Origin of the sequence: Alkalihalophilus marmarensis DSM 21297, assembly GCF_000474275.2 — a bacterium.
Lineage (GTDB): Bacteria > Bacillota > Bacilli > Bacillales > Bacillaceae_D > Alkalihalophilus > Alkalihalophilus marmarensis.
On record NZ_ATAE01000028.1, the window covers coordinates 57,672 to 115,342 of the forward strand.

The window sequence follows — 57,671 nt, forward strand, 5'->3', positions numbered from 1 at the left end:
AGACAGATGACGTAATAGTTCTTCTTCGGTTTCTCCTTCAGCCGCAAGCCTAAGAACCCGTTCTGTCTTTTTATTTCCTTTGTCAACGACAACATATTCAAGATCAAGCACCCCTTTTTGAATATAGGTCTGAACGAGCCGAACGAGTGAGGCATGCTCTTTCGTTAGAACATCCCAGTTCAGCCGGTCAGTTTTTCCAAATGCTGCTTGAAGCGCCATATCAAAAGAGGCCGGGTCTCCTCGTAGTACAACTTCTTTTTTCACTTTTGCACGAAGAGCAGCAGGCAGCATGACGTGGTAAGCTGATATTTTAAAGCTTAACGTCTGATCTGTCAGCCATTCTCCTAACTCTAATAATTCTTGAGTTAAAACAGGGATCACATCAAGGATATTCGAGATTCTTTTTAATTTATTATGAGAAGAGGACTCCGCAATCTCGATTACAAATCCTTGGATGGTCCTCGGACCAAATGGGACGACGACCCGCATTCCTGGCTTGACCACTTCCTCCCATTCAGGCGGAATGCGGTAATCAAACAGGCGATCGGTTTGTTGTGCGGGCACATCCACAATCACTTTTGCGATCATTCATTCCTATTCCTTTCAATATAATCTATAATATCGGTTAATATCTGCTTCGCTACGGCATCTTTCGATTGCTGTTCATAATTCTTAACCTCGCCGTCTTTAGAAAGAATCGTCACAATGTTAGTGTCAGACCCAAACCCTGCACCTGGCGTGGTAATGTTATTTGCTACAATTAAATCGAGATTCTTTTTTAGCAGCTTTTGTTTCGCATATTCTTCAACGTTTTCCGATTCAGCCGCAAAGCCAACCAAAATTTGATTTGCCTTCTTTTCACCAAGTGTTTTCAGGATATCCCGAGTCCTCTCCATTTCAACGCTCCACTCACCTGGACTTTTCTTTCTTTTCTGTTCAAACGTTTCTTTTGGTCTGTAATCAGCGACTGCTGCTGACTTGATGACAATATCTGCAGAATTATATACAGACATTACAGCCTGATACATTTCCTCAGCTGATATGACTTTGATGACATCCACACCAGCTGGACGAGGAAGATTGGTCGGACCGGACACTAGCGTCACTTCTGCTCCTGCCCGTTTCGCTGCTGCAGCTATGGCATAGCCCATCTTACCAGTTGAGTGATTCGTAAAATAACGAACTGGGTCAATTCTTTCTTGAGTCGGTCCCGCTGTAATTACCACATGTTTCCCTTTTAATTCATTTATAGAATTGGTGTCCCTCTCTTCAAATACACGATTAATCATATCAGCAATGACCTCAGGCTCTGCCATGCGACCTTTTCCTGTCCACCCGCAAGCAAGATACCCTGCTTCACCTTCTATAAAAGAGTAACCAAAATCTTTAAGCGTCTGCATGTTTTTCTGAACAGCGGGATGGTTGTACATGTTTACGTTCATAGCAGGGGCTAAATAGACATCTGCCTTTGTGGCGAGCAGCGTCGTAGTAATCATATCATCAGCAATCCCGTTTGCTAGTTTTCCGATGACATTTGCAGTAGCAGGAGCGACTATAACAAGATCTGCCCAATCAGCCAGATCAATATGAGCAATCTTTGACGGATCTGGTTCATGAAAGGTCCAATCATATACAGGGTTTTTTGATAATGCTTGAAATGTGTTAGGATTAACAAATTCTTTTGCAGAATCAGACATCATTACCTTTACATCTGCGCCTGCCTGAACAAGTTTACTCGTTAACGCGCAGGCTTTATACGCAGCAATGCCTCCAGTTACAGCTAGTACAATATGTTTACCATTTACCATGTGTGTTCTCACCCTTTATATGCACAGTTGCTATTGCACCGTTTCTATTTTTTTATGTAATAACTAGCTTCTCTTAATCTATTATGCCACCCAATCTTAACCTAAACAAAGAGCCTGCCCTCTATAACAGTAATCAAATGATCCAAACAGGCTTGCTGCAAGTATCAATCTTGGTTTACTTGAGGGTCAGACTCTTTCATTGGTTGTATGAATTACTCTTCTTCTACTGGGGTAATACGCTCAAAACGCAGATGTTCTTCTACAATTTCTTCAAGCGCCATACCGACAGGCTTATGTGCTTTAGGTCGATTCACAAGCGGACCGCGGCTTGAATCTTCACGAATTTCTCTTGCACGCTTTGCCGATACAGTGACAAGTGTATATTTTGAATCTAATTTATCCATTAATGAATCAATTGATGGGTATAACATTTAGTCAACCTCCACTAACTCTTTATATTTTTCAATAAGTCTTTCTCTTTTACAATGTTCAGCAATAACAATGGATTTAATTCGATCCACAGCAAGGTCTACTTGATCATTTTCTACGACGTAATCGTATTTTTTCATCATGTCAATTTCTTCCCTTGCAACAGTCATCCGCTTATTAATCACTTCTTCAGTTTCCGTGCCGCGTCCTACAATACGCGCTCTTAGCTCAGCTAAGCTCGGAGGCATAAGGAAAATAAACACGCCTTCTGGGAACTTTTCACGAACCTTCAAAGCTCCTTGAACCTCAATCTCTAATATAATATCTTGTCCATTATCAAGCGTCTGCCTCACATAATCAACTGGCGTACCGTAATAGTTACCGACATACTCTGCCCATTCTAGTAATTGATCATTTTTAATCATTTCTTCAAATTGATCACGGCTCTTAAAGAAGTAATTAACTCCATTCACTTCTCCTTCTCTCGGCTGCCTGGTTGTGGCAGAAACAGAATATTGAATATCTGTTTCCTCTTTACGTAATGCTCCGCAAACCGTCCCTTTCCCAACGCCTGCTGGGCCAGATAATACAATTAATAAACCCTTTTCTTTCTTCATGGAAACCTCCTACACCACATAGATTACCCCGTAGTGGCTGCATCTTTCATAATTAAGATGTACCTGATTAAAAATAAGGCATTCACAAGATGTGATTATGCCTCTTCTGCACCATCTTCCTTACTAGTTAAGCGCTGTGCGACCGTTTCAGGCTGTACTGCACTTAAAATTACATGATCACTATCTGCAATGATAACTGCTCTTGTTCTACGACCATATGTAGCATCGATCAGCATATTTCGATCACGTGCATCTTGAATAATGCGTTTGATCGGTGCAGATTCAGGACTGACAATGGAAATAATTCGATTAGCTGATACAATATTTCCAAATCCAATGTTAATGAGTTTAATATTCATGCATGTTCCCCCATCTGTTAGGAGAGCCGACTACCACTCTCATCATTTTTATCCAAACTAACCTTACTATATACGAAAAAGCGTTCGAATTCTACGTTCTATTCAACATTTTGTACTTGTTCTTTAATCTTTTCTATGTAACTTTTCAATGAAACAACAAATTGTCTTACTTCCGCATCATGAATTTTCGAACCGATTGTATTGATTTCCCGGTTCATTTCCTGAACGAGAAAATCAAGCTTTCTGCCGATAGGAAAATCGTGATTTTCACTAATTTCCTTAAAGTGGCTAAGGTGCGATCGCATCCTTACAAGCTCCTCATTTACATCTGCTTTTTCAGCATACAAACATGCTTCAGCAATGATGCGGTCAACTACCGCTTCACTGAGCTCTTTTAAAGACGAGGCCACACGTTCTTCCATTCTCTTTTGTAAATGTAGATTAATATCTGGTGCTTTTGTTTCAATCTTAGAAAGAACATTTGATATATGGTTTAGTTGAATAAAAAGATCTTCTTTCAACCGGTCCCCTTCTCGTTCTTTCATATCAACAAGTTCTTGAATACAAGCAGTTACGGAATTTAAGATCGCCAGACTGATTTCTTCTGCATGCTTATCTTCCATTTCCACTTTTTTGATAAGCCGATCATCAAAAAGCAGTGTGTTTACATCTAAGCATCCACCAACTTGATTTGATGATCCTTTTAATTCATTGGCAATTTTGATGTACTCTTTGAGTAACTCATAATCCACTTCAAGCTTATGCTTACTAAATTCAGCTTTCTCAACATGAATAAAAAGATCAATTTTCCCGCGTTTTATTTCGTTATGTACTGTAGAGTGTATCTTTTCTTCTAAATGAAGAAACTCATTTGGGATACGAGTACTGCACTCAAAGAAGCGATGATTCACTGCCTTTGCTTCTACTATGATCGAAAAATGATCGCACTTAAAACTGTAACGTCCATAACCAGTCATACTTCGCATCTTATCACATCCATTCTCTTATTTTAACGAACTTTATATCTGGTAACAAGTAGAAACTACAAGGCGCCAATTATTCTGAGCTTTTAGAAAAATAAAACGAGTTCATATATCCATGAACTCGTTTTTCATCACTTATCTTCTTTTAAACAGTTGAAATCCTCCTAACACAACCGTCGGGATTGAAGCCATTCCAAGTACAAGAAGCCACTCACGCATATCAAGTGCAACCGTATGGAAAACTGGCTGGAGCGGAGGATAATAAATAACAGCAATCATAAGTAAAATAGAGATCACTACGGCCCCGACTAAATAACGATTCTCAAAAGGATTACGGTGATAAACTGAGTATTCGCTTCGGCAGTCAAACACATGAATGAGCTGAGCCATAACAAGTGTGACAAAAGCAACAGTCTGAGCCCTGATTAACTCATCAGGATGTGCTTCTAAAGTAATCCAGAATGCCGCTAGGGTGACAACCCCAATCATAAAGCCACGGCTGAGGATTTTCCAGGTTAATCCTCTAGCAAAGACTCCTTCTTTTGGGCTTCTTGGAGCTCGCTTCATGACGTCGCCTTCTGCTTGGTCCATCCCAAGTGCCATAGCCGGCAGGCCGTCTGTCACTAAATTGATCCAGAGAATTTGAATAGCAACTAACGGAAGCGGCATTCCTAGCATCATCGCAAATAGCATAACTAAAATCTCACCGACATTTGATGCCAGCATATAGCGGATGAATTTCCGGATGTTTTCATAAATATTACGGCCTTCTTTAATGGCCGATTTAATCGTTGCAAAATTATCATCGCTTAAAATAAGCGAGGAAGCTTCTTTTGCGACATCTGTTCCTGTAATACCCATTGCAATTCCAATGTTGGCTGCTTTAATGGCCGGTGCATCATTAACGCCATCTCCTGTCATAGCTACAATATGCCCTCTAGCCTGAAGTGCTTTAACGATTTTTAATTTGTCCTCAGGAGAAACCCTGGCGTATACATCTACTTCGTCAACGCATCCCTCAAGGTCCTCTACACTCATTTGTTTTAATGTTCTCCCCTCTAACACTTTACCTCCCTCACGAAGGATCCCTAACTCTTTTGCAATGGCAGAAGCAGTAAGGCGATGATCGCCTGTAATCATGACCGTTTTAATTCCTGCTTCCCTGCATTCACGAATTGACCCCTTCACCTCAGGTCTTGGCGGGTCAATCATTCCCTCTAACCCTAGAAACGTTAATTGTCTCTCTGCTTCAAAAGGCTGGCTGCATACTTCATTTGCCTTTAATGGTCTATAAGCAATGGCAATCGTTCTAAGCGCTTTAGATGACAGATTAGAAATAACGCCCTCTACCTCTGTTCTTCTAGACGATGTGAACGCCTCTGTTTGTTGATTATATGAAATGGTTGTACACTGAGATAAAACGACATCAGGAGCTCCTTTTGTAATAATAAAAGATCTCCCTTTCTTATCTTTAACTATGACGCTCATCATCTTTCTTGCGGAGTCAAAAGGAAATTCCATTACTCTAGTGTATTGTTCATTCAGACCCTCTGTACTGTATCCAGCCTTCATGGCAGCTACGACAAGAGCCCCTTCAGTCGGATCTCCATCTAACACATATTCAGTTCTCTCTTTTCGTAACATCCCTTGCTTAATAGACCGCGTCATAAGTGAAGCGTTATTACATATTGCTCCGTAACTAAGTAATTGCTGCAAGGCCCTTTCACGCTCTGGCAGCACTTCTACTCCGGCCAATCGAAACGCACCGCTTGGTTCATACCCATTTCCGCTGACTTCCCACAGCTTGCCGCCAGACCACAGTCTTGTGACGGTCATTTTGTTTTGGGTGAGCGTCCCAGTTTTGTCCGAACAAATAACAGATGCACACCCTAATGTTTCAACGGCGGGGAGCTTTCTAACAATGGCTCTTCGTTTAATCATCCGTTGAACACCAAGTGCTAATGCTACTGTGACGATCGCCGGAAGACCTTCAGGTATCGCCGCTACAGCAAGGGAGACCCCTGATAAGAACATTGTATAAACGTCATGACCCTGCCATACCCCAATAATAACGACAAGAGCCGTTAGTAATAAGGCAACAGCAATCAATATCTTCCCTAACTGCTCTAATTTGTGCTGAAGAGGAGTAACAAGTGATTCGGTTGATTGGAGCAAGTGTGCAATCTTGCCCATTTCTGTTTTCATACCAGTGTTTACAACAACACCGACCCCATTACCTTGCGTAACCATCGTTCCCATAAACGCCATGTTCTCTTGATCACCTAAGGAGGCATCCTTGGCATCAAGCGGTGATGCATGTTTTTGAACAGGTACTGATTCACCTGTTAAAGATGATTCTTCTACCCTTAACCCATTTGCTGAAATTAAACGGATATCTGCACCAATCCGATCACCGCTTGTCACTTTCACCACATCTCCTGGTACGACTTGAGTGGAGAGAACCTTTTGCCACACACCGCTTCGATTAACCATCATCTGCGGTGAAGACAGCTCTTTTAGGGCATCTAACGATTTTTCAGCTTTTCTTTCTTGAACAAAGCCTAAAATCCCATTCAACAAGATGATAAACATGATCGTCACTGCATCAATGTATTCTCCTAATAAGCCAGAGATCAATGTTGCAGCTAACAAAACAAGAACCATAAAATCTTTAAATTGATTCAGAAACACTAAGAAAGCGGGTGTTCTCTTACCGTCATCAAGTTTATTGGCTCCGTAAACACCAAGCCTCTTTTGAACCTCTTTCTCTGTTAAGCCTGTCTCAATTTTGGTCCTTACCGATCGTTCTACTTCTTCTGTAGTCATTCTCAACCATTGCATGCCGCCACCCCACATTTAGTCCTACTTCTGCTCACTAAGAAGACTCTCGCAACTTGCGACCTCTTCTTAATAGTCATTTATACAAGCCATCTTATTCAGCGAGAGTGAAAAACATGCTATACTCATGAAAGCAAATTGAACAAGCCAGCTTCTTACGACTATCTATCATAAGAAAAGTATGCAAGGCTGGTTTGTGGTTAGAGAAGAGGTGCTACATATGTCATTTGACGGCATTATGACTCGTGCAATCACACACGAACTTTCACATACACTGCAGTCAGGTCGTATTTCTAAAATTTATCAGCCATTCAAAACAGAACTTGTCTTCACAATTCGAGCCAATGGTGCTAACCATCAGCTGTTAATGTCTGCAAATGCTAGCTTTGCCCGCATTCATTTAACAAATGAAAAGTATACAAACCCGGAGAAGCCTCCTATGTTTTGTATGCTTTTACGTAAACATCTCGAAGGCGGGATTATTGAATCGATTGAACAGATTGATATGGAACGTATAATTGAGATCACCATACGAAATAAAGATGAACTTGGTGATGTTCAATCGAAAAAATTAATAATTGAAATTATGGGACGCCATAGTAATATTATGCTCGTCGATGCTGATTCCGGCGTTATTTTAGACAGCATTAAGCATGTCAGCCTTTCTCAAAGCAGCTATCGGACTGTTTTGCCAGGTCAACTGTATAAACGACCGCCAGAACAAGAAAAACAAAACCCGTTAGACCTTGATGAATCAGCTGTTTTAAAAGAAATGGACTTTAACCAGGGGAAGCTTGACCGGCAGCTGGTCGACCGTTTCAGCGGTTTATCTCCCCTTGTAGCAAAAGAAATTATTGATCGTTCTGGAATGAGCAATAGACAAACATTACCGCAAGCATTTCTTGAAGTCTTCTCTTCGGTTAAAGATCATGAGTACACACCGCAGATGATTGAAGCTGATGGAAAAGAATACTTTAGTGTGATTGATTTACATCATCTAAACGGAGAGCAGCGCTCATTTCCTACAATTAGTAACATGCTTGATCGTTTCTTTTACGGCAAAGCAGAACGTGACCGCGTAAAGCAGCAAGCGTTTGACTTAGAAAAAATGCTTCGCAATGAATATCAAAAAAACAAAAAAAAATTAGTTAAACTTGAACGGACACTAACAGATGCTGATAAGGCAAAAGAGTATCAAAAATATGGTGAACTGCTTACAGCTAACCTTTATTCAGTAAAGCGCGGGGACAAAAAAATAGAAGTAATCGATTATTATGAAGAGGAACAGCCAACGATTGAGATTAAACTTGACCCGTTAAAATCTCCTTCAGATAATGCTCAAGCTTACTTTAAGAAATACAATAAAGCGAAAAATTCAGTTCAGGTTGTACTCGAACAAATGGAGCAAACTAGAGAAGATATTGATTATCTCGATCAGTTAATTCAACAAATGGAGAGTGCTTCGCCAAGAGACATCGAAGAAATTCGGGAAGAGCTGATTGAGCAAGGCTATCTAAAACGCAGACAAAAGCCTTCAAAAAAGAAGAAAAAAGAAGAAAAGCCTCAGCTTGAAGTATACACATCTTCTTCTGACCTTACCTTTTATGTCGGTAAAAATAATAAACAAAATGACTATTTAACAAATAAGTTTGCAAGACAAGATGAGATTTGGCTTCACACAAAAGATATACCAGGTTCACATGTGGTGATCAGAAGCACTGATCCGGATGAACAAACGATAATTGAAGCTGCGACAGTTGCTGCTTTCTTTAGTAAAGCCCGTCAATCTAGTTCAGTGCCCGTTGACTATACAAAGATCAGACATGTAAAAAAACCGAATGGCTCTAAGCCAGGATTTGTGACATACGATCAGCAAACAACTGTATTTGTGACTCCTGATGAAGATTTGGTACTGAGCCTAAGAGCGAAACAAACCACATAATAAAAGAGAGCGGACATATTCCGCTCTCTTTGTTTTTTATCCCCCTATATGTGACATTTCAATTTTTTCTCTATTTCTAGAAGATTCCTCGGTTCTCTCAATAGAATATTGATCATCCCGCCTATTCCAGACTGAATGGATTTGATGAATAATGTCCTCATCCGCCGAACCATCGCGAAGCATCTGCTTAAAATCAGTTCCTTTGGTCGCAAATAAACATGTATAAAGTTTCCCTTCAACGGATATTCTTGCACGGTTACACGAAGCGCAAAAGGCATCTGATACAGAGGAGATAATCCCGATTTCGTCATTTGATCCAATAAAACGATACCTCGTTGCTACTTCCCCCTCATAACGCTGCGCGATCGGTTGAATAGGCATCACTTGATCAATCTTTTCGATCATTTCCCGTTTAGTCAGAACATCATTTAATCTCCATCCATTGCTCGTTCCAACATCCATATATTCAATCAACCTTAAGGTATAGCCTTTTTTCCTGAAAAAAGCTGTCATTGGAAGAATTTCATGGTCGTTAATCCCTTTTTGAACAACCATATTCACTTTAACACCAAGCCCTGCTTCCGCTGCTGCATCCATCCCTTTAAGTACTTGGTCTACCCCTATGCCTCGTCCATTAATCTCACCGAATCGCTTATCATTTAAACTGTCTAAGCTGACGGTCACTCTTTTCAATCCAGCTTCTTTTAAACGGCTGGCCATTTTAGGAAGCATTACTCCGTTCGTTGTCATCGCAATATCGTCAATCTTTGTTGCCCGACGGAGCTGATCAATTAATTGATCAACATCTTTTCGCATCAGCGGCTCCCCGCCTGTAATACGCAGCTTCTCAATTGATGAAGCTTTTGTAAAAAGAGTAGTAAGTCTTGTAATTTCCTCAAAACTAAGGAGCTCGTCCTTTTTTAAAAAAGGGTAATCAGGACCGAATACCTCTTTAGGCATACAATAATGACATCTAAAGTTACAGCGATCTGTAACTGAAATTCTAAGGTCTCTTAGGGGCCGGTTGAATTGATCTGCTGCTTTATTCATTTAACCACCCGCTTTCAATATATTTAATTGACTCATGTTCTTTCTAGACTTTGTATAACTATTCATTTTCATTATTGATGTTTTCATGACTATCCCGACCGGAAACCTCTTTCTTTTTATCAAGCAAGTTAAAGTTACCATCTATGAAAGCATAAACTTCTTCATTTCACAACCTTAAAGTTTTTTCCGATTAACATAGAATACAAAATGCTCATTGTCTTTATTACATCAATTTTTTAAATTTGTATGAATTTTTCCTTGTCTGTGAATACGTTTCCATGATAAAATTGTGACAAATGTTCAACAATTGTGATTATGTCATGCTACGGAGCAGCGTCCCTGCTACCGACCATAACATAAGGCACACCTAAAAGAATGACTGATGTTTGATTAGTGAGTAGAGTCCCTGCTGATGATTAACCGTCAAGTTATAGGTTCATTCATGTACAGTAAGTGTATTGTATATGAATCAATCTAAGACTTGTCGGTTTTTTTATGTGGAAATATTCCTTTTGGCAGAGAGATAAAAGAAAAGAGGAGGAACATGATATGGAGACAACAAAAAACCGCTGGCTTATTGCCCTCAGTGCAGTAGGTATACATATTTCCATCGGTTCTGTGTATGCTTGGAGTGTTTTCACTAACCCGTTAATTGAAGCATATGGCTGGTCACTTAGTGCTGTTTCATTAACATTTAGTATTGCTATTTTGTTTTTGGGAGTATCAGCTGCTTTTATGGGTCATTTTGTGGAAAAGCATGGACCAAGGAAATCTGGAATTGTTGCAGCCGTTTTCTTTGGGATAGGGACCATAGGAGCTGGTTTTGCTACAAGTATCGAATCAATTTTTCTATTGTATGTTACATACGGGGTGCTCGGAGGAATTGGACTCGGGGTTGGGTATATAACCCCTGTTTCAACCCTTGTAAAATGGTTTCCAGACCGCAGGGGATTAGCTACTGGACTAGCTATTATGGGATTTGGCTTTGCAGCAATGATTGCAAGCCCTATCATGAACAGCCTGATCAACTCAGTTGGCATTGCTAATACATTTTATATTTTAGGTGTCGCTTACTTAATCGTAATGCTGGGGTCTGCAAGCTACCTTGCTCCGCCCCCAAAAGGATGGATGCCTAAGGGATTTGAAGAGAAAATTCAATCAGGCGATAAAAAGCCTGTTGCTGATCTATCTCAATTAACTGCGAATGAAGCTGTTAAAACAAAGCGCTTCTGGTATTTATGGATCATGTTATTTATTAATGTAACGTGTGGAATTGCGATTATTTCAGTAGCCTCTCCAATGGCTCAAGAAATAGCCGGCATGTCAGCAGTAGCTGCTGCTACAATGGTTGGAATTATGGGGTTATTTAATGGATTTGGCCGAATCGGGTGGGCCTCCATCTCTGACTACATCGGTCGTCCAAATGTGTATACAACCTTTTTCATTATCCAAATGGCATCATTCATGCTGCTCCCGTCCCTATCACATGCGATTGCTTTCCAAGCCGTTGTATTTTTAATTTTAACGTGCTACGGCGGTGGATTTGCAGCCATCCCAGCTTATATTGGTGATATATTCGGAACAAAACAGCTTGGTGCCATTCATGGATATATTTTAACTGCATGGGCGCTAGCAGGGTTAGTCGGTCCAATACTCGCTTCAACGATTCGTGAAACGACGAACAGCTATGCAGGAACATTATACATTTTCACTGGAATGTTTGTCGTTGCTCTTGTTGTATCAATCTTTATACGTTCAGACATCAAGCAGCTAAAAGAGGCTCAAAAAGCAGAAGGCAGCCAAGTTGCAAGTTGACAATTTTTTGTATGAGGTCTACGATATTTCATAGATTTATAAAGGAATCTATGATTATATAAAAAGGACTGACACAGATGAATAAATATGAAGCAGAATTTAGCAATGTCGTTCGTTCATTCCGCAAAAAACATATGGGTAAAGGCCCGGGTAAAATCCAAACGACCTTTTGTAAAAATTGGGCTATATGTGAGATGGAAGGAAACCTTTCTCCAATCGAACGATTTATAGCCAGTGCAGACGACGGAAAGCAAATGCTTAGGTCTGCTCGTACCGAAATGGTCAAAGATATGTATCGTAAAAACCACCCAATTGAAATGGAAGAACTGCTTCAGTGTCATTTTATTGACTTGTTTGTTGATATTGATATTGAAAGAGATTTCGGGATGAGTGTATTTGTTTTTGATCAAAACATTGAAGAGAAATTTGGTTCGGATAAGTAATTGAATATCCCCTTTTAACTCACTAACATTGAGGCATGCTGCATAGATGTTAGTGAGTTTTTATTTTCAAGAATACTAGGCAAGCAGTAAAAGATAAGATATGATGTAGGAAACGTTTTAGGGGGGGTTTCAATGAATCATAGAATAAAAATCTCCTTTATTATATTTGTGGCATTGATTATGTTTTATCCTAAACAATCTGATCAGCCCTATGCGTATGACCTGCCGGTTAACGGCGCTAGCTTCTATTCGCTTGAGCTTGAACCAGAAACATCCTATAAACAAGAGCATAAAACTGCTTTTACACTGAATCTAAACCAAAGTTTGATTCTCTTTATATTGATTCATCTTACAATACTTCTTTATCACAATCCGGAATGGTATAAAAGAAGATTACAGTTATTTCTAACCATTAGAAAGTACCGGTCAAATGAATTCTTATTCTCTTATTTTCACTCTAATTATTCATAATTCATATACGTAGAGGGGGAATAACGATGATACTCGTTCGTTTCATTTTGATTGGATTGCTGTCAGTAACAGCTGTAGGTATCTTTATGTTTCAAGGAGTAGAGGCTTTCTATGCCATGCTGGAATTATTCAAAAAAGATTCTTAATCAAAAAGAGTATGGATTCCCATACTCTTTTTTTATATGTATTATTTTTGGGCCACCGTAATCATCGCAAGACCTCCTACCACAGGCTGATGAGTGACATTTTTTGCTCCAAGCTTCGTTAATACGCTTGAGAGAGATTGCTCTGAATACCTATGCCGTCTCGTAGATACATTCGACCATTTAACTAAGGTCTCTTTTTCAAACCCTGTCATCTGGTTGCGGTCTGCATAAGATGAGGCGCGCTCAGGATTCATTGTTTCACTCGGATTTAACATCACGATCGTACCAGATTTTTTTGTCACTCGCAGCATTTCTGTAATGCCTTTTTCTGGCTCTGGCAGCAAAAACATCACACACGTGGATAGTGCACAATCAAATGTCTCGTCTTCAAAAGGCAGATGATAGGCATCGCCTACGAAGAAATCATTTTTCGTATCTGTATTACTCGTTTGAAATAGCTCCTTTGCAGCTGTGATCATTTCTTCGGATAGATCTACTCCGACTATACGATCAGCCTCATCCAAACCTCTTGTCAACAGACGGCCTGTGCCGCACCCAACATCTAGAATCTCTTTGGAACGCCATGTTCCGCTCATTTCTTTTAATTGGTCATGCACTTTACTCAGCCAATTCGTTCTTGCCATTCCATCAAAAAAAGACACGAGGGAATCAAATTCTGCACCATCCATTTTTCTCATCCGTCTTCACCCTTTTTTATTAAGTCCACTTAACAGAAGAAGGGTCATTGCTCCAGGCAAGCAGCTTTTTTTCTTCTTCTCCACTAATTGTACCACGGCCTTTGGCAACATCAAGCAGAGTTGAAAAAGTTGTTAAAACAGAGGTTTCTAGGTCTGCCTCTTTGAAGTTCGTCTTCGCATCAGCTAATTCATAAGTAAAGATTGCTGCCACACCTAATACGTTCGCGCCAGCTTCTCTTAGCGCTTCTGCTGCTTTAATAGCACTTCCTCCAGTTGAAATTAAGTCTTCAATAATAACAACTTTCTGGCCAGACGAAAGTTTCCCTTCAATTTGATTTTGTTTTCCATGCCCTTTTGCACTCCCGCGTACATATACCATCGGCAGCTCAAGCAGTTCGCTTACCCATGCCGCATGTGGAATACCAGCAGTTGCCGTTCCAGCAATCACATCTACATCTGGAAACTTTTCTTTGATTATTGTTTCAAATTCACCTGCGATCATGCGACGGACGTTTGGATAAGATAGAGTCATACGGTTATCACAGTAGATCGGCGATTTTATACCTGAGCTCCATGTAAAAGGCTCATTTGGCGAAAGGGTGACCGCTTCAATATCAAGTAAGGATGCTGCAATTTGTTTGTTCATTTTCCTTCCTCCCATTCTTTTTTCATTTCCAAGTAGGTTTGGTATGGATCAATCGATTCTGTAATGCTTCTTCCTACGACAATCCCCCAGCTCCCAAGCTCTTTTGCTTTCATTGGGGTGACAATTCGTTTTTGATCTCCTTTGGCATCACTAAGTCTGCGTATGCCTGGAGTGACAGTGAGAAAATCCTCCCCGCATACTTCGTGGATAAGCGGGACTTCTAAGGCAGAACTCACTACGCCGTCTAACCCGCTTTTTTTAGCTAGTGCAGCATAAGTTGAAACGACATGTGCGATCTCTTCTTTAATAAGTAGTTCATCTGTCAGCATCTCTTGATCTGTACTTGTTAATTGTGTCACAGCGATCAACTTCGGTCTAGGAGCATTTGCAGGTTTTCCTGCTTCTAACCCTTCAAGAGCTGCTTCCATCATTTTACGTCCGCCTGCTGCATGCACATTTATCAAGTCTACTTCCAAACTGCTTAATACTTTCATCGCTCGGCCCACAGTATTCGGAATATCATGCAGCTTTAAATCTAAGAAAACATGATGGCCATCTTTTTTTAATTGTTCAATGATTCTAGGGCCTTCTTGGTAATAAAGTTCCATACCCACTTTCATATAAATCGAATCATGCTTAAATGTTTCTAAAAGTCTATCTCTAACCTCTTTTTGATGAACATCTAAAGCTACAATTAGCGGACGCTGCATAATTCCTTCCAACTCCCTCCGATTAAATCGGTTATATGATCTATACCTAATTCATCTAATTTATTCGGCAGTTCTTTAATAATATTTGGGCAGATATAAGGATCTACGAAATTTGCCGTACCAATAGCCACAGCACTTGCCCCTGCCAGCATCATTTCAATAACATCGTCTACCGTCTGGACTCCTCCCATTCCGATGATCGGTATGGAAACAGCCTGGCTTACTTGATGAATCATTCGTATAGCGACCGGCTTAATAGCAGGTCCAGATAGTCCGCCTGCTCCGTTTGCTAATATAGGCTTTCGAGATTTTAAATCAATTCTCATGCCAAGCAACGTATTAATCATCGATAATCCATCAGCTCCTGCCGCCTCTACTGCTTTTGCCATTTCCACAATATCAGATACATTTGGAGAGAGCTTAACGTATACGGGTTTAGTTGAAACTTGTTTGACCGCTGATGTTAATTCAGCGGCTACTTCTGGGACCGTTCCAAATGCAATTCCGCCTTGTTTTACGTTCGGACAAGAAATATTTAATTCCAGTGCTGCCACAGTTGGACTTTGTGAAAGTTCTCTAGCAACCTCAACATAATCCTCCATTTGTGCTCCTGCCACATTTGCAATGATTGGCACATCGTATTGACTCAGTCTCGGAAGTTCTTTTGTCAGTACACCTTCTAAACCAGGATTTTGAAGCCCGATAGCATTCAGCATTCCTGCTGTTGTTTCAGCTACACGCGGAGTCGGATTTCCAAAGCGAGCTTCAGCAGTCGTTGCTTTAATCATGATCGCCCCTAACAGATCTAAGTTATAAAACTCAGCATATTCAGCCCCAAATCCAAAGCATCCTGAAGCTGGCATTATCGGGTTCTTTAATGAAAGTCCTGGCAATTCGATATTCAAGCGATTTGTATTTAAGCGACTCATATGACAACCTCCCCGACTTTAAATACTGGACCATCCGTACATACTTTGCGGTAGCTTGTGCCTGTAGGATCATCTTCGGTATGACATACACATGCAAAGCAAGCTCCAATGCCGCAGCCCATTCTCTCTTCTAATGACACATATGCTCGTTTACCTTTATACAAATCACTTAACGCACGAAGCATTGGTGTTGGTCCGCAGCTGTATACGATATCTGATTGGAGTTCCATCCGAGCTATTGCATCAGTAACAAATCCATTCGTCCCATAAGTACCATCTACTGTCGCTATATACGTGTCCCCTAGCTGCTTGAATTCTTCTTCATAAAACACGTCTTTTTTGGATTGGAATCCGAGTACATGAATAACTCGGACCCCGCGACTAATTAATTGCTTTGATAGATAATACAACGGTGGTACACCTATCCCGCCCCCAACCAGAAGAGCCGTCTCTCCTGGCTGTGCTTCCTCTACCGGAAATCCTGTCCCAAGCGGTCCTAGTAAATCAATCTCATCCCCGCTCTTTTTGTGAGACAGCCTTTCGGTTCCCTTTCCTTCCACTCGATAAATCATTTTAAGAGTTTCTGTGGAGCTGTCAACATCACATATACTTAATGGACGTCTTAACAGCAAATCATCAAATGAGCCTGTTTTAAGATGAACAAATTGGCCAGGATTCACCATCTGCTTCACTTGCTCGCCGCTCAGTATCAGCTCATAGATACGATCCGCTACTAACCGTTGACTTTCCACTTTCAACATTGCTTGCTTCTGCATGCTTGACTCCCCCTTTTGGTGCTTGCATATGAGGCATGGATTCTGAAGTAAATGTGATGGATTCCAATACACTAAGAAGTGCATCTGCTGTATCAATTGATGTTAAGCAAACGACCCCGTTTTCTACCGCTTCACGGCGGATTCTGAATCCGTCACGTGCTGGCTGTTTACCGCGAGTTAAGGTGTTGATGACAAACTGCGCTTCACCTTGTCTAATCACATCGAGTAAGTGCGGTTTTTCTTCACCGATTTTGTTAACAGTTGTTACAGGGATGCCAAGCTCTTTGATGAATTGAGCAGTACCAGCTGTAGCAAGAATGTTGTAGCCGATCTTATTAAAGCGTTCTACTAAACTAAGCGCTTCTTCTTTGTCTTTATCAGCAATTGTAAACAGTACAGAACCGTGAGTTGGTATTTTCATTCCAGAAGCAATTAACCCTTTGTATAATGCTTTTTCTAAAGTCACATCACGACCCATTACTTCACCAGTCGATTTCATTTCAGGTCCAAGCGTGATATCTACTCGGCGCAGCTTAGCAAATGAGAACACAGGTACTTTGACAGAAACAACAACAGATTCAGGATGGTAACCTGTTTGATATCCTAGCTCCGGCAAGGTTTGACCGAGCATCACTTTGGTTGCTAGATTAGCCATCGAAACGCCCGTGATTTTACTTAAAAATGGAACGGTACGACTTGATCTTGGGTTTACTTCTAGTACATACACTTCATCTTGATGCCATACATATTGAATATTTAACAGCCCTACAATGTTTAACCCCCGAGCAATGGCAATCGTACGGTCAATAATTTTCTGTTTAAGGTGATCAGGCACCGTTTGCGGCGGATAGACAGCGATTGAGTCCCCTGAGTGCACCCCTGCACGTTCGATGTGTTCCATCATTCCCGGAATATATACATTCTCTCCATCAGAAATCGCATCTACTTCTAGCTCTTTTCCTGTTAGATAGCGGTCGATTAACACTGGGTGTTTTGGATTAATTTTCACTGCGTGCCTCATATAGTGCAGCAGTTCTTCTTCTTTATACACAATTTCCATCGCGCGGCCGCCAAGTACATATGATGGTCTGACTAGCACTGGGTAGCCGATATTTGCAGCAATTTTCACTGCTTGTTCAACGGATGTTGCTGTTTTCCCTAATGGCTGCGGGATATCTAGTGCCATTAATGTTTGTTCGAATTTATCGCGATCCTCTGCACGGTCCATATCTTCTAGAGATGTTCCAATGATTTTTACTCCGCGTGCAGCTAATTGATCCGCTAGATTAATCGCTGTCTGTCCTCCGAATTGAACAATCACACCTTCTGGCTTTTCATGATTAACTACATGCATTACATCCTCTACCGTCAATGGCTCAAAGTACAGCTTGTCGGATGTACTAAAATCAGTCGATACGGTTTCAGGATTATTATTCATAATGATTGCTTCATACCCTGCTTCTTTAATCGCCCATACCGTATGAACCGTTGCATAATCAAATTCAATCCCTTGACCAATGCGGATCGGGCCTGATCCTAATACAAGAATGCTCTTTTTGCTTGTACGAACAGATTCCATTTCCTCTTCATACGTCCCGTAGTAATAAGGCGTGCGAGATTCAAATTCTGCTGAACATGTATCTACCATTTTATAAACTGGGGCAATTCCCTCTTCCATCCGAGTTTCATAGACTGCATTTTCTGTGCTGTCCCAAAGCTTTGCTACTTGAGAATCACAGAACCCTCGTTCTTTAGCTTCCTTCAACACATCAAGGTCTCCATTGTGCTCACCCAGCTTGTTCTCTAAAGCCACGATTCGATTGAGTTTTTGTAAAAAGAAGCGATCAATATCTGTCAGTTCATGCAGCTCTTCTACTTTAACTTCTCTTCTTAGTAATTCAGTGAGGGCAAAGATTCGTTGATCATCCGGCTTCGTAACTTTCTCTTTTAATTCATTTGTTTCTAAATTTGTTACGTCTGCATCAAACAAATGATCATACCCTGCTTCAAGAGAGCGAACTGCTTTTAGTAAAGATTCTTCTAAGTTGCGTCCGATCGCCATAACTTCCCCTGTTGCCTTCATTTGCGTTCCTAACCTACGATTAGCCGCTTCAAATTTATCAAAAGGCCAGCGCGGAATTTTAGATACTACATAATCTAGGGCAGGCTCAAAGCTGGCATACGTTGTTTTTGTAACCGGGTTTTGAATTTCATCAAGTGCATACCCTACAGCAATCTTGGCAGCCATCTTTGCAATCGGATACCCTGTTGCTTTACTCGCAAGTGCAGAAGAACGGCTGACCCTCGGGTTCACTTCGATAATATAGTACTGATCGCTATCTGCATCTAGCGCAAACTGAACGTTGCATCCTCCTTCAATCCCTAATGCACGAATGATTTTTAAAGATGAATTACGAAGCATTTGATAATCACGATCTGTTAGTGTTTGGCTTGGTGCAAATACGATTGAATCTCCTGTATGCACTCCGACTGGATCAAAGTTTTCCATGTTACATACAACGATTGCTTGATCTGATGCATCTCGCATGACTTCATACTCTACTTCTTTAAACCCAGCAATGCTTTTCTCTACTAAACATTGCGTTACAGGGCTGTATTTAAGACCGCTAGATACAATCTCAATTAATTCCTCATCATTATGAACGATTCCTCCGCCTGTTCCACCTAGTGTATATGCAGGACGTACGATGATCGGATAGCCGATTTTCCGGACAAATACTTGCGCTTCTTCAACCGTGTGAACAATTTCACTCTCAGGCACTGGTTCATTTAATTCATTCATTAATGCACGAAACTGCTCTCTATCTTCAGCTTGTTTAATTGCTTTTAAATCCGTACCGAGTAATTCAATATTATAGGCATCTAATATTCCTGATTCATCAAGCTCCATTGCCATATTAAGACCAGTTTGTCCCCCTAAAGTGGCTACAATTCCGCAAGGACGCTCTTGGCGGATAATTCGGCTGACGAACTCAAGTGTAATCGGCTCAATATACACACGATCAGCCATTGTCGTATCTGTCATGATTGTGGCAGGATTTGAATTGATTAGAATGACTTCATACCCTTCTTCTTTTAACGCTTGGCAAGCTTGAGTTCCTGCATAATCAAATTCCGCTGCTTGACCAATGACAATAGGACCTGACCCTATGACTAAGATTTTTTGAATGTCCGTACGTTTACCCATTATTAAAAACTCCTCTCGGCATTTCCTTTGTAATATGATGATCTGTCGATGCATTAGGTGCTTAATTTAGATTGCTTGAATTTCTTTTGACTTTTTCTCTTCCGCTATCATGTGTAAAAATGCATCAAATAGATAACTTGCATCTTCAGGACCTGGTGATGCTTCTGGATGATATTGAACACTAAAAGCTGGATAATCGAGATGCTTCAATCCTTCTACTGTTCCATCATTTACAGCCTCATGTGTCATTTCAAGTCTTGTGTTTACTAAACTCTCTTTATCAACCGTATAGCCATGGTTTTGAGCAGTAATATCGATTTTGCCAGTGGAAATTTCTCTTACTGGGTGGTTAGAGCCACGGTGGCCAAAGCGTAATTTACTTGTCGTTGCACCTGAAGCAAGTGCTAAAAGCTGATGTCCTAGACAAATGCCAAAGATCGGCACCTTCCCTAAAAGTTCTTGAATCATCGTGATTGCTTGAGGTACATCTTCTGGATTACCTGGGCCATTACTTAGTAAAATCCCATCCGGTCTTAGTCTGAGAATTTCTTCTGCACTCGTGTCATATGGCACAACAACCACATCACAATGTCGCTCGATTAATGACTGTAAAATGCCATGCTTCATACCGAAGTCGACCAACACAATTCGTTCTTCTTTGCCTGGTGCATGGTACGCATCTCTTACAGAAACCGTTTCAACTTGATCGTGCTGCCATCCACTGTTTGAAAGCTCTTGTACGATTTCTTCACGATCTACATCCATTGAACAAATGCGCCCTCTTAAGGTACCGTGCTCACGAATTAATCGAGTAAGCTTACGTGTGTCGATTCCTTCTAATCCTGGGATTCCTCTTGCCTGAAGAAATGTATGAAGTGATTCTTCATTCTTCCAATGGCTAGGCTCGCGCTCTACTTCTCTCACAATCAAACCATGAATGGCAGGTGTAATTGATTCAAAATCATCACGATTGATTCCGTAGTTTCCAATCAGCGGGTAAGTCAATGTAACAATTTGACCGCAGTAAGAAGGATCAGATAATATTTCCTGATAACCTGTCATTCCTGTATTAAAGACTACTTCTCCTTTAAGTTCCGTATCTGCTCCAAATCCTCTGCCCACAAAATACGTCCCATCCTCTAAAATTAATTGTCTTTTCATTACTTTACACGCTCCTTTTCCCATACAAGTTCACCGCCAACAAATGTCATCATCGGCCACCCTGTTGTCTTCCAGCCTTTAAAAGGTGTATTTTTACCTTTAGATGCAAAATCATCTGGGTTAATCGTTTCCACCTGCTCTAAGTCAATCACACAAAGGTCTGCCGCAGCACCTTCTTTTAATCCACCCGCATTCAGCTTAAATGTTTTGGCTGGTGCTACTGTCAGCCAATCAATCAGCTGTTTTAATGTAATCACGTTCTTCTTCACTAGATGTGTATTTAGTAAGGTAAATGCAGTTTCAAGACCTACAATGCCAAATGGTGCACGTTCGATTCCTTGTGCTTTCTCTTCAGCTGTATGCGGTGCATGATCAGTCGCAATGAAGTCGATCGTTCCATCTAGCAGTCCCTCAATTAATGCCTCCTGATCTTCCTTGCTGCGAAGGGGAGGATTCATTTTATAGTTTGCATCCAGCCCGTCAATGTCGTCCTCACATAGGAGCAAGTGGTGCGGTGTTACTTCTGCTGTTACTCGTATACCAGCGCGTTTGGCATCACGTACCACTCGGACTGATTCTTTTGTTGAGATATGACATACATGATAATGAACACCTGCAGCTTCGGCGAGCAGCACGTCTCTTGCAATATGTACGGATTCACATACTGAAGGAATGCCATTCAAGCCATTTTCTTTAGAGAAACGTCCTTCATGTACTGAACCATTTTGAATAAGTGTATTTTCTTCACAGTGAGCAACAATCGCCATATCAAGTGCTGCTGCCTTTCTCATCGCTTCTAGCATCATGCTAGCTGACTGGATTCCAACACCATCATCAGTGAATGCGAATGCACCTGACTCTTTTAACTCTTCGAAATTGGTTAATTCACGGCCAAGCAATCGTGTCGTAATCGCTGCATAAGGCATTACATTAACACTTGCTGTCTCTTTAATGCGATCATTCATCCAGTTAAGTTGTTCCTTTGTGTCAGGTGTAGGTCTTGTATTAGGCATTGCACAAATGGTCGTGAATCCACCTCTTGCTGCCGCTTTAGTTCCCGTCTCGATCGTTTCTTTCTTTTCACCGCCGGGCTCACGAAGGTGTACATGCACATCAACAAATCCTGGAGTGATTAACTTTCCTGCCACATCGATGATCTGTTGCTCTGCATCATTGGGGATGGTGCTCACTACTTTTCCATTTTCAAAAGAAACATCTGCTCTTACTAATTCACCAGATTCTGATAAGATGAAGCCGTTTTTTAATGTTGTAATCATCATTCATTCCCCCAATTATTGATTTTGTTTTATTGATTTTATCTTATTGATTTTGTTCTAATGCACGCTTTAGGACTGCCATACGAACATAGACTCCATTTTGCATCTGTTTAAAAATTCTAGACCGTCTTGATTCAACTAACTCACTTGCAATTTCTACCCCTCTATTTACAGGTGCCGGATGCATAATAATGGCATGTTTTTGCATTCTTGCTTCTCTTTCAACTGTTAATCCAAAGCGGCTATGATAAAACTCATTTGTAAGTGCATTATTTTGTTGATGGCGTTCATTTTGGATTCGAAGCAGCATCATGACATCAGACTTCTCAGCTGCTGTGTCCATTGAAATATAACGATAGAGGCTGCCGAAACCTTCCATCCATTCTTTTGGTCCAGAGATCATCACATTTGCACCTAATCTGGTTAAGATTTCTGCATTAGAACGTGCGACGCGGCTATGCCTGAGATCACCGCAGATTACGACCCTGAGACCTTGAAATGTTCCAAACTCTTGTTTAATCGTAAGAAGGTCTAACAGTGATTGTGTAGGGTGCTGACCGCATCCATCCCCTGCATTTATGACTGGAATTTCGAGCTTACTTTTGATTTCTTCGTAATACTCATTTTGCGGATGTCTGATGACTAGAGCGTTCGCACCGATTGACTCAAGTGTTTTAGCTGTATCATACAGAGTTTCTCCTTTTTGTACGCTTGATGTTTCTCCGTCAAAAGAGAGAATTTCTAGTCCAAGCTTTCGTTCAGCAACTTCAAAACTCATTTTTGTACGGGTGCTCGGCTCAAAAAATATGTTGGCAACAAACAGTTGATTTAAAGGTCTCCAGCTCATTCCCTCGGAGAATGCTTCAGCCTCAGCTAAAATCCAGTCAATCTCTTGAAGAGTCAAATCCGTCATTGTATGAAGTCCTCTCACACTTACCTTCTCTAAGCTCATCTGCATCGCTAAATGCCTCCTTATTTACATCCATTTTTATACAAAAAACCCTGAGAGAGGACTCTCAGGGTATAGAGAAGCAGGGAGGTCTGTTGGGGCCTCTCCTTCTTGCACTATTCCTTTGAAGTCTCTCTGTACTTCTTTAAAGGTGTAGCAACATATTAAGCAACTTGTTTTTTAAGCTGCCTGTTTTTCATCTTCAGCAAATGGATCTTTTTTGCTGTAGCTTTCTTCTTTATTCGGAAGCACCAAGTGAAGAAGCATTCCGATAATGGTTGCAAGCGCCATGCCTGCTAGTTGAATTTCATCAGTTACTTGAATGAATGCTCCGCCGATTCCAATGACTAGAATTACTGATGAGATAATTAAGTTTCGTTTACTGCCGAGGTTAATATTGTTATCGATTAACATTCTAAGACCTGATGATGCGATCACACCGAACAAGAGGATCGATACACCACCCATAACAGCAGTCGGAATCGTAGAGATAAGTGCTGAAATTTTTCCGATGAAGGCAAACCCGATTGCTAGTGTTGCTGCACCGCCGATAACAAACACACTAAACACTCTTGTAATCGCTAATACGCCAATATTTTCACCATAAGTCGTATTTGGCGGCCCCCCGATGAATGAAGCAATCATTGTTGCCACTCCGTCTCCAAGAATAGATCGGTGCAGGCCTGGTTTCTTAATAAAATTCTTGCCAACGACTTTACTCAATACCATTTGATCACCGATATGTTCAGCGATTGTGACAACCGCAATCGGCATCATAATGAAGGCGATCGCCCATGACCACTGCGGTGTGTAGCTGACAAATGGGATCAGCATTTCTGGTGCAGCAATCCAAGCTGCCTCTCTTACAGGAGTAAAATCAACCATTCCTTGAGTATAAGCGAATAAGTACCCTCCGATAATTCCAAACATGATTGGTACAAGACCTAGGAACCCTTTAAAGAACATTGAAACGATAATGGTAATTAACAGTGTTACTAGTGCTGTTGTAAAATGGGTTGTGCTGTAAACTTGTTCATCAAGGCCAGGTATATACATCGCCATATCAATTGCGACTCCTGCTAACCCAAGACCGATTACGATAATAACAGGACCAACTACAATCGGTGGCAAGAGTTTCATAATCCAGCCTACTCCGCTCGTTTTGATTAATAAAGCAACAGCTCCGTAAACAAGACCTGCTAAGAAACTTCCAAGCATTGCTCCTTCTGGTCCGCCAAGCGATGTGGCAGCAAGAATTGGTGCAATGAAGGCAAAGGATGACCCTAGATACGCTGGCACCTGACCTTTTGTGATCAGCAAGTAAGCTAATGTTCCGAGACCGCTTGATAATAGGGCAACGGATGGAGATAAGCCGACTAAAAATGGAACAAGAATGGTTGCTCCAAACATGGCACATAAATGTTGAAGACTTAATACGAACCATTTGTCAAAACGGGGTATCTCTCTAATTCCGATTTCTGTTTGTTGTTTCATGATGATTCCTCCTCGTTTCTCCAAACAAAAAACCTCTTTGCGTATGACAAAGAGGTTTCACCTAACAAAGTTGACTTTAGCCGTCAGACTCTATGTAAGGATTTACCCTCTTGTCAGCCTCGCAGGACTGGGTTAAAGAGGTATACGTATGAGGTTTTTTGCTGTGTACATTGTATTTTTATGTTCGTTTATTCTGCTTATTGTTTATTCTGTTCGTTGTTCGATTGTGACCTCATCCATTGCATCCACTTCACTGAGCTTAGCAACGATTTTTTCACTTTTAGATGTCGGTACATTCTTTCCTACATAATCAGGGCGGATCGGCAGCTCGCGATGGCCTCGATCAATAAGAACCGCTAGTTGAATCTGCTCCGGCCTGCCTAAATCAATTAATGCATCGAGTGCAGCTCTAACTGTTCTTCCGGTATATAATACATCATCAATTAAGATCACTTTGCGGTTGGTAATATCAATTGGAATGTCCGTTCCCTGCAGGACCGGTTCATCCGTCTCTGACTTATGCGACAAGTCATCTCTGTAGAGCGTGATATCGACCTCTCCTACTTCAACCTTCACGCCTTCAATTTGCTCAATTCGCTCAGCAAGTCTCCTAGCTAAGTAGATTCCGCGTGTTTTTATACCTACTAAGACGCAGCGCTCTACTCCTTTATTTCGCTCAATAATCTCATGAGCAATTCGTGTAGTTGCTCGCCTTACAGCTTGTTCATCTAAAATCACTCGACTCATTTTTCTCACCTTCTTATGATCCATTAACTACCATGATGCCGGCATAAAAAAACCTCCAGCCAAGCAGGCTAGAGGTAAACGTACAGCTTTGTGATGTGTGATAAGCAGATACACTTATCCCACAATCATTCCGTTTCCTTCTAAGCCTCACGGGACTTTATTAAAGGACTATTTGATTGATTTCATTATCGCAGAATAAAGCGCAGGTGTCAATTACTTCTTTCGTAAATAATGAAGCAGATGTTCCATATCTTCTGGGATAGGGGCAGAAAACTCTAGCTCCTCCCCTGTTCTAGGATGGGTGAAACCTAACGTTGCCGCATGCAGAGCCTGACCTTCAATCTCGAGTGTTTTCTTTTTCGGACCGTATTTAGGATCTCCAGCTAAAGGATATCCAATGTACTTCATGTGAACACGAATTTGGTGGGTGCGTCCTGTTTCTAATTCACACTGAACATACGTAAAGTCTTTAAAACATTCGAGTACAGTAAAGTGAGTCACTGCATCGCGGCTGTTATCTTCTGTTACGGTCATGCTTTGACGATCTTTTTTATCACGACCAATTGGCGCCTCAATCGTTCCGTGTTGGTGCGGGATGACCCCATGCACAATCGCTTTGTAATGACGTTTGGTTGTTTTTGCTTTTAACTGGCTCACTAATGATTCATGTGCATGATCATTTTTTGCTACCATCAGTAATCCAGACGTATCTTTATCAATTCTGTGTACAATTCCCGGCCTAATAACACCGTTGATCCCAGACAAATCTTTACAATGATGCAGCAAGGCATTTACCAGTGTACCTGTATAGTGGCCTGGAGCTGGGTGTACAACCATACCGCGCGGTTTATTCACCACAATGACATCTGCATCTTCATACACGACATCTAATGGAATATCTTCTGCAATAACGTCTAACTCTTCAGGCTCAGGAATAGATAAAGTCACTTGGTCTTCTACTTGCATTTTATAATTAGATTTAGTGGCCTTTCCATTAACTTGGACTTGACCGTCTTTGATCCATTGTTGCACTTGAGATCTTGACCACTCACCATTTTGAGCAGTTAGAAATTTATCAATTCGTTCGTTTTTATTCTCTTCTAAAATTGTCCATTGAATTTCTTCCATTTAAGCTGTCTCCTTCTTCCTTCGCTCATCTTGAAACATTTTAATAAATAGTAGTCCGACTCCTATACAAAGAGCCGCATCTGCTACGTTAAAGATCGCGAAATTATAACCAAAAATAAATGTATCTACAAAGTCAACAACTTCTCCTCGAAAAACGCGGTCAATAAAGTTACCGACAGCCCCGCCTAAAATTAGTGCTAAGGAAGTAGCAAATAAAACATCACCTTTTGCTTCTTTTTCCATGTAATAAATAATTCCAATAATCACGATTGTCGTAATAATATAGAAAAACCACATTTGTCCTTGAAGAATACCAAAGGCAGCCCCTTGATTACGGTGAGATGTTATGTATAACACATTCTCAATCACTAAAATGGATTCACCAATCTCCATTGAGGTGTCAACAATCCATTTTGTTACTTGGTCAATCAAAATCACGATGAGGGCAATGATATAGTACATCAAACTCGTTCCTCCGCTCTTGTTCACTTGTTTCCATACTTATGCATTGTAGCACAAAAAAGGGGGGATGTCCTCCCCCTACAATTCATCCATATAGTGATCATAATGCACGTTGCGCTGGAACTGAACATTCTCGTCTCCAGTATACCCTTCTATTCCTGTTGAGAGAAACCCTTCTAGCTCTTCAACATACCCTATTAATTCATCCCCATCATCCATTGAGGCATCTTCATAAATCATCGAATTCTCATTAAAGCGGGCTACTGATTGATATGCATCTTCTGCATCAAACTCTGTTTCTGTATCATCATCGTCATAGTTGTAGCGGCCAAAAGAATCCAGCACCTCTTCTTCAACAGGACGATCATCAGCAATATGCGCTCTTGCCTCTTCAACCGTTGTCGTTGCGGTTGGGTTGGCTTCTAACCGCTCAATAGGAATATCTCTCCCTGTACGTGCACACACACCGTATGTTCCGTTCTCAATTTTATCAAGCGCTTGATTGACATCCGCTAGTTCTTTTTCAAGATGCGCATATATCGCTGTATCTTTCTCACGCTCATAAAGATCCGTTGCCGTATCAGCGGGATGATTATCATATTGTGATAATTCACCAGTTGAAGCTGATAATGCATGCTTTGATTCGTCATGGGCATCTGAATCAATTCGTGCTTCTAATGACTTTTTCATTTCTTCTAGCTGTCTTTTCTGTTTACTCCAATTCCGCATAATAATTCTCCCCTTTTGAGCTTTCAGCTTCCAGATAAGCTCTGTTATAGCTTAACCAAACTTAGTAAAAACAACGAAAAGAGAACTCAGCCAATTGATGTAAACAGAAGAAAATCACCACCTATTAAAAGTGGTGATTTGTAGTGTTAGTTATTGTAATGCGTCTCAACCGTCTCTGCACATGACTTACACAGTCCAGGGTGAGAATCACTTGTTCCAACTGTCGGTGTAACTACCCAGCAGCGCTCACATGTTTCACCTTCTGCTTTTTCAACAACGATACGAAGAGTATCAAAGCTCATAGCATCTTCAGGTGCTGCCTCAACGCCAGCTTTTACCTCTACCGCTGAGACGATAAATAATTTCTCTAAATTAGGTGTAGTGTTTAATAACTCTAATACATTCCCATCTGCATATAATGTAACAGCAGCTGTTAATGATTTACCAATTCTCTTATCATTTCTTGCTTGTTCTAATGCTTTAAGAACATCATCACGAACAGCCATGAAGTGCTGCCATTTGGCTTTCAATTGTTCCACATCACCAAATGATTCGACCTCAGGCATATCTGTTAACTGAACACTTGCTTCACTTACAGCAGGGATCTCTTCCCATACTTCATCAGCAGTATGAGATAGGATCGGTGATACTAGCTTCGTTAACGTAAGAACACTTTCGTACATAACCGTTTGAATTTTACGACGCTCAGCGTGATCTGCATGTTCAATATAAAGAGTGTCTTTAGCAAGATCCATATAGAACGAACTTAATTCAATTGTGCAGAAATTATGGATCGTGTGATAAACAGTAGAGAATTGGTATTGATCATATGCATCTTTTACCTTTTCAATCACTTCATTTAATTTAACAAGCATAAATAAATGAACGCCATCAAGATCCTCGTTCTTTACACGATTCACAGCAGGATCGAAGTCATGTAAATTACCGAGCAAGAAACGGAAGGTGTTACGAATCTTTCGGTAAGACTCAGATACTTGCTTTAAAATCTTATCAGAAACACGTACATCAGACTGATAATCGACAGAAGCTACCCAAAGCCTTAAAATGTCCGCCCCCAATTGCTTCATGACATCGTTAGGAACGACAACATTACCTACCGACTTACTCATCTTGCGCCCTTGCCCATCAAGAGCAAACCCGTGGCTTAGTACGCCTTTATATGGGGCTTTTCCAGTTACGGCTACACTAGTTGATAAAGAAGAGTTAAACCAGCCGCGATATTGGTCTGAACCTTCAAGGTAAAGATCTGCCGGGCGAGCTAATTCTGCTCGTTCTTCAAGTACCGCTTGATGGGATGAACCTGAGTCAAACCATACATCCATAATATCCATTTCACGAGTAAATTCACCGTTTGGACTATGTTCTGAAGTAAAGCCTTCAGGCAATAACTCTTTTGTATCCCATTCAAACCAAATATTTGACCCGTGTTCACGGAAAAGAGCCGATACATGATCGATCGTTTCATCCGTGATAATCGGCTCGCCATTTTCTCCGTAAAATACCGGAATAGGCACACCCCATGCACGCTGTCTCGAAATACACCAATCCCCACGGTCACGAACCATGTTGTAAAGTCTTGTTTCTCCCCATGAAGGGATCCATTCTACATCGTTAATCGCTTGAAGAAGTTCATCTCGGAAATCAGCAATGGAAGCAAACCATTGAGCTGTAGCACGATAGATTACCGGCTTTTTTGTTCTCCAATCATGAGCATAAGAGTGTGTAATGAATGTTAATTTCATTAATGCGCCCACTTCATCGAGCTTTTCAGTAATCGGCTTATTTGCCTGATCATAAAACATTCCTTCAAAGCCAGGAGCTTCCTCTGTCATATTCCCTTTATCATCAACCGGGCATAAAACATCGAGACCATACTTTTGTCCGACAAGATAATCTTCTTCCCCGTGTCCTGGTGCTGTATGAACACAACCTGTACCAGCATCTAGTGTTACATGGTCTCCACACATAACGAGTGAATCACGTCCGTAAATCGGGTGGGTGGCAACAACATGCTCAAGCTCTTGACCTTTTACCGTTTTTTCAACTTCTACTTGCTCCCATTCAAATTCAGCTTGAAGCTTCTCAAGCAAGCCAGCTGCAACCACATATTTCTCGTCATTCACTTTGACTACGTTGTAATCAAGCTCAGGATGTACAGAAATTCCTAAGTTTGCTGGGATCGTCCAAGGAGTTGTTGTCCAAATAATGATCTTTTCATCACCAGCTAAAACATTTTTACCATCCTTAATATTAAAGGCCACATAAATAGAAGGCGAACGTTTGTCATGATACTCAATTTCAGCTTCAGCTAAAGCAGATTCAGAAGAAGGGGACCAATAAACAGGTTTTTTCCCTTTGTAGATATAGCCTTTTTTAGCCATATCACCGAATACTTTAATTTGCTGAGCTTCATATTCTTTATCCAGAGTTACATAAGGGTTCCACCAATCTCCTCTGACACCTAACCGCATAAATTGTTCACGCTGACGGCTGACTTGCTCACGTGCATACTCTTCACAAAGCTTACGAAAAGCAGCAACGGTCATTTCCTTACGTTTTACTTTACCGTTTTTAGTTAAGGCTGTTTCAATTGGCAGACCATGTGTGTCCCAACCAGGTACATATGGAGCATGAAATCCATTCATTGATTTATAGCGAACAATAAAGTCTTTCAGTACTTTGTTTAAAGCATGACCCATGTGAATATCGCCATTGGCATAAGGAGGTCCATCATGTAATACAAATAGAGGACGACCTTCTGTTCTTTTTTGCACGGCTTTGTAAATATCTTGCTCGTTCCATTTTTCTTGACGTTTCGGTTCATTGTTCGGTAAGTTCCCGCGCATCGGGAAATCCGTTTTTGGCATAAGTAACGTTTGTTTATAATCCATTCCTTATTTCCTCCTTGTTGTTTTCACCACTTGATAATTGTGAAACATTTATGTGAAACTTCCTAACGTATAGCACAAAAACAAAAAAGTCCCCTCATCCCAAATAGGGACGAGAAGACTTACCCGTGGTACCACCCTAATGAAAAGAAATAGTGTAATGCTTGAATACCGTGCAATAACAATTTCTCTCCACTTAGCATTCGTAACGTGAACGTGACGTCGCAGCCTACTGGATCAACATCGTTCGGTGCAAAACTAAAGGGTGATTTTCTGTAAAGATCTATAGTTCAGGCTCGCACCGCCCCTGAATCGCTTCTCTAAGATTCCTTACATACTATCCCTTATCCTTGTCGTATGCTATATAAGTAATCATTATTATATGCTAAATGAGATGCGCTGTGCAAGGTGCACAGTGAAAATGAATGAATTAGGATTGTTCTTTTTCCAATTCATGTTCTTCTGGTTCGACAAACTCGTCCCAATCATCTGTTTTTAACATCTCTAATTGTGCTTCAATTAACATTTTAAATCGCATTTTATAAACAGATGCCTGCTTTTTTAATTCTTCCATCTCAATCATGATTTTACGGGACTTTGATAAAGAATCATTAATAATACGATCAGCATTCTTCTCAGCTTCTTTAACGATTAACTGAGCTTCTTTTTGCGCATTGCGCCTTACTTCTTCTGCTGACTCTTGAGCAACTAGAATAGACTTGTTTAATGTTTCTTCAATGTTCTTAAAGTGCTCAAGTTTCTCATCTAGATCAGTGACTCGATCAAACAATTCTTTCTTCTCACGCAGCACAGCTTCATAGTCTTTAATGACTTGATCAAGAAATTCATTGACTTCATCTTCATCATACCCTCTGAAACCTCTGGTAAATTCCTTGTTGTGAATATCTAATGGTGTTAAAGGCACCTTTGCCACCCCCAATTTTAAACTTTTCTTGGAATTTCACTTTTTTCATTACTCTGTAGTTTATTTTTCTTATATTCGACAAAAAAAGAGTAAAACCTTTTATTCCCACAAAGAAATAATTGGAAACATCATTATCTGACTATAATAATCTCGCGTAACGAATTCTAATTTTATCTTTTTTTGTCCGGCCTAATTGTTCTAGCACTTTACTGCGTCCGTGTCCACGAACAGATATGTAATCTCCTTCTTTAACTAAGAAGTCCACGTGATCGGTTACCCGCCAATTCACTTTAACGAAGCCTCTTTCAATATACGGCTTCACTTTTGCACGAGAAAGATTATAAATTTCTGAGAGGATGACATCAAGCCTCATAGAGGAAACGGTCGTACTTTCCTCCGTCCATTTATCTTCTGGTGTTTTTAGTTGTTCAAGTGAAATAGGCACTAAATCAATACTAGCCTTACCAATCTTCTCTACATTCATTTTCACGAAGTCAGCGATTTCACTTGCTACAACTAATTGAATACCATCCTGAGTAATCATGATATCCCCAAACTTTTCTCGTTTAAGCCCAATATTCATCAAAGATCCTAATACATCAGAATGAGTGAGCGTAATGAATTTGGCAGGGTAATTTATCGAAAAATAAGCTAAATTGAAATGAGATTGTTCAATTTCTAAATAGGAAGGACAAAGATAAGCTCGCTTTCTCTCAGAGTCATCTGCTCCTCCAAAAAATTGATAAGACAGCTCGTCATCATTTCCAATAATTAATCGAACAATATCTTGCTCTCTTGGGTCAAGGAAATCCGTTCTGCGCTCTTGATGCATCACACTTACTTCCTCTTTCCACGATAATACTTGTTCAACAAATGGCCTTTCTTCTTCCCTAAAATGCTGAAAAATCGACATGAACGAACTCCTTTAATCGAACTCCTTCAATTAAGGTTCCCGCATCCTTCACCTTAACTAAAAATGGCAAGAACTCCCGCGCTCGCTAAACGTAGAACAATAATCGCTACAATCGGCGATAAATCAATCATACCTAGCGGCGGGATAAAACGTCTGAATGGTTCCAAATATGGCTCGACAATGCTTCCTAAAAATTGCCCGAAAGAGGATTCACGGGCATTCGGGAACCAAGACATAAGAATATATCCAATAATTAAAAATGAGTATATATACATTGCGTTATAAAGCAATGCACCTATTGTTTGCACGAATACTTCACCACCTTTATCATACCTTAACGATCAAACTGATCTTGCATCATTTCTGTAATGGTTCCTGAAACATCTACATTATCAGGCGTACACAAGAAAATATTTTGACCTAGCTTTTGAATGTCTCCTCCAATAGCATACACTGTCCCGCTCAAAAAATCGACTACCCGCTTTGCCTGGTCATGGGAGACGCGTTGTAAATTGATAATGACGGCTTTGCGGCTTTTAAGATGGTCAGCAATCTCCTGTGCCTCATCATATGTTCTAGGTTCCACTAAAATGACTTTAGCACCTTTTTGCACACTTTGAAGACTTACAACATTTGCTGCCTGCTGCTTATCACTGCTTTTTTTCCCTCTTTGGGGAGTGGGCTCTATTTCATCTTCTGAAGCTTCTTCGACAACCTCTTCATATTCCCTTACGTCATCTTCTAATTCAAAAAATCGCTTAAATTTCTTTTTCATCCCCATAAACCATCCCTCCTCTTAATAGTTGTACTCTTTTATCAATTTACTTCTTTTTTCTCATTGCCGACAAGTGATGTGCCAATACGTATAAAGGTTGCTCCTTCTTCAATAGCTACTTGGTAGTCATTAGACATTCCCATTGAGAGCTCTGTACACGGAGCATGAGAATAGTTTTTGGCCTGAATATCTAATTGAAGTTTCTTTAATGCCTTAAAGATTGGTCTTGTCTCTTCGGGATCATTGACATATGGCGCCATTGTCATTAAGCCTATAATTTTCAAGGAAGGATACGCTGCTAACTCTTGTATAAACTCATCTACTTCCTCTATATCAAGACCTGCTTTTGACTCTTCTTTTGAAACATTTACTTGAACAAAACATGCCAGTTCACTGTCTAGACGCTTGTCCAATTCTTTAGCAAGCGACATCCGATCAAGAGAATGCAGATAAGAAATGTGAGGGACTACTTTTTTCACTTTTTTTGATTGGAGGGAGCCTATAAAATGCCAAGAAACCTGTTCTTGAATGTCTTCTAGTTTCATAGCTAAGCCTTCCGCTCTATTTTCCCCTAAATGAACAACGCCTGCATCAATCGCCTCTTTTGCTCGCTCGTTGCTGACATACTTGGTCACTGCTACCACATTTACCGAGGCAGGATCTCTACCGGTCCGCGCACAAATGGACGCTATTTCACTTTGTATTTTGTCAAAATTCTGCTTGACTGACATATTCACTTCACCTTACTTTCTTCTTACCAACCATTTACCTAAGGCCGATATAACTCATAAATCTGCCTGTTTTACCTGATTCAGCCCGGTATGAATAGAGTCTGTCATCTTTAGCTGTACAAACAGACGAAACGTAAATATTTCGTTCTTCTATGCCAGCTTCAATTAATAAATGCTTATTTAATAATCTTAAATCTAATTGATATTTTCCATTTGCATTTTTTGTGTAAACTACTTTTTCTTCAGCACAGGGTAGTGCATTAAGTACCTTATTAATAACAAAATCATCAACTTCGTATGCCTCTTTACTAATGCAAGGGGCAATAGCCACCTGAATATCATTAAGAGGAACTCCTTCATCATTGTTCCATTTCTCAATCATCTTAGGACCAATTAATTGGACAGTTCCCTTCCAGCCTGCATGGGCGACACCGATTATTCCGTGGTTTCTTGCGTGGTTTCTTGCGTGGTTTCTTGCAAAGAAAAGCAAAGGTACACAATCTGCATAAAGGCTGGTTAATAAAATTCCTCGCTCCTTGGTATACAAACCATCTGTAGCAGAAATCGCATCCTGTATTGTTCTTGCTCCTAAACCCATGTCTTCTTTTGTTACTTTTTGTATTGTTGAACCATGAACCTGTTCTGAACCTACCCATTGACTCAAAGGAAAGGAAATAATTTCAGCAAATCTCTCACGATTTTTTAATACAGAATCTGATTCATCATTCACATGGAACCCCATATTAAGGGTATTAAAAGGCGGCTCGCTTAATCCGCCCTTTCTTGTTGTAACACCAGCAACAAGATCTGAGTTTTCGTTTTGCCATTGTTTTACTGATAAACATTCTGGGTGGATTTCATTAAATACCTCTCCCATTATGTTCCACCTCCGACTTGCTGCTTCTAAAAACTTAGTTTGGTTATAGTTTACCATAATTGACCGCTTACAAGAAACGACTTTATTCCTTTTTCAACGCCTTCTTGTTGTCGTTTGCTGGCTCATATTAGTAAATGGCCGTCTAAACCCTTCTGGTACTTCAACTAATATAACATCGGAACCAATCTTAATGATATTCTTCCATGGAATAATCACTTCCTGTTCTTCCCTGCCAAAAAGCCCCATCATCTTACCCGTCCCGTTTATTACCATTGCTTCAATTTCACCTGTTTGTAAATTAATATCTAAATCAGTTAAGTGACCCAGCCTTTTTCCATTCTCCATATTAACGATATCTTTTGCCTGCAGATCAGATATTTTCATCATGTGACTCATCACCTCTTTTTCAGTCATACCCTCTCCTCCCATTGTATGCGCTTAGTTCCATGAATTATGAACAAGTTTAAATGAGACTAAGGGTTAAAATGACAAAAAGCCCTTACGAAATTAGTTCGTAAGAGGCTTTTGCTGATTGATATGTTTACTAAACCTGTTAACTTTGAGCATGCTTATTCATTTGTTGGATAGCGGCCTTTTCTAACCTGGATACTTGTGCTTGTGAAATACCAATTTCATCAGCGACTTCCATTTGAGTTTTCCCTTGGAAAAAGCGCATATTTAAAATCATTTTTTCTCGATCATTCAGGCGGATCATGGCTTCTTTTAATGCAATTTCTTCTACCCAGTTAACATCTTTATTACGATCATCACTTATTTGATCCATTACAAAGATTGGGTCTCCCCCATCATTGTAAATCGGCTCAAACAAAGAGACAGGATCCTGAATTGCATCAAGGGCAAAAACCACATCTTCTTTTGGCACATCAAGAACTTTGGCAATTTCTTGTACTGTCGGCTCATTTTCACGCTTTTTTTCAGCCATCAGTTGATCTCTGACCTGCAGCGCTTTATACGCGATATCACGCAAAGACCTTGAAACTCGTATTGGATTATTATCACGCAGATACCTTCTTATTTCACCAATAATCATAGGAACTGCATACGTTGAAAATTTGACATTTTGACTTAAATCAAAGTTGTCAATTGATTTCATTAACCCAATACAACCTACTTGAAATAAATCATCGACGTACTCCCCGCGATTGTTGAATCGTTGAATAACGCTTAACACTAAACGTAAATTACCATTAACTAACACTTCTCTTGCACTGTCATCACCACTTTGTAACTGAGTAAATAAATCGCGCATTTCGGTGTTTTTTAATACTGGAAGCTTTGATGTATCTACCCCACAGATTTCAACTTTATTTCGTGTCAATTCTTTCCCTCCTAACGCGGGAGATGATGTCAAGTAAAGTATCTCCTTAGGTGGGAAAAATATGCACAAGCTAAAATCAGTCAATTTTGACTAAAGGGGAGAGAGCTTGATACGAAACGAAAACTTCAGTAAAAATATTTTTTACACCATTTTATTGAACTCTTTTTGTAGTCGTTTAATAATTCGTTTTTCTAAACGGGATATATAGGATTGAGAGATCCCAAGCATATCTGCCACATCTTTCTGTGTTTTTTCTTCTTCCCCAGCAAGTCCAAAACGAAGCTCCATGATCTGCTTTTCACGTTCATTTAACGTATGAAGAGCTTTTACTAATAATTTACGATCTACTTTTTCTTCAATTCCTCGTGTAATGATATCCTCTTCTGTTCCAAGTACATCTGACAACAATAACTCGTTGCCATCCCAATCGATGTTAAGAGGCTCATCAAAGGACACTTCAGACCGTGTTTTATTGTTCCTCCGTAAATACATCAGAATTTCATTTTCTATACAACGAGAAGCATAGGTTGCGAGCTTAATTTTCTTTTCAGGATTAAAGGTATTTACCGCTTTTATGAGGCCTATGGTTCCTATACTGATTAGATCCTCAATATTAATTCCTGTGTTTTCAAACTTCCTAGCAATATACACCACAAGACGCAGGTTTCTCTCGATCAGCATCGAACGCACGGCTTTATCACCCGTCGGTAGCTTCTTCAATAATACGGCCTCTTCTTCTTTAGAAAGCGGCGGGGGCAAGGCTTCACTGCCGCCGATATAATAAATCTCATCTGGCTTCATTCCCAGCTTGTGCATAATTCGATACCACAATAGCCTTAATTTAAGTTTTAACAATAAAATCGCCTCCTATGATGTAAGGTAATAATCTTTAATTTGCGACAGGGCTTATAGAGGGTTGTCTTACAAGCGCGGGATGAACGATACATTGATAGGCTTGATCAGGTGATAGTGATTCTTCTTGAAGCCCAATTAAAACTTGGTTGGACTGGTACACTTGTCCATCATGTTCAATCGAGACACTATCTGGTTTAATGGCTGTTAGGAATGGACTGCTCTGTCCTATTACTTTATACGGAATAATCTTCGTCCTCTTCATCCATTCATCTGATAATTCGCTATCTGAATCATTAAATACGTCTAAAGTTGAGATAGCAGAAATGACCTCTTGTCCGAATATTTTCTCTAAGCAAGTTGTCTCAATGATCATGACTGGCGCACGTGTTATAGGATCATGCAGCTTATTGCCACTATCTATCAGTCCTTGTGTTTTAATAGACTGGTCGAAGAGGTGAATCGTAACGGTTGCTAGCTGCTCGTAATGTATTTTTTTTACTTCAATCGTCTCGAGTCTAGCTTTAGAAAAATACCATACGATTGGAAATCCAAGGACCACAAACACCCAGCTGACCCCGCTCCCAAACCCGGCTTGTGCAGGAGAGGAAACAGCAGCTAGAAAATCAATTTCAGTCTGCCAGAAAAAGTGAAGAGCAAACAATCCGCCACCGGTCATAAAGGTGACAAAGTAAAACATCAATAGTCCCTGAAAGAAATAACTCCATCTCTTAAAACCAAATGCAATAAGGACTATAAATATAGAATAGATTGCTTTCATCCAAGGCTGATAGAATAAAGCGCCTAATGGTGTGAACATCAAAAAAACAATCAAAGATGCAAAAAGCGCGCCAACTATAAACCGGATTCGGTTAAATCGTCTCTTTAGGACAATAGCTGTGAGGGCAATTAATAAATAATCAATACAAAAATTAAGAAACCAGATTACATCAAGATAAAGAGTCATCGCATCCCTTCTTACCATTCTTTTGAAATTAAGTATATATAAAGTCTATTAATTAGTCTGTCAGTTCATGACGAGTAAATCGATGTAATTTTGAAAGATTTTCACTGAATCTGTCTATCTCTGGACGAAGTGTATAAAACATAAAAAAAGCATCAGCGCTAAGCGCTGATGCTTTCCTTGTTATCTTGAACGGTTTCTACGATTACGTAAGAACGTAGGAATATCTAATGTGTCAGAAGAATCTTGAGGCTGCGGCGGTTGCTGCTGGAACCTAGATTCTTTTTGAGGTTCTTCTTGCTGTGGTTTTGCTTGTTGTTGCTGCTGCTGTTGTTTCATTTGATTTTGAGGTGTTTGACGCTGAGGTTTATTTTCAGTGTCATCAAATCCGGTAGCAATAACAGTAACAACGATTTCATCTTTTAAATTCTCATTAATAACGGAACCAAAGATCATGTTCACTTCAGCATCAGAAGCGGCAGAAACAATCTCAGCTGCTTCATGCACTTCATATAAACTTAAGTTAGATCCACCCGTAATGTTCATTAAAACGCCTTGAGCGCCATCAACAGACGTTTCAAGTAATGGACTTGAGATGGCTTTTTTAGCCGCTTCAGATGCTCTGTTTTCACCTGTAGCAATCCCAATGCCCATTAATGCTGAACCTTTATCTGTCATGATTGTTTTCACATCGGCGAAGTCAAGGTTAATTAATCCAGGTACAGCAATTAAGTCAGAAATACCTTGGACACCTTGACGAAGCACGTTATCTGCTTCACGGAATGCTTCAAGCATCGGTGTGTTTTTATCAACAATTTCAAGAAGACGGTCATTCGGAATCACAATAAGTGTATCTACTTTTTCTTTCAAAGCTTGAATTCCTGTAGCTGCCTGCGTTTGACGTTTACGGCCTTCAAACGTAAATGGACGTGTAACGACACCCACTGTTAAAGCTCCAATTTCTTTAGCAACCTCTGCAATAACAGGCGCTGCACCAGTTCCTGTTCCACCACCCATTCCAGCAGTGATAAATACCATGTCAGCACCTTGAAGTGCTTCTTCTAAATGCTCGCGGCTTTCTTCAGCCGCTTTTTTCCCGATTTCAGGATTTGCTCCTGCACCAAGACCGCGTGTTAACTTCCCGCCTAGCTGAAGTTTAGTTTCAGCTTTTGATAAGTGCAGGGCTTGTGCATCTGTATTAACTGCAATAAACTCTACTCCTTGCAGTCCGTTTTCAATCATTCGGTTAACGGCGTTACTACCTCCGCCGCCTACACCAATAACTTTTATCTGTGCTAACTGATCCATATCCATTTCAAATTCTAACATTTAAGGTCCCCCTAATCAGACTATTGCCTCGTTCGCTCTTATTCAAAGAACACTTTAAACCAATTCTTCATCTTAGATTTAGCTTTTGGTTTTTCTTCTGTTCTTGATTGTTCTTTTTCATTCTTCGTACTGCGTTTCTGATCTTGCGATTGTTGTTCTGTCGCTTCATAATCTGCTACAGAAGCAGCAATTTCTTTGCCTTGAATTTTAACATTTTTGTACGCAAATTGTATTAAACCAACACTTGTTGTGTATTGAGGTTCACGTACACCAATGTAATCAGGTATAGCTACCCTGACGTTACCTTGCAACAATTCCTTAGCAAGCTCTAACACTCCAGGAATCATCACGGTCCCGCCCGTTAAGACATAGCCACTTGGAAAGTCACGATAGCCAAGCCTCATGATCTCCTTATAGATCAGCTCAAACACTTCTTCCATACGAGGTTCAATAATATGAGCTAAATCATACTGGCTGAATTCATCTTTTTCTCCACTTCCGATAGCAGAGACGCTAAAGCGCTCCTCATCAGAAGCTTCATCAATAAAAGAATGTCCATATTTCACTTTAATTCGTTCCGCTTCTTCCGTAGACACCCGCAGGCCAATCGCTATGTCATTTGTAATATGATCTCCACCGATTGGAAGAACAGATGTAGACTGCAGTGTACCCTGTTCAAAAACTGATACAGTAGCGGAACCGCCGCCAATATCAATCAAACAAACTCCGAGATTCTTCTCGTCTTTTGAGATAGCGACCGAACCAGATGCAAGCGGCTGCAGACAAATATCTGCAATTTGTAACCCTGCGCGTTCCACACATCTTAGTAAATTATGTAATATGGTCTTAGATCCAGTAATAATTGTACCTTCCATTTCTAACCTAACACCAATCATTCCACGCGGATCGTTAATTTCATCTAATCCATCTACAACAAACTGTTTCGGGATAACATCGATAATTTCTCGTTCTGGCGGAATAGATACAACTTGTGCAGCATCGATCACTCGAGCAATATCTTCATCACCAATTTCACGGTCAGGGCTTGAAACAGCGACAACTCCGTGACAAGGCTGTAATTGAACATGGTTTCCATTCACTCCGACTATGACTTGTTTAATCGATAGCCCTACCATTCTCTCAGCTTGTTCAACTGCTCTTTTTATGGATCGAACAGTCTCATCAATATCTACAATTGCACCTTTTCTAATTCCTTCAGAATGAGTGTTTCCTACTCCAATAATATTAATTGTTCCGTTGGCCACTTCTCCTATGATTACTCGTACATTGGATGTACCGATGTCAAGACTTACATAGATTTCACTGTTGTTCAAACTGTGGCACCTCCTTTTAAGCTAATCCCTTTTTTCATTGTTTCATAAATTTTTTAGAAATTGGGCTTACCATACCGAAGCTCAAATGTTGAATATTAGAATTATTCAACATTAAGCTTGGTTTTCCTTTTAAAATCGCTCATTTTCTTTTTTTTTCATTAATTTAATGGTTTTTAAGCTTGTCCTTCACTTCGTTTAGCCTGCCACTTAGATAGTAACATACGCCTGATCACCGCAATATTATTAAAAAGTCGCACACCAAAAGCAAAAATCGCTGCTAGGTATAAGTCTACACCAAGATGGACACCTAGAAAAGCCAAACCTGCAGCAAGTAAAATATTAAAGAAAAAACCAGTCACAAATACATTTGAGTCAAAGGTCTCCTGTAAGTGTGCTCGAATCCCGCCAAATAAAGTATCTAAAGCAGCCAAAACGGCGATGGATAGATAGTTTGAATACTCTGCAGGGACTCTAAATTCGGTCATTATACCTAATAAAACACCAAGAAGTAATCCAATTACCGGAAGCCACATCGAATGTTACCCCTCCTTTACTTCTTCCATATATCTTACGCGAGGTGTTTGATCGTATCCAGGCAATGTTAAGTCCCCCACTTGCTCCACTGTTAACGTAAAACCATCTATTTCAAAATATTCAACAGACTCTGATACAATCATGCGGTTAGCAAGCCTCTCTGGATCATCTGTCAACACTTTCACTTTAAGAGGGGTAGGAGGAAGCCTGCGATAATTTAGATGTGTAATTCCATTTACGTCCCTAAAAGCAGAGGTTGTAATCAGCCTTTCATCTGCTACTGCAATATGAGTGGCACCATATACATTCAACTCGTTCACTAGATAACGAAAACGTTCTGGTGATGGTGTTCTTCTCATTAAATGAGGGGCTCGTTCATCATAAAAGGGCTCTATCGTAAGGATAACACCTGATCCGCTTACCTCAGTTAATCCAGCCTCTACCCGAAGGTCGCTTATCTGCTGATCCAAAACATCTGTTAAATGATTTTGGTCGGAATTTTGAGGCGAACTGTACTGAGCTATTAATTCTTGCGCTTTATTTATTTCGTTCGTTAAATACCTTTCTCTCTCACGTTCTTGCTCAATTTCCTGACGCAATTCTCTTATGTCACGTGTATCACGCACAACAGGTTCTTGGGTTGTTTTAAATTGGATTGCGAGCATAAACCCGATAATAAAAACCACAATGGTAAAAATCCATTTACGTTCCAACAACCATCACCCACCCTCTGTTAAATATGGGTCGAGTTCAATTAACCCTTGCTGTTGGATTCTAATACTAATCCCGTCATTTAATAGCTGGTCCTTTACTCCCCCGACGAGAGAAATGGCTTGTTCAAACTTCTCTCCATCCCCAATAGCTGTGACAACAAACGGGGCATAAGATGTATTACCATCAATAATAATAACCGGCCCTGCACATTGAATGTAGGATTTATGAGAAATGCGATGTCCATTTATTGCAATAGCCTCTGCACCTGCTACAAAGAGCTCATGAACTACTTTTTGAACATGGATCTCATGAACAATGTAATCATTAGGATTGGACCCTTCAGGAACATAGGATGCATCTTCCAAAGATACTTCCAACCCAGGTCCTTTAACAGGTACATTCCCTACCACCTTACGAAGCCGATCTAGATCTTCAATCAAATTTGTCGTACGAAGTTCTTGTTCCGCACTTTCAGATGCTATCTCGTCTTCAAGCAGCCGAACTTCTGTCTGATACTCCCTAAGTTCCTCTTGTAATTCTTGATTTCGCTCTTGTAAATTTGAAATCTGGTTACGCAGCTCATCCTCATGTCTCCACTGCCTTTCATAACCAGGTGTTAATTCAGCCTGTCTTTCATTCGTCAGTTCATAGCTCAGTGCCAGAATAAAGCCAGTTACGAGCAGAACGAAGGATAAGATTACATGTTTACCCTTCACTTTCAACTTCACTATCTTCTTCCTCCTCAAGATCAAAATCCTCAAAATACGGACTCATCTTCATGTGTAGTATCCCTTTTCTTGAAGGATCAAGTTCTCGCACGATTGAAGGATAAGGAAGCATTCTAGAAGAGAAGTCTTTAATTGTTGAATGTACTTCTAACCCATCATTCATATGTATGATCACTTCATCTGATTCCGTCTCAGTCTGCGAATAGAAAATCTCTGACATTCGTGCGATTAATTGTTCAGGTGTATTGATCAACTCTTGAGCAAATTCCGTCAAGGCTTCTCCCTGCTCCCACCCAATTAAAATAGGAGCATCTGCAGGAAATTGATGTCGTGGCAGTTCACTTAAAAATGTCCCGCTTTCTAGCAACGGGTAATACTTACCATCCGAATATAAATAACCAATACGGGAATGCTCATGCACATTTAAGACAACTGTAGTTGGGAATTTTCGGCTGATTGTGACATCGGCAATTTCAGGACGAATCAATAAATGGTTACGTATTTCTTCTTCATCAAGATTCCACATGCTTGTCCCAGTTGTTAACTGAGAGCTCTCAATCACTTGTTCATCACTTATTAAAAAATTCCCTTCTACTTCTATCGTTCGTATATGACTTAAAGGAGATTGAAAATAGACCATTAATAACAACAACAAAAAGAAAAGCGATAAAAAGAACAGCAGCCTTCTGTTGGCTCTTTGCTTACGCTGTTCTTTTAGTGAAGGTATCCGCTCATTAATGGTAACCACTTTTTCATTACTCATTGTCCATCCCCCGATTATCGTCTCCGATACAATAGTATAATAGCCAAATCCTTCTTTATAGGTTTATAAGAGGGGCTATCTTTACATTTGTTTAATTATACCATAGACAAACGAGAGATTCACTGATGTTTAAGGGGTTTTAAGCTTTCTTCCAATCATTTCTACTTCTGTCTCCATTTCAATTCCTTTTGACTCTTTAATCGTTTCTTTAGCATGCTTAATTAAATTCAACACATCTTCAGCTTTTGCATTGTCAACATTTACGATGAAATTTGCATGCATATCCGATATTTGAGCACCGCCAATTTGGTAGCCCTTTAAGCCAGCTTCTTCTATCAAAGCACCAGCATGGTTTGGCAGTGGATTACGGAACACACTGCCGCATGTTGGATGGCTCCACGGCTGTGTTTCGCGGCGATAATCTTTATTCTTTTGCATGTGTTTAACAATTTCTTCTTTCTCACCCTTTTTAAGCTTAAAGACTGCTTCTACACAAATCCCCTTTTCATGTTGAAGGCGTGATGTACGGTAAGAGAACTCCATATCGCTTCCCTTAATCCATTCAAGGCTGCCATCAGGGTACAGAACACGCGCTTTGATTAGTATATCTGCAACTTCCGCCCCATGAGCACCAGCATTCATGAAAACAGCTCCGCCCACTGAACCTGGAATTCCCCCTGCAAACTCCAAACCAGATAGACCTTGGCGGCTGATAATCGTTACTAATTTAATTAACGGATAACCCCCGCCCACTGTAATTTCTTCATCATCAATTTCTAAATGATCTAAGCCTTTACCAAGCTTAATGACAACGCCTTCGATCCCTTCATCGGAAACAAGCAGATTAGAACCTCTGCCGATCGCACGCCAAGGGACTCCTGCTTCCTTCACTATGTCCATCGTATTGATTAAGCCTTCTATATTTGCCGGTTCAACTAAGACATCAGCTGGTCCGCCGATTTTCCATGTTGTGTGCTGGCTAAGCGGCTCACTCACTTTAATCGTTCCAACTTCTTTTTCTTTTAACTTTTCAATAACATGCTCCATTCTTACATCCCTCTTTCTACAATCCCGCATTCTTCTTGATGATTCTATTTTTTGTCGCCTCGTATATCTTCATATTCTATGTGTTTTGCTACTCAGCGTGAAACGTCTTTTAAGACATTCATTAAATCATTCGCTGCCGTTGGCACACCAAGCTTTAACGCGGCACCATGCATCTTTTCCCACGTTTCTTGTTCATTAAACACCGAATCAATATCTTGGAGTAATCGTTCTCCGTTCATTTCTTTTTCAAGACGAACTATGGCAGCCCCGCCTTCTTCAAGAGACCTTGCATTTTTCTCTTGATGGTTATTTGTCACATAAGGACTTGGGATAAGAATACTTGGCAGGCCAAGTGCTGTCAGTTCTGCAAGTGTCGTTGCTCCTGCTCTTGCCACAACCAAGTCTACTGCCCCCAAAACATCCGGCATGTTATGAATGAAAGGTTTTATGATTACATTTTCAGGGCTGCCTGCCTCTTCTACCCTCTTAGCGACAGCATCATAATGGACGGCACCTGTCACATAGATAAATTGATAGTTTCTAGTGGAAGCTTGCTTTAATACACTAATAAACGCATCATTAATCGGTTTTGCACCGCGGCTTCCGCCCACAATTAAGACCGTTTTTTTAGTTTTATCCAGCCCTAGTGACTTTGCCCCTGCCGCTGCATCTACACTTTTCACCTCTGTTGCACGTGGATTACCAGTAAATACAACCTTTTCTTTCGGGAAGTATTCAGATGCTGCATTAAAACAGATAGCTACTTTATTTACATATCTGCTAAGAAATTTATTTGTTAAGCCAGGAACGCTATTCTGCTCATGAATAACCGTTGGAATTCCCATTTTTGCTGCAGCATAAACAACTGGTCCACACACGTATCCCCCTGTGCCGATCACTACATCTGGTTTAAATTCCTTCATCATTCTCTTGCTGTCTTTTGTACCTTTTAAAAAGCGTAGCACGGTCTTAACATTATCCACTGATAGTTTCCGTCTGAATCCGGTGATATGTATCGTTTTAAATGGAATACCCTCTCTTGGGACAAGTTCGCTTTCTAGCCCTTTTTCTGTACCAATATATAAAATCTCTGCTTGTGGATCTTGTTTCTTTATTTCTTTAATTAAGGATAAGGCAGGATAAATATGTCCGCCTGTACCTCCACCGCTCACTACTACTCTCATATTGTACCTCCAACAATTGTTTCATATTGTTCATTTTATCACGAACAATGCTTGGTTTATACCGCAATTCTGTGTGATTTTTTGTAGGAATCGCCTACTACAGCTTGTTTTCAACAAAAAAGTGACTCTCCTGAAAAAAAGAAGAGTCACGTAAATGAGCCATACAGAAATTACATTCTGGCGTGCCTGCTTATATTCAATAGAACTCCTACAGCAACGAGCATAAGCGTTAATGAAGAACCTCCGTAACTTAGAAAAGGCAGTGTAATACCTGTTACCGGCATTAAGCCAGTTACTACACCTATATTAATCATTACCTGAATCGCAATCATTCCAATAATTCCCACAGCCAAAAAGCTGCCAAATAAATCTGGTGCTCCTAAGGCTATCTTAATCCCCCGCCATAACATGATTCCAAATAAAATGATAACAAACAATCCACCTATGAAACCTAACTCTTCTGCTAAGATGGCAAAAATAAAATCAGTTTGAGGTTCAGGCAGATAGAAATACTTTTGACGGCTCTCTCCTAACCCCATCCCCATTAACCCGCCAGGACCAATAGCATAGAGTGATTGAATGATTTGAAATCCACTGCCGAGAGGGTCGGACCAAGGATCTAGAAATGAGGTAATTCGCTTGATCCGGTAGGGTGCTGATGCAATCAACCCGACAAAACCAGCAACACCAACCATAGCAAGCCCGACAAAATGACTTATTTTCGCCCCTGCTACGAATATCATCGCTACACAAGTCCCGACCATTACTGCTCCTGTACCAAGGTCAGGTTGAAGCATAATCATTCCAAAGGCAAGCATGACTAGCGAGAGAGACGGAATGAGTCCTTTTTTGAAAGAGACTATTCTTTTTTGATTCTCTGACAAATATTTTGCTAGAAACGCAATCATCGCCATTTTCATAAATTCAGAAGGCTGAATGGAAAATGCGCCGACACCAAGCCAGCTTCTGGCCCCGCCTCGAACGAGTCCAACACCCGGGATCAAAACGATGACAAGCAGTATAAAACAAATAATCAATATTAATTTAGACCACGTTCTCCATGTCCAATAGTCCACATTCATAATAAAAATCATGACAACCACACCGACACCGGCAAAAAACAGCTGACGCTTGGCAAAGAAAAAAGCATCATCAAATCTGTATGAGGCCCATGCTTCTGATGCACTATAAACCATGATCAAACCAATCGTCAGTAAAGCAATCGTTGTTAAAAATAATACATAATCTGGTGCATGTCTTTCTTTTTGCAATAGGGACACCTCATTTTAACCCATTTTGTCTTGCTGCTAAGCTGTCGCAGCCACCTTCTCTCTATACACCATATGTACAAACCTAGAAAAACATGTCCTAAAAAACACGCAAAAAAGCTGCTACCTTTTTAGATAACAGCTTTCTAACAAATAAGAACTAATGATGCTATTTACTTTAATTTATCAACCGCAGCAACAAACTCATTCCCGCGTTCTTCAAAGGTCTTATATTGATCCCAGCTAGCACATGCTGGTGACAATAGAATAACATCACCTTCTTCTGAAAGGCGGTAAGCACACTCTACTGCATCTTTTACACGGTCTGCATATTCCACTTCTACAATTCCAGCTCCCTTAGCTGTACGGGCTAATTTTTCCTTTGTTTCTCCAAAGGTAACGAGTGCTTTTACATTTGAAAGTGAAGACGCTAAATCATCAAATTCATTTCCGCGATCAAGTCCTCCTGCAAGTAAGATCACAGGCTGCCTAAATGCTTCAAGTGCTTTTTTTGCAGCTAAAATATTCGTCGCTTTCGAGTCGTTATAAAACAGTCGGTCGTTTATTTTCTTAACAAACTGCAAACGATGTTCAACACCGCTAAACGTCTTTAGAACATGCTGGATTTGAGTGACTTTCGCTCCCATTGTCATGGCAGCCCCAATCGCAGCTAAGATGTTCTCCACATTATGTGACCCAGGAAGAACGACCTCTGAGAGAGGGATAATTAATTGATCCTTAAAGTAGATAGAGCCTTGATTAATATAGACACCTTCAGAGACTATTTCTCTTGTTGAAAAAGGAAGTTTTGCTGCTTTGCTTTTTACGGCAACCTGACAGACAAGTGGATCGTCTAGATTGTATACAAAGACATCGTCTTCCGTCTGATTCGCTGTTATTTTAGACTTTGCAGCTACATACTCTTCTTTTGTGCCATGGTAGTCTAGATGAGCATCAAAAAGATTTAACAAAACACTTACGTTCGGATGAAAGTTCTCCGTACCAAGAAGTTGAAAACTCGAGGCTTCCAATACGATCAAGTCGTCACTTGTTGCTCCCTTAGCCACATCACATGAAACCGTGCCGATATTTCCTGCAATAAGCGGATTCTTGGCACTGTTTTTAAGCATTTCATAAATTAACGTTGTTGTGGTGGTCTTGCCATTCGAGCCTGTAATCGCAATCATGTCAGCTTCAGATAGGGCAGACGTTAGCTCTACTTCCGTGATGACAGGGATGTTACGTCTAACAGCCTCTTTTACAATTGGATTATGATATGGTATGCCTGGATTTTTCACGACACACTCAAGCTCTTGATCTAAAAGAGATAACGGATGCTCTCCGCAAACAACGTTGATTCCTTTTTTTTCGAGTACTTTTGCTTGATCATTTTCATCATATGATTTTGCATCATTCACAATGACCTTTGCGCCAAGCTCGTGAAGCAGCAGCGCTGCTGCTTCACCGCTTTTAGCAAGCCCTAAGACTAATACGTTTTTACCACAATACATTTCTGTATTTTTCATGTATGTTTACACCTCATTTACATCCATACCTCTAAATAGATTCCAAGCACCGCTAAGATCATCCCGACCATCCAAAATGTGACAACAACTCGCCATTCTGACCATCCTGATAATTCATAATGGTGATGAAGCGGACTCATTTTAAATACTCGCTTGCCTCTTGTTTTAAAAGAAATAACTTGAATGATAACAGAAAGAGTTTCAATAACAAATACTCCACCAATTAACACTAACAATAATTCTTGTTTTGTTAAAATGGCAATAGCTGCAATCGCCCCTCCAAGGGCAAGCGACCCTGTATCCCCCATAAACACTTTTGCTGGATGGGCATTAAATACGAGAAAACCTAACACCGCCCCAACAATAGCAGCACTAAAAATAGCTACATCAATTAAGTCTGCATACCATGCCAAAATAGCAAACGCACCAAAAGCAATCGCACCCGTTCCTGCAAGAAGGCCGTCAAGGCCGTCCGTTAAGTTAACGGCATTCGAAGCACCAACTAGCATCACGATCACAAGCGGCAAATATAACCAGCCTAGATCAATGGAAATTGTTGTTGCAGGAATCATGATCTCTGTTGATATCCCAAGATGCAGGAGTCCCCAGTAAAATAACCCGGCAATGATCAGCTGGCCAGCTAATTTTTGTTTAGAGGTTAGCCCTAAATTTCGTTTTTTTACAACTTTAATATAATCATCTAAAAATCCAACAAGGCCAAAGCCTACTGTAACGAGTAAAAGCAAAAGGATTTCCATGCTGAATGATAGATATTGAAGGGATACGAAGATCGTCGTTGCAATAATAGACAATACAATAACGATTCCACCCATCGTAGGTGTTCCGCTCTTCTTTTGGTGAGACTCAGGACCTTCCTCTCTAATACTTTGGCCAAATTTTAAACGTCTTAAAAACGGAATAAATAATGGTGATAAAATGACAGCAACTCCAAATGAAACGAGTAAAGTAATCAGTAAAACTCTTTCTAACATTGCTAATCATTCCTCCTTTCTTTTTGCATCTTTTTCTTGTTGTTTTTAGTCTTGCTGTTTATCTTGATACGCTGTTATCACTTCTTCAAGCTTCATTCCTCTTGATGCTTTAAACAAAATGACTGTTTTCTGATCAACAAGCTTTGATAAGTGATCAGCGAGCTCCTGCTTTGTAGTAAAATGGGCAATTTCATCAAAAGTACTTGATGAAGAAATATGGCTCGCCTCTTCATAGATCCACTTTGCACGATCCCCAAGTGTCAGAACATGGGTAATAGGCGGCGTAATTACTTGTGCTACAGATTTATGTAACGCCTCTTCTTCCGTACCGAGTTCAAACATATCCCCTAGTACAACCACTCTTTTTTCATAGGAAGGGATCGCTTTTAGCGCATCTATAGCAGCAATCATTGAAGTAGGACTAGCGTTATAAGCATCGTTCACGATAAGCTCACCTTTGCTGCCAGTAAGCTTTTCTAATCGCATAGAAGTGAGTGAGATTTGTCTAAGTCCTGTTTGAATCTTGCTTGTAGATAACCCGAATTTATGGGCAACAGCTATACAATATGCGGCATTTTTCACATTATGTTTGCCTAGTAATGATAACTCAAAATGATGACCTTCCATGTCAAATCGATACCCGTCAACAGTCGCCGCTACATTTTCAACTAGGATGTCTGCGTGATTAAAGCCTACTCGTATTATGGAAGATTGTTTCCAGCCGTCTAGTAAAGGCTCGTCACTATCAATAAAAAGAAAACCAGCTGGACTTAAGCCTTCTTTAATTTCCATTTTAGCTTTAGCAATTCCAGCTCTAGAGCCTAATTGCTCCATATGAGACTCGCCGATGTTTGTAACAATCGCTAAATCAGGTTTGGCAATCTCACTTAACCTTTCTATTTCACCATAGCCGCTCATACCCATTTCTAAAATCAGATACTTACACGTAGACGGCATCGCTAAAATGGTTAACGGCAGTCCAATGTGATTGTTGTAGTTGCCTTGCGTTTTATATGTTTCACCCTCAAGTGACAAAAGAGAAGCCAAAATGTCTTTTGTCGTTGTTTTGCCATTGCTGCCTGTAATCCCAATGACTTTAGGATTAATTTTTACTCTGTATGCACTAGCCATTTCTTGTAAGGTAAATAATGTATCCTTGACCACATACAACTGAAAGTCATCCGGCAGGTCAGCTGGGACAGGTTGTCCTTCCTCCCAAAGTGCAGCTTGCGCTCCTGATTTTATAGCCGCATCAACATAATCATGTCCATTGAATCGTTCCCCTTTCAAAGGAACGAACAAGGCTCCTGCTACAATCGTTCTAGTATCTGTAGAAACGGCTGTAAATGACTGTTCTGTTTCGTTTAAACGAGTACTGATGGTCAGGCCTTCTAATAAAGATGATGTGAGCATGCTTACACCCTCTCCTCAATTGCTTGTTTTGCTACTTCTCTATCATCAAAGTGGGTTGTATTAGTACCAATAATTTGATAGGTTTCATGACCTTTTCCTGCAATAACTAAAATATCGTCCTTGTTAGCCTCATTAATTGCTTGATAGATCGCTTCTTTTCGGTCTAGACAAACTGTATAATTTGAAGATTTCAGCCCATAAGTCATGTCATCAAGAATTTGTTTTGGATCTTCTGACCTCGGATTATCTGAAGTGAAGATCGCATGATCAGCATATTTTGTGGCAATTTCCGCCATCACTGGACGCTTTGAACGATCTCTGTCGCCTCCGCATCCGACCACAACAGATATTTTCCCTTTCGCAAATTCCCTCACTGTTGTTAATACATTCTCTAAGCTGTCTGAAGTGTGTGCATAGTCAACAATAACGGTATAATCCTGGCCTGCATCGACCGGCTCAAAACGGCCTGCTACACCGTGTACAGCTTCTAAGCTTTTCTTAATTTGTTCTAAAGGCATACCGGATGCAATGGCTGCACTTGCTGCAGCTAATGCATTATATACACTAAACATACCAATAAGCTTCATCTCTATTTCAATTGATTCTGCTCCTGCTTTAAGTGTAAATGTTGTTCCCCTTGCTGTAATCTCGATATCCTCTGCCATAATGTCTGCCTTATTTTTCACACCATATGTAAGGACATCTACCGTCGTCATCTTAAGTAATTCATCGGCTGCTTCATCGTCACGATTTAACACTGCAACTTTTCCTTCCGTGAAACGATTTCCAAGCTGAGCAAACAAAAGCCCTTTAGCAAAAAGATAGGCTTCCATCGTTTCATGATAATCAAGATGGTCAGGTGTAAGATTTGTGAATACCGCAATATCAAAGTCACAACCCCGAACACGGCCTAGATGAAGAGCATGTGAAGAGACTTCCATTAATGCGGTGTCTACATCAGCATCTACCATTTCTTTAAACCTCTTTTGCAAAGTGATCGATTCCGGTGTTGTATTTTGTGTTTTCAGCTCTACATCACCAATTTTAGTGTACATGGTGCCGATAAGACCTGTTCTTTTATTGGCATCATTCATCATTTGTTCAAGTAAATGGGTGACGGTCGTTTTACCGTTTGTTCCTGTAACCCCAATTAAATTCATTTTAGATGTAGGATCTCCGTAAAATAGATTAGCAAGACGAGCCATTGTACGCTTCGTATCTTGAACAATAATCGTTGGCACCTCGACACCTTTGACCTCATGCTCAGCAATAAGAGCAACTGCCCCTTTTTCAACTGCTTGTTTGGCAAAATCGTGGCCATCCACTGTATATCCTTTAATACAGAAAAACAATGTTCCAGAAACGACTTCTCTAGAATCCATTTCAATATGTGTAATCTCAGGATCCCCTTCATTTTTCCATTCATATGATCTTAACACGTTCGTTAATTGGCTTAATTTCATCATGTTTAACCCTCACATTCAAACCTTTTTCTATCATCGTTGCTTTTTTACAGTCATTTTAATCATTAGAAAATCTTTTAAATAGAAAAGCCTCTTCCCTACCTTTTCGAAAAGAGGCCTTTTTAAAAAAGCACATAAACTCTATTTTAGTCGTAACCTGATTATTTGTCACCCATATAAAGACGGATTGTTGATCCCGTTGTCACTTTTACACCCGGAGATGGTGATTGAGCAAGGACATGTTCTCCTTCTCCTGTCGCATCGACTTTTAGTTCATAATAGGATTCGTGAATCTCTCTTTTGGTTCTTCCGACTAAATCCGGGACTTCAATTAATGGTTCATCATTCCATGCTAACTCTTTTTCAATCTGATCTTTCCTCGGTTCTACTCCCATAGCCCGAAGACTGTCCCCTATAATATTTCCTACAATTGGAGCAGCAACGATTCCACCAAATTGCAGCGTATCCTTAGGGTTATCAACAGCTACATAGACGACAATTTGCGGATCATCTGCTGGGGCAAACCCTATAAACGACACAATATGGTTATTTTCAAGATAACGGCCATCCTTAGCTTTTTGAGCGGTTCCTGTTTTCCCTCCGACTCTGTAGCCATCAACAAAAGCGCCTTTACCTGTCCCCTCAGCTACGACACTCTCGAGGGCATATCTCACTTTCTCCGATGTTGCCTGAGAAATGACCTGCCTTCTCATAATCGGCGCCTGACTGTCAACGACTTCGTTTGTCATTGGATCTACCCACTCTTTAGCTAAGAATGGCTGATAAAGGTACCCTCCGTTAATCGCTGCTGAAACTGCTGTTACTTGCTGAAGCGGTGTGACAGCAACCCCTTGCCCGAATGCTGTAGTTGCTAGTTCAAGAGGCCCGACTTTATCCCGGTTAAATAAGATCCCCTTTCCCTCTCCTTGAAGATCGATACCTGTCTTTTGGCCAAATCCGAAATCCTCAATGTAATCAAATAATCGATCTTTCCCTAGGCGTTCACCAAGAACGACAAAGCCCGGGTTACATGAGTTTTGAACAACTTCAAGGAAGGTTTGCGAGCCGTGTCCGCCTTTTTTCCAACAACGGAGTCTGTGGCCGGAGACTTCAATAAAGCCTGGGTCATGAAATGAATCGTTTTCAAGGTTCACTTCGCCTTCCTCTAGTGCAGCAGCAAGGGTAATGATCTTGAAAGTCGAACCAGGCTCATACTGCATCCACACCGGTTTATTTTGGTTATAGATCTCTGGAGGCACTTCTCTAAAATTCTCAGGATCATAATGGGGCCTGGAGCTCATCCCCAAAATTTCTCCGGTATTAGGGTTCATTGCAATGGCAATGGCCCCGTCAGGATTATACGTAGCCTCAGCAATATCAAGATGATTTTCCATGATCGTCTGCACTTGACTATCGATGGTCAGCCTTAGGTCAAAACCATTATTAGGTGCGGTGTATTCATCCGCTAAATTCGGCATCCGATTCCCTTTTGCGGTAGAGAAAAAAGAAACATGCCCTTTTTCCCCTTTTAACTCTTCATCATAATATTGTTCAAGGCCTGTCAGCCCTTGATTATCAATACCTGCAAAACCGAGTACGTGAGAGAGATAACTACCAAATGGATAGTGACGCTTACTATCTTCTGCTATATATACCCCAGGAAGTCTTAAAGCCCTCACTTCACTGGCCTTTTCTTTATTCACTTTTCTGCCTTCTGGATTTAGCCTGACAATAGATTCTGATTTTGTTACTAGCTGATAGGCTTTTTGTACATCCATTTCAAGAACGGAAGCAAGTTTTCCCGCCGTATCTGCCGGGTCTTTAACTTGCCTAGGTACGACCAATATAGAGGGTGCACTGATATTCGTTGCAAGCACGATATCATTACGGTCTTTTATTTCTCCACGTTTTGCTTCAAAAGGTACATCCCGGCTCCATGAATCTTCCGCTCGATCGGTGAGCCAATCCCCTAAAGCAAATTGAACATAGCCAAGCCTTAGTGCAATAATTGTAAAAACAGCCAGTCCTAAAAACAACACTAAAACAAGCCGTTTTCTTACAGTAACATTAGAAACTCGCACCACTTCTACCTCCCGCCTTTTTGTTAGATCAAGTACGCCATAAATGTGACGTAGGCTTGTTCTAACCTATGCTTGGCAGAATGCAATTAGAACATGGGTGCGAGTTCATCTAGCAGTACATATGTTCATTTGCCATCAGAAAAAGCAAATGACCTTCTTTATTCACCGACTTGTTGTTCTTCTTCCTCCTGATCGGAAGCAACATCCTCGTCTTCCTCGTCTAGGCTATCTTCCATTTCATTTATTTCCTCTAAACTAGCTAACTCAAACACAATATTTTCACCTGGCGAAATGTCGGTACCAGCTTCGATATTTTGAGTCACCGCAAAGCCATTTCCAAAAATAGTAGGAGTGACACCAGCTACATTAGCAAACTTCAATAGATCTCTATTGGACCAGCCGCTTACATCCGGCATGGAGAAAGAGTCATTATCAGTTAATAAAAATACTTTCTCGCCTTCTAAAAGAGCATTTCCTCCCTCAGGAGAATGTTCAAGCACTTTTGATCCATTACCTAAAACAACTACCTCAAAGCCCTCTTCTTCTAACTCACTTGTTAAACTCTCTACTTTTTCACCCTTATAATCTCTTGTAACATATCCTTCTTCCGCTTCTTCATTAATTTCCTCAAGAGTAGGCGTAATATTTAAATACTGTAAGCTCTGCTTCATGATCGTGTTAAAAATTTTAGCAGACGGCTCTGAGCCAGACTCAAAGGATTGAAGGTTAGGACGTTCTACAGCAACGTAAACAATTAGTTTCGGATCATCTTTTGGAGCCATTCCAAGAAATGAAAAGATATTCTCTCCGTGTCCTCTAATGTACCCTCTTGCATTTGGGTTAGGAATTTGAGCTGTTCCCGTTTTCCCTGCAACATCAAATCCTTCAATATTGTACGGTCGGCCAGTACCAGAAGATGATGTCACAACTTCACCTAAAATATCTAACATTTGCTCTGACGTTTCTTTTGAAATAGGATTTCCCACTACTTCTGGTTTTTTCTGTTCTATCACCTCTTGTGTTTCTGAATCTACAATACGATCAACCACATAAGGTTTCATCATTTCCCCGCCATTAGCTATAGCAGTTGCTGCTTGAATTTGTTGGATAGGCGTGACCGCTGTCCCTTGTCCAAATGCAGTAGCTGCTGCATCGTATCTGCTTTGATTAGCAATTAAACTCGTAGCCTCATTCGGCAAGTCAATCCCAGTAGGCTCATCAAAGCCAAATCGGTCTAGATATTCATACAATTTCTCAGGTCCGAGGAGATCAAGCGCGATCTTTGTGAAGGCAACATTTGACGAGCGCAGCATCCCTTCATTGTATGTAATTTCGCCCCAGCCTCGTCCTCTGTTATGGTCACTAACTGTGTTAGGGCCAACATTTAATTGACCGGACATGAATGTTTGATCACCGTTATAGACACCCTCTTCAATGGCCGCAGCAAGTGTGAATACTTTCATGGTAGATCCCGGTTCATAATGATTAGAAACCGCATAATTCATATAGTTAGAGATTTCATTATAGCGATTTGGATTAAAGCTCGGTCGATTACTCATCGCTAATATTTCACCAGTTTTAGGATCTGCTACAATAGCAACCATCTTTTCTGGTTCATATTCTTCATCTACTTGAGTCATTACTTGCTCTAATGCCGTTTGTATATTGGAATCAAGGGTTAAATAGACATCATTCCCATTTTTCGGAGGCTTCACATGCCGTTCTGCGTTAGGCAGGGGAACACCTTTTCGATCACTCTGATATTGAACCAGGCCGTCCTCTGCTCTTAAGTAATCGTCTAAGCTTCTCTCAAGTCCCATTCTAGCTGTGGACATATCACTTTCTGTATATCCAAGAACATGTGAAGCATAGGTTTGTTTAGGATAATAGCGTCTAGGCTCTTCGTTAAACATAATACCATCTAAATCTAGCGCTTTAATTTCCTGCATTTCAGAATGGGTGAGATTTCTAGCCCCTGCCCCTAACTCTACTTGAAAGCGACCTTCACTTGATAAAAGCCGCTCAAGTGCAGAAGCTTCCATCGAGATAAAAGGAGCAAGTTTTTCTGCTGTCTCCTTAGGGTCTGATACATGATTTGGGTAATCTGTACTTAAAATCGCAAAGACACTGTAGGAATTCAGCTCCTCGGCAAGAGCGCTTCCTCTTTTGTCATAAATAGTCCCGCGTTTCCCCTCGATTACCTGCTCTTTTGACCAGCGGTCCTCACCCATTGATGCGAGTTCTTGTCCTTTTACTTCTTGTGTCACTTGAATATAAGTGAACCGGCCCAACAAAAGGATAAAAAGGAGGATAAAGGCCCCTAAGACAACTACGGCTCGCACATTTGTTGCCGCACGTTTTATCTCCATCATTCTCACTTCCTATTAGTATAAATATAGTTTTAGCTAAATCGATTGTAAAAAAAACTAGTTCAAATAATGAACTAGTTTTGAACGACTTTTACTTTATTATCATCTAATGACATCCCTAGTTCACCAGTTGCGATGTCTAGAATTCGATCAGGTGCACTTAATTCAACAACCTGGAGTGAAAGTCCCTCATTGACTTGAGACTGTTCAGCAATCGTTCCTTGAAGTTGATGAACATCTTTATTTAAGCTGTAAATTGACGCGTAATTATGTAGCATTAATCCAATTAAAGCAAAAGCAATGACCGCCATTGCAGAAGCAATAATCTTTTCTCCTAAGGTAATCTTAGTTCTGCGGCGCTCTACAACCTTTCTAGTTTTCACATCTGTTTGCTGTTGATGCTGAATTTGACGGGCAACCATGCTCATAATAAAACCTCCTTATTTTTGCTTCTCAGCAATCCTTAATTTTGCAGAACGCGCTCTGTTATTAGCTGTTAACTCTTCGTTTCCTGCTACGATCGGCTTTCTTGTAATTAACTTTAATTCAGGCTCGAACCCTTCAGGTATAACCGGCAATCCTGGCGGGAGATCCGGCCCTTTACTTTTCTCTTTAAAAATTTCCTTACATAAACGATCTTCTAGGGAATGAAATGTAATGACACATATTCTTCCTTTTGGATTCGTTATTGTAATTGCATCTTCTAGCGCTTCCTCAAACGAACCGAGCTCGTCGTTAACCGCAATTCTTATTGCTTGAAACGTTCTCTTAGCTGGATGTCCACCTGTTCTTCTTGCCGGAGCAGGTATTGCATCCTTAATGATCT

Annotated in this window: 54 protein-coding genes and 1 other annotated feature (2 of these 55 cut by a window edge); of the genes, 4 read left to right on the forward strand and 50 right to left on the reverse strand. The window is 40.5% G+C overall.

Annotated features, from left to right (window positions below; genetic code table 11):
- From priA to A33I_RS09530, 7 genes are all read right to left on the reverse strand, one after another.
- A protein-coding gene (priA, locus tag A33I_RS09500) for a primosomal protein N' (RefSeq protein ID WP_022628214.1) crosses the window boundary here: on the reverse strand, positions 1 to 588 show its beginning. The gene continues 1,824 nt to the left of window position 1, outside the view; the window shows 588 of its 2,412 coding nt (coding positions 1-588); it begins with the start codon at positions 586 to 588; its stop codon lies beyond the left edge, outside the window.
- Positions 585 to 1,808 (reverse strand): bifunctional phosphopantothenoylcysteine decarboxylase/phosphopantothenate--cysteine ligase CoaBC, encoded by a 1,224-nt coding sequence (gene coaBC, locus A33I_RS09505; protein ID WP_022628215.1) that lies wholly within the window; start codon positions 1,806 to 1,808, stop codon positions 585 to 587. The genes priA and coaBC overlap by 4 nt, the downstream gene beginning before the upstream one ends.
- A gap of 212 nt (positions 1,809 to 2,020) precedes the next feature.
- Positions 2,021 to 2,239: a DNA-directed RNA polymerase subunit omega gene (gene rpoZ / locus A33I_RS09510; RefSeq protein ID WP_012959443.1), complete on the reverse strand. Its 219-nt coding sequence runs from the start codon at positions 2,237 to 2,239 to the stop codon at positions 2,021 to 2,023.
- Entirely contained in the window at positions 2,240 to 2,854 is a 615-nt protein-coding gene (gmk, locus tag A33I_RS09515) for a guanylate kinase (RefSeq protein WP_022628216.1), read from the reverse strand.
- Between the two features lie 95 nt (positions 2,855 to 2,949).
- Positions 2,950 to 3,213: an extracellular matrix/biofilm regulator RemA gene (remA, locus tag A33I_RS09520; protein WP_012959445.1), complete on the reverse strand. Its 264-nt coding sequence runs from the start codon at positions 3,211 to 3,213 to the stop codon at positions 2,950 to 2,952.
- Between the two features lie 98 nt (positions 3,214 to 3,311).
- Positions 3,312 to 4,199, reverse strand: coding sequence for a YicC/YloC family endoribonuclease (locus A33I_RS09525; RefSeq protein ID WP_022628217.1), 888 nt, complete (start codon positions 4,197 to 4,199; stop codon positions 3,312 to 3,314).
- A gap of 132 nt (positions 4,200 to 4,331) precedes the next feature.
- Complete coding sequence (locus A33I_RS09530) at positions 4,332 to 7,037, reverse strand: calcium-translocating P-type ATPase, SERCA-type (RefSeq protein WP_031311537.1); 2,706 nt, start codon at positions 7,035 to 7,037, stop codon at positions 4,332 to 4,334.
- A 217-nt stretch (positions 7,038 to 7,254) separates the two neighbouring features.
- On the opposite strand from A33I_RS09530, the gene A33I_RS09535 reads away from it, so the two are divergent.
- Positions 7,255 to 8,976 carry an Rqc2 family fibronectin-binding protein gene (locus tag A33I_RS09535; RefSeq protein WP_022628219.1) on the forward strand — a complete coding sequence of 574 codons (1,722 nt, stop codon included), beginning with the start codon at positions 7,255 to 7,257 and terminating at the stop codon, positions 8,974 to 8,976.
- Between the two features lie 36 nt (positions 8,977 to 9,012).
- Here A33I_RS09535 and moaA read toward each other — a convergent pair whose 3' ends face one another.
- Positions 9,013 to 10,026: a GTP 3',8-cyclase MoaA gene (moaA, locus tag A33I_RS09540; protein WP_031311538.1), complete on the reverse strand. Its 1,014-nt coding sequence runs from the start codon at positions 10,024 to 10,026 to the stop codon at positions 9,013 to 9,015.
- A 549-nt stretch (positions 10,027 to 10,575) separates the two neighbouring features.
- Here moaA and A33I_RS09545 point away from each other — a divergent pair.
- The 3 genes from A33I_RS09545 to A33I_RS09555 all read left to right on the forward strand — a co-directional run bounded on the left by A33I_RS09545 (position 10,576) and on the right by A33I_RS09555 (position 12,755).
- The gene (locus A33I_RS09545) at positions 10,576 to 11,841 is read left to right on the forward strand and encodes an L-lactate MFS transporter (RefSeq protein ID WP_022628221.1); all 1,266 of its coding nucleotides are present in this window, start codon (positions 10,576 to 10,578) and stop codon (positions 11,839 to 11,841) included.
- Positions 11,842 to 11,918: 77 nt separating this feature from the next.
- Positions 11,919 to 12,284, forward strand: a complete 366-nt coding sequence (locus A33I_RS09550; RefSeq protein ID WP_012959451.1) for a Na-translocating system protein MpsC family protein — start codon at positions 11,919 to 11,921, stop codon at positions 12,282 to 12,284.
- Between the two features lie 132 nt (positions 12,285 to 12,416).
- Complete coding sequence (locus tag A33I_RS09555; protein WP_022628222.1) at positions 12,417 to 12,755, forward strand: hypothetical protein; 339 nt, start codon at positions 12,417 to 12,419, stop codon at positions 12,753 to 12,755.
- 187 nt (positions 12,756 to 12,942) lie between these two features.
- On the opposite strand, the gene A33I_RS09560 is transcribed toward A33I_RS09555, so the two are convergent.
- From A33I_RS09560 to rsmH, 42 genes are all read right to left on the reverse strand, one after another.
- Entirely contained in the window at positions 12,943 to 13,599 is a 657-nt protein-coding gene (locus tag A33I_RS09560) for a class I SAM-dependent methyltransferase (RefSeq protein ID WP_022628223.1), read from the reverse strand.
- 19 nt (positions 13,600 to 13,618) lie between these two features.
- Positions 13,619 to 14,245, reverse strand: coding sequence for an orotate phosphoribosyltransferase (gene pyrE / locus A33I_RS09565; RefSeq protein WP_022628224.1), 627 nt, complete (start codon positions 14,243 to 14,245; stop codon positions 13,619 to 13,621).
- Entirely contained in the window at positions 14,242 to 14,955 is a 714-nt protein-coding gene (pyrF, locus tag A33I_RS09570) for an orotidine-5'-phosphate decarboxylase (RefSeq protein ID WP_022628225.1), read from the reverse strand. Before pyrF ends, pyrE begins: the two co-directional genes overlap by 4 nt.
- Positions 14,940 to 15,884, reverse strand: a complete 945-nt coding sequence (locus A33I_RS09575) for a dihydroorotate dehydrogenase (protein ID WP_022628226.1) — start codon at positions 15,882 to 15,884, stop codon at positions 14,940 to 14,942. Before A33I_RS09575 ends, pyrF begins: the two co-directional genes overlap by 16 nt.
- Complete coding sequence (locus A33I_RS09580) at positions 15,881 to 16,660, reverse strand: dihydroorotate dehydrogenase electron transfer subunit (RefSeq protein ID WP_022628227.1); 780 nt, start codon at positions 16,658 to 16,660, stop codon at positions 15,881 to 15,883. The genes A33I_RS09575 and A33I_RS09580 overlap by 4 nt, the downstream gene beginning before the upstream one ends.
- Positions 16,599 to 19,868: a carbamoyl-phosphate synthase large subunit gene (carB, locus tag A33I_RS09585; RefSeq protein WP_022628228.1), complete on the reverse strand. Its 3,270-nt coding sequence runs from the start codon at positions 19,866 to 19,868 to the stop codon at positions 16,599 to 16,601. Before carB ends, A33I_RS09580 begins: the two co-directional genes overlap by 62 nt.
- 66 nt (positions 19,869 to 19,934) lie before the next feature.
- The gene (locus tag A33I_RS09590; protein ID WP_022628229.1) at positions 19,935 to 21,029 is read right to left on the reverse strand and encodes a carbamoyl phosphate synthase small subunit; all 1,095 of its coding nucleotides are present in this window, start codon (positions 21,027 to 21,029) and stop codon (positions 19,935 to 19,937) included.
- Positions 21,029 to 22,306, reverse strand: a complete 1,278-nt coding sequence (locus A33I_RS09595) for a dihydroorotase (RefSeq protein ID WP_022628230.1) — start codon at positions 22,304 to 22,306, stop codon at positions 21,029 to 21,031. Before A33I_RS09595 ends, A33I_RS09590 begins: the two co-directional genes overlap by 1 nt.
- A gap of 43 nt (positions 22,307 to 22,349) precedes the next feature.
- Entirely contained in the window at positions 22,350 to 23,237 is an 888-nt protein-coding gene (locus A33I_RS09600; protein WP_152976461.1) for an aspartate carbamoyltransferase catalytic subunit, read from the reverse strand.
- A 198-nt stretch (positions 23,238 to 23,435) separates the two neighbouring features.
- Positions 23,436 to 24,749, reverse strand: a complete 1,314-nt coding sequence (locus A33I_RS09605) for a solute carrier family 23 protein (RefSeq protein ID WP_022628232.1) — start codon at positions 24,747 to 24,749, stop codon at positions 23,436 to 23,438.
- 204 nt (positions 24,750 to 24,953) lie between these two features.
- Positions 24,954 to 25,520, reverse strand: coding sequence for a bifunctional pyr operon transcriptional regulator/uracil phosphoribosyltransferase PyrR (pyrR, locus tag A33I_RS09610; RefSeq protein WP_022628233.1), 567 nt, complete (start codon positions 25,518 to 25,520; stop codon positions 24,954 to 24,956).
- A gap of 189 nt (positions 25,521 to 25,709) precedes the next feature.
- The gene (locus A33I_RS09615; protein ID WP_022628234.1) at positions 25,710 to 26,624 is read right to left on the reverse strand and encodes an RluA family pseudouridine synthase; all 915 of its coding nucleotides are present in this window, start codon (positions 26,622 to 26,624) and stop codon (positions 25,710 to 25,712) included.
- Positions 26,625 to 27,089 carry a signal peptidase II gene (gene lspA, locus A33I_RS09620; protein WP_031311540.1) on the reverse strand — a complete coding sequence of 155 codons (465 nt, stop codon included), beginning with the start codon at positions 27,087 to 27,089 and terminating at the stop codon, positions 26,625 to 26,627. It lies immediately after the preceding gene.
- Between the two features lie 75 nt (positions 27,090 to 27,164).
- On the reverse strand, positions 27,165 to 27,815 hold the full coding sequence (locus tag A33I_RS09625) for a TraR/DksA C4-type zinc finger protein (RefSeq protein WP_022628235.1): 651 nt from the start codon (positions 27,813 to 27,815) through the stop codon (positions 27,165 to 27,167).
- Positions 27,816 to 27,961: 146 nt separating this feature from the next.
- Complete coding sequence (ileS, locus tag A33I_RS09630) at positions 27,962 to 30,727, reverse strand: isoleucine--tRNA ligase (RefSeq protein WP_022628236.1); 2,766 nt, start codon at positions 30,725 to 30,727, stop codon at positions 27,962 to 27,964.
- Between the two features lie 102 nt (positions 30,728 to 30,829).
- Positions 30,830 to 31,084: a binding site (T-box leader), on the reverse strand.
- A 70-nt stretch (positions 31,085 to 31,154) separates the two neighbouring features.
- Positions 31,155 to 31,649 carry a DivIVA domain-containing protein gene (locus tag A33I_RS09635; RefSeq protein ID WP_012959469.1) on the reverse strand — a complete coding sequence of 165 codons (495 nt, stop codon included), beginning with the start codon at positions 31,647 to 31,649 and terminating at the stop codon, positions 31,155 to 31,157.
- 139 nt (positions 31,650 to 31,788) lie between these two features.
- Complete coding sequence (locus A33I_RS09640) at positions 31,789 to 32,562, reverse strand: YlmH family RNA-binding protein (protein WP_022628237.1); 774 nt, start codon at positions 32,560 to 32,562, stop codon at positions 31,789 to 31,791.
- A 53-nt stretch (positions 32,563 to 32,615) separates the two neighbouring features.
- On the reverse strand, positions 32,616 to 32,870 hold the full coding sequence (locus A33I_RS09645; RefSeq protein ID WP_012959471.1) for a YggT family protein: 255 nt from the start codon (positions 32,868 to 32,870) through the stop codon (positions 32,616 to 32,618).
- 26 nt (positions 32,871 to 32,896) lie between these two features.
- Complete coding sequence (locus A33I_RS09650) at positions 32,897 to 33,343, reverse strand: cell division protein SepF (RefSeq protein ID WP_012959472.1); 447 nt, start codon at positions 33,341 to 33,343, stop codon at positions 32,897 to 32,899.
- A 35-nt stretch (positions 33,344 to 33,378) separates the two neighbouring features.
- Entirely contained in the window at positions 33,379 to 34,068 is a 690-nt protein-coding gene (locus tag A33I_RS09655; protein WP_022628238.1) for a YggS family pyridoxal phosphate-dependent enzyme, read from the reverse strand.
- A 34-nt stretch (positions 34,069 to 34,102) separates the two neighbouring features.
- Entirely contained in the window at positions 34,103 to 34,945 is an 843-nt protein-coding gene (pgeF, locus tag A33I_RS09660) for a peptidoglycan editing factor PgeF (RefSeq protein WP_022628239.1), read from the reverse strand.
- Positions 34,946 to 35,038: 93 nt separating this feature from the next.
- Entirely contained in the window at positions 35,039 to 35,332 is a 294-nt protein-coding gene (locus A33I_RS09665) for a YlmC/YmxH family sporulation protein (protein WP_051320832.1), read from the reverse strand.
- 166 nt (positions 35,333 to 35,498) lie between these two features.
- Positions 35,499 to 36,368, reverse strand: a complete 870-nt coding sequence (sigG, locus tag A33I_RS09670; RefSeq protein ID WP_420796756.1) for an RNA polymerase sporulation sigma factor SigG — start codon at positions 36,366 to 36,368, stop codon at positions 35,499 to 35,501.
- 57 nt (positions 36,369 to 36,425) lie between these two features.
- Positions 36,426 to 37,139: an RNA polymerase sporulation sigma factor SigE gene (sigE, locus tag A33I_RS09675; protein ID WP_012959477.1), complete on the reverse strand. Its 714-nt coding sequence runs from the start codon at positions 37,137 to 37,139 to the stop codon at positions 36,426 to 36,428.
- Positions 37,140 to 37,173: 34 nt separating this feature from the next.
- On the reverse strand, positions 37,174 to 38,103 hold the full coding sequence (gene spoIIGA, locus A33I_RS09680; RefSeq protein WP_022628242.1) for a sigma-E processing peptidase SpoIIGA: 930 nt from the start codon (positions 38,101 to 38,103) through the stop codon (positions 37,174 to 37,176).
- Positions 38,104 to 38,283: 180 nt separating this feature from the next.
- Complete coding sequence (gene ftsZ / locus A33I_RS09685; protein WP_022628243.1) at positions 38,284 to 39,429, reverse strand: cell division protein FtsZ; 1,146 nt, start codon at positions 39,427 to 39,429, stop codon at positions 38,284 to 38,286.
- Positions 39,430 to 39,467: 38 nt separating this feature from the next.
- Entirely contained in the window at positions 39,468 to 40,763 is a 1,296-nt protein-coding gene (gene ftsA / locus A33I_RS09690) for a cell division protein FtsA (RefSeq protein ID WP_022628244.1), read from the reverse strand.
- A 173-nt stretch (positions 40,764 to 40,936) separates the two neighbouring features.
- On the reverse strand, positions 40,937 to 41,296 hold the full coding sequence (locus A33I_RS09695) for a small basic family protein (protein WP_022628245.1): 360 nt from the start codon (positions 41,294 to 41,296) through the stop codon (positions 40,937 to 40,939).
- Positions 41,297 to 41,302: 6 nt separating this feature from the next.
- Positions 41,303 to 42,013 (reverse strand): DUF881 domain-containing protein, encoded by a 711-nt coding sequence (locus tag A33I_RS09700; protein ID WP_022628246.1) that lies wholly within the window; start codon positions 42,011 to 42,013, stop codon positions 41,303 to 41,305.
- 3 nt (positions 42,014 to 42,016) lie between these two features.
- Positions 42,017 to 42,739, reverse strand: coding sequence for a DUF881 domain-containing protein (locus tag A33I_RS09705; RefSeq protein ID WP_022628247.1), 723 nt, complete (start codon positions 42,737 to 42,739; stop codon positions 42,017 to 42,019).
- Entirely contained in the window at positions 42,717 to 43,502 is a 786-nt protein-coding gene (locus A33I_RS09710) for a cell division protein FtsQ/DivIB (protein ID WP_022628248.1), read from the reverse strand. Before A33I_RS09710 ends, A33I_RS09705 begins: the two co-directional genes overlap by 23 nt.
- A 129-nt stretch (positions 43,503 to 43,631) precedes the next feature.
- On the reverse strand, positions 43,632 to 44,549 hold the full coding sequence (gene murB / locus A33I_RS09715) for a UDP-N-acetylmuramate dehydrogenase (RefSeq protein ID WP_022628249.1): 918 nt from the start codon (positions 44,547 to 44,549) through the stop codon (positions 43,632 to 43,634).
- Between the two features lie 92 nt (positions 44,550 to 44,641).
- Positions 44,642 to 45,733 carry an undecaprenyldiphospho-muramoylpentapeptide beta-N-acetylglucosaminyltransferase gene (gene murG, locus A33I_RS09720; protein ID WP_022628250.1) on the reverse strand — a complete coding sequence of 364 codons (1,092 nt, stop codon included), beginning with the start codon at positions 45,731 to 45,733 and terminating at the stop codon, positions 44,642 to 44,644.
- Between the two features lie 170 nt (positions 45,734 to 45,903).
- On the reverse strand, positions 45,904 to 47,004 hold the full coding sequence (gene spoVE, locus A33I_RS09725) for a stage V sporulation protein E (protein WP_022628251.1): 1,101 nt from the start codon (positions 47,002 to 47,004) through the stop codon (positions 45,904 to 45,906).
- A 170-nt stretch (positions 47,005 to 47,174) separates the two neighbouring features.
- Entirely contained in the window at positions 47,175 to 48,527 is a 1,353-nt protein-coding gene (gene murD, locus A33I_RS09730) for a UDP-N-acetylmuramoyl-L-alanine--D-glutamate ligase (RefSeq protein ID WP_022628252.1), read from the reverse strand.
- Between the two features lie 17 nt (positions 48,528 to 48,544).
- The gene (mraY, locus tag A33I_RS09735) at positions 48,545 to 49,519 is read right to left on the reverse strand and encodes a phospho-N-acetylmuramoyl-pentapeptide-transferase (RefSeq protein WP_022628253.1); all 975 of its coding nucleotides are present in this window, start codon (positions 49,517 to 49,519) and stop codon (positions 48,545 to 48,547) included.
- Between the two features lie 45 nt (positions 49,520 to 49,564).
- Entirely contained in the window at positions 49,565 to 50,932 is a 1,368-nt protein-coding gene (locus A33I_RS09740) for a UDP-N-acetylmuramoyl-tripeptide--D-alanyl-D-alanine ligase (protein WP_022628254.1), read from the reverse strand.
- 2 nt (positions 50,933 to 50,934) lie between these two features.
- Positions 50,935 to 52,395 (reverse strand): UDP-N-acetylmuramoyl-L-alanyl-D-glutamate--2,6-diaminopimelate ligase, encoded by a 1,461-nt coding sequence (locus A33I_RS09745; protein WP_031311542.1) that lies wholly within the window; start codon positions 52,393 to 52,395, stop codon positions 50,935 to 50,937.
- Positions 52,396 to 52,556: 161 nt separating this feature from the next.
- Positions 52,557 to 54,476, reverse strand: coding sequence for a stage V sporulation protein D (locus A33I_RS09750; protein ID WP_022628256.1), 1,920 nt, complete (start codon positions 54,474 to 54,476; stop codon positions 52,557 to 52,559).
- A 158-nt stretch (positions 54,477 to 54,634) separates the two neighbouring features.
- Complete coding sequence (locus A33I_RS09755) at positions 54,635 to 56,848, reverse strand: penicillin-binding protein (RefSeq protein ID WP_338012131.1); 2,214 nt, start codon at positions 56,846 to 56,848, stop codon at positions 54,635 to 54,637.
- 71 nt (positions 56,849 to 56,919) lie between these two features.
- Entirely contained in the window at positions 56,920 to 57,273 is a 354-nt protein-coding gene (gene ftsL / locus A33I_RS09760) for a cell division protein FtsL (RefSeq protein ID WP_012959495.1), read from the reverse strand.
- A 12-nt stretch (positions 57,274 to 57,285) separates the two neighbouring features.
- Positions 57,286 to 57,671, reverse strand: partial view of a 16S rRNA (cytosine(1402)-N(4))-methyltransferase RsmH gene (rsmH, locus tag A33I_RS09765; protein ID WP_012959496.1) — the 3' portion only. The gene runs 550 nt beyond the window's last position; only the last 386 of its 936 coding nucleotides appear in the window; its start codon lies beyond the right edge, outside the window; its stop codon occupies positions 57,286 to 57,288.

What these genes read in the sequence shown, in the direction of transcription:
- A33I_RS09745 (WP_031311542.1), bottom strand. Translation starts at nt 52,395, where the DNA reads ATGAAATTAAGCCAATTAACGAACGTGTTAAGATCATATGAATGGAAA.
- rpoZ (WP_012959443.1), bottom strand. Translation starts at nt 2,239, where the DNA reads ATGTTATACCCATCAATTGATTCATTAATGGATAAATTAGATTCAAAA.
- A33I_RS09665 (WP_051320832.1), bottom strand. Translation starts at nt 35,332, where the DNA reads ATGATGAAAATATCTGATCTGCAGGCAAAAGATATCGTTAATATGGAG.
- coaBC (WP_022628215.1), bottom strand. Translation starts at nt 1,808, where the DNA reads ATGGTAAATGGTAAACATATTGTACTAGCTGTAACTGGAGGCATTGCT.
- A33I_RS09530 (WP_031311537.1), bottom strand. Translation starts at nt 7,037, where the DNA reads ATGCAATGGTTGAGAATGACTACAGAAGAAGTAGAACGATCGGTAAGG.
- ileS (WP_022628236.1), bottom strand. Translation starts at nt 30,727, where the DNA reads ATGGATTATAAACAAACGTTACTTATGCCAAAAACGGATTTCCCGATG.
- A33I_RS09550 (WP_012959451.1), top strand. Translation starts at nt 11,919, where the DNA reads ATGAATAAATATGAAGCAGAATTTAGCAATGTCGTTCGTTCATTCCGC.
- carB (WP_022628228.1), bottom strand. Translation starts at nt 19,868, where the DNA reads ATGGGTAAACGTACGGACATTCAAAAAATCTTAGTCATAGGGTCAGGT.
- A33I_RS09755 (WP_338012131.1), bottom strand. Translation starts at nt 56,848, where the DNA reads ATGATGGAGATAAAACGTGCGGCAACAAATGTGCGAGCCGTAGTTGTC.
- A33I_RS09575 (WP_022628226.1), bottom strand. Translation starts at nt 15,884, where the DNA reads ATGAGTCGCTTAAATACAAATCGCTTGAATATCGAATTGCCAGGACTT.
- A33I_RS09625 (WP_022628235.1), bottom strand. Translation starts at nt 27,815, where the DNA reads ATGCGGAATTGGAGTAAACAGAAAAGACAGCTAGAAGAAATGAAAAAG.
- A33I_RS09605 (WP_022628232.1), bottom strand. Translation starts at nt 24,749, where the DNA reads ATGAAACAACAAACAGAAATCGGAATTAGAGAGATACCCCGTTTTGAC.
- A33I_RS09740 (WP_022628254.1), bottom strand. Translation starts at nt 50,932, where the DNA reads ATGCTCACATCATCTTTATTAGAAGGCCTGACCATCAGTACTCGTTTA.
- murG (WP_022628250.1), bottom strand. Translation starts at nt 45,733, where the DNA reads ATGAGAGTAGTAGTGAGCGGTGGAGGTACAGGCGGACATATTTATCCT.
- murD (WP_022628252.1), bottom strand. Translation starts at nt 48,527, where the DNA reads ATGAAAAATACAGAAATGTATTGTGGTAAAAACGTATTAGTCTTAGGG.
- A33I_RS09650 (WP_012959472.1), bottom strand. Translation starts at nt 33,343, where the DNA reads ATGGGGATGAAAAAGAAATTTAAGCGATTTTTTGAATTAGAAGATGAC.
- A33I_RS09535 (WP_022628219.1), top strand. Translation starts at nt 7,255, where the DNA reads ATGTCATTTGACGGCATTATGACTCGTGCAATCACACACGAACTTTCA.
- A33I_RS09590 (WP_022628229.1), bottom strand. Translation starts at nt 21,029, where the DNA reads ATGAAAAGACAATTAATTTTAGAGGATGGGACGTATTTTGTGGGCAGA.
- A33I_RS09545 (WP_022628221.1), top strand. Translation starts at nt 10,576, where the DNA reads ATGGAGACAACAAAAAACCGCTGGCTTATTGCCCTCAGTGCAGTAGGT.
- A33I_RS09710 (WP_022628248.1), bottom strand. Translation starts at nt 43,502, where the DNA reads ATGAGTAATGAAAAAGTGGTTACCATTAATGAGCGGATACCTTCACTA.
- moaA (WP_031311538.1), bottom strand. Translation starts at nt 10,026, where the DNA reads ATGAATAAAGCAGCAGATCAATTCAACCGGCCCCTAAGAGACCTTAGA.
- pyrE (WP_022628224.1), bottom strand. Translation starts at nt 14,245, where the DNA reads ATGAACAAACAAATTGCAGCATCCTTACTTGATATTGAAGCGGTCACC.
- A33I_RS09595 (WP_022628230.1), bottom strand. Translation starts at nt 22,306, where the DNA reads ATGATTACAACATTAAAAAACGGCTTCATCTTATCAGAATCTGGTGAA.
- A33I_RS09695 (WP_022628245.1), bottom strand. Translation starts at nt 41,296, where the DNA reads ATGTGGCTTCCGGTAATTGGATTACTTCTTGGTGTTTTATTAGGTATA.
- mraY (WP_022628253.1), bottom strand. Translation starts at nt 49,519, where the DNA reads ATGTTAGAAAGAGTTTTACTGATTACTTTACTCGTTTCATTTGGAGTT.
- ftsL (WP_012959495.1), bottom strand. Translation starts at nt 57,273, where the DNA reads ATGAGCATGGTTGCCCGTCAAATTCAGCATCAACAGCAAACAGATGTG.
- A33I_RS09580 (WP_022628227.1), bottom strand. Translation starts at nt 16,660, where the DNA reads ATGCAGAAGCAAGCAATGTTGAAAGTGGAAAGTCAACGGTTAGTAGCG.
- A33I_RS09560 (WP_022628223.1), bottom strand. Translation starts at nt 13,599, where the DNA reads ATGAGAAAAATGGATGGTGCAGAATTTGATTCCCTCGTGTCTTTTTTT.
- pgeF (WP_022628239.1), bottom strand. Translation starts at nt 34,945, where the DNA reads ATGGGAGAGGTATTTAATGAAATCCACCCAGAATGTTTATCAGTAAAA.
- pyrR (WP_022628233.1), bottom strand. Translation starts at nt 25,520, where the DNA reads ATGGATCATAAGAAGGTGAGAAAAATGAGTCGAGTGATTTTAGATGAA.
- ftsZ (WP_022628243.1), bottom strand. Translation starts at nt 39,429, where the DNA reads ATGTTAGAATTTGAAATGGATATGGATCAGTTAGCACAGATAAAAGTT.
- pyrF (WP_022628225.1), bottom strand. Translation starts at nt 14,955, where the DNA reads ATGCAGCGTCCGCTAATTGTAGCTTTAGATGTTCATCAAAAAGAGGTT.
- murB (WP_022628249.1), bottom strand. Translation starts at nt 44,549, where the DNA reads ATGGAGCATGTTATTGAAAAGTTAAAAGAAAAAGAAGTTGGAACGATT.
- A33I_RS09525 (WP_022628217.1), bottom strand. Translation starts at nt 4,199, where the DNA reads ATGCGAAGTATGACTGGTTATGGACGTTACAGTTTTAAGTGCGATCAT.
- A33I_RS09615 (WP_022628234.1), bottom strand. Translation starts at nt 26,624, where the DNA reads ATGGAAGAAATTCAATGGACAATTTTAGAAGAGAATAAAAACGAACGA.
- A33I_RS09640 (WP_022628237.1), bottom strand. Translation starts at nt 32,562, where the DNA reads ATGTCGATTTTTCAGCATTTTAGGGAAGAAGAAAGGCCATTTGTTGAA.
- gmk (WP_022628216.1), bottom strand. Translation starts at nt 2,854, where the DNA reads ATGAAGAAAGAAAAGGGTTTATTAATTGTATTATCTGGCCCAGCAGGC.
- A33I_RS09555 (WP_022628222.1), top strand. Translation starts at nt 12,417, where the DNA reads ATGAATCATAGAATAAAAATCTCCTTTATTATATTTGTGGCATTGATT.
- A33I_RS09655 (WP_022628238.1), bottom strand. Translation starts at nt 34,068, where the DNA reads ATGTCAGTCAAGCAGAATTTTGACAAAATACAAAGTGAAATAGCGTCC.
- remA (WP_012959445.1), bottom strand. Translation starts at nt 3,213, where the DNA reads ATGAATATTAAACTCATTAACATTGGATTTGGAAATATTGTATCAGCT.
- spoIIGA (WP_022628242.1), bottom strand. Translation starts at nt 38,103, where the DNA reads ATGACTCTTTATCTTGATGTAATCTGGTTTCTTAATTTTTGTATTGAT.